The sequence below is a fragment of the Poseidonocella sedimentorum genome, assembly GCF_900116005.1.
In the GTDB taxonomy this organism is placed as follows: domain Bacteria; phylum Pseudomonadota; class Alphaproteobacteria; order Rhodobacterales; family Rhodobacteraceae; genus Poseidonocella; species Poseidonocella sedimentorum.
The window spans coordinates 111,213-165,450 of the sequence record NZ_FOYI01000005.1 but is presented as its reverse complement, the minus strand read 5'-3'; the positions used below and the strand labels follow the sequence as shown (position 1 = coordinate 165,450).

Here is a 54,238-nt window from a genome sequence, read left to right as displayed (position 1 = left end):
AGGGGGGGACAATGGCGTTGGGACGCGGAGCGCACCTCAGGCCCATTTCGCCAGCGGCGGCAGGCTCATGAGCACCGCGTCCGGATCATGGCCCGTGGCCAGCCCGAATTTCGTGCCGCGATCGTAGACGAGGTTGTATTCGGCGTAGAGGCCGCGGTGGATGAGCTGCGTCTCGCGCTCGGCCTCGCCCCACGGCTGCGCCTTGCGGCGCTCCACCAGCGGCACATAGGCGGGCAGAAAGGCGCGGCCGATATCCTGGATCAGCGCGAAATCGGCCTCCCAGTCGCCGCTGCAATGATCATCGAGGAAAATGCCGCCCACGCCCCGCGCCCGGCCCCGGTGGGGGACAAAGAAATACTCGTCGGCCCAAGCCTTGAGCCTTGGGTAGAGCGCCGGGTCATGCCGGTCCAGATGGGCCTTCTGAACGCAGTGAAAGCCGCTCGTGTCCTCGTCATACTCGATACAGGGGTTGAGATCCGAGCCGCCCCCGAACCACCAGGCGCCGGGAGTCCAGAACATGCGGGTGTTCATGTGGACGGCGGGAACATGGGGGTTTTGCATGTGGGCCACAAGGCTGATCCCGCTGGCCCAGAAGCGCGGGTCATCGGCGAGGCCCGGCATGTCCTTGCGCGCGGCCATCGCGGCTTGCGCGGCGGGGCTCAGCGTGCCGTGAACGGTCGAGACATTGACGCCCACCTTCTCGAAAACGCGCCCGCCCTTCATCACGCTCATGAGCCCACCTCCGCCATCGCCGGCGCGGCGGGTCTCGCGCACATCGAACCGCCCGGCGAGCGCCCCGGCGCCGGGCCCGGCCTCATGCCCCGCTTCCAGCGCCTCGAACCGGGCCACGATCTCGTCGCGCAGCGCCCGAAACCAGCCCGAGGCACGCGCCTTTTCACTTTCCATCGCTGTCATGTCCTGGCCTCCGCGCTTGGGTCAGCCCCTGTTAACCGGCTCTTAAGAGCGGCGCCATAGCGATCGGGAGATGGCCCCTGAAGGAAAATGACGATGAAACGCGCCGCCCTGCTCTCAGCCCTGATGCTCAGCGCCTGCGCCTCGCCCTATGAGCAATGCATGATCGATGCCGAGGCGGAGCTCGCCGAGGTCGCTGCGCTGCTCGAACAGCGTCTCGCCAACATCGCGCGCGGCTATGCGGTGGAAGAGGTGGAGACCGACTACGACTTCCGCTACATCTGCGGCACGCTGGACAACGGGCGCGACAAGTACTGCACCGAGGAGCGCTCCTACACGACCGAGGAGAGCCGCGCGGTGGATATCGAGCAGGAAAAGCGCATGGCCGATCAGCTGGTCGCCCGGGGCAAGATGCTCAGCGCGCGGCTCGATGCCGACCGCGCCGCCTGCCGGGCGCGCTTCCCCGGCTCCTGAGGCCCCCTCCGGCCCCCGGCCAAGTTCCGCCGAGCCGACCGACGTGCGGCGCGCGCCCTACCCATCGCGCCTGCGCGCGACTATCTTCGCGAAAGCCAGTGGAGAAGTCTGATGCTGAGATCCGCCCTTGTTGCCGCCCCGGTCTTGCTGCTTGCGGCCTGCGCCTCGCCCTATGAGCAATGCGTGTCGCGCGCGACAACGGATTTGCGCGTGGTGGATCGGTTGATTCAGGAAAAGACCGCGTTGATCGAGCGCGGCTATGCCATCGAGGAAGAGACCTACACCCGGACGAAGTTCGAGCGGTGTTACGATGAGGAGGGCAAGCGGCGGACCTGCCGCGTGGAACGGGAGTATTCGCGCGACATCCCCGTTGCCGTCAATCTCGATGAGCAGCGAGAGATCCTCGCACAGCTACACGATCAGCGCGCCACCCTCGACCGCGCCGCCCGCAGCACGATCGCCTCCTGCCGCGCCGCACACCCGGAAGGCTGAGGCGCCCCGGCCCAGGTCAGTGCGCCGGTGCGGCGACCGGGTCCAGCAAGGTGCGGCCGCCATCGACCGTCAGGATCTGGCCGGTGACGAAGCCCGCGGCCTCGGAGCACAGGAACTGCACCGCTTCGGCGACCTCCGCCGGGTTGGCGATGCGCGATAGGGGGGTGTGTTTCTCGATATCGTCGCGATACTCGCTGTTGTCCTTGAGCGTCTCCTGAAGGCTGCGGCTCATGACCGAGCCGAAGGCCACCGCGTTGACGCGAATCCGGTGCGCCGCAAGGGCGACGGCCATCGACCGGGTGAGCTGATCGAGCGCGGCCGAGCTCACGGAATAGGCCAGCAGGTCAGGATGCGTGCGCCGCGCGGCGATGGAGGAGATGTTGACGATGGAGCCGACGAAGCCCTCATCATCGCCATCGGCCTGTTTGATCATCTTGCGCGCCACCGCCTGCGTCAGGCGATACGAGGCGATGACGTTCTGCTCGAGCAGGGTCTCCAGCGTCACGCAATCGCCGTCCAGCGGATCGCAGGGCATGACCTGACGGCTTGCATTCACGAGGATGTCGATCCGCTCGAAGTGATCGATGGTCGCGGAGAGCAGGTTGGCCACCGTCAGCTTTTCACGCAGATCACCCGCGAAATAGGCCGTGTCGCCCGGCTCGTCCGAGCGCTCGCCGAGCTCGTCCACAAGCCGCTCCTCGTCCATGTCCGCGAACATGACACGCGCGCCGCGCTCGGCGAAGTGGCGGCCGATCGCAAGCCCGACGCCATTGGCCGCGCCGGTGACAATCGCCGTTTTCCCGGCAATCGAGTAGGTCACGTGAGTCTCCTATTTCCGGCGGGGGCGCGTGGCGTGAAGCACCTTGAACCCCTTGTCTCCAGCGATTTCAACACAGGTGGCAAACTCGTCCATAAGGCTCCGTTCATAGGGCAAATGGCGGTTGGCGACCAGAAAAAGCTGGCCTCTTGGCGCAAGGTTACGCGCCGCTGACCGGATAAACGCCACACCGAGCGCGGGGTCGGCGCTGCGGCCGGTGTGGAAGGGCGGGTTGGTCATGATCGCGTCCAGCGGCTCGGGGGCGGCCCATTCCGTCGCGTCGGCCCAGTGAAACTGCCCTCGAGGATCGCTGACGTTGGCGCGCGCGCAGTCGAGCGCCGCGTTGTCGGCCTCGACGAGATGCAGCGCGCGGATTTCATCCCGCCCTTGCAGGGCGCGCGCCGAGAGATACCCCCACCCCGCGCCGAGATCGGCAACCCGGCCCCCGAGCTTGGCGGGCAGGGCATCGGCCAGAAGCGCCGAGGCACGGTCGATCCCATCGGCGGAGAAGACGCCCGGCGCGGTCAGATACCCGTCCGCATTGGCGGCAGGCGCGCGCGTCCAATCCTCGAAGGACTGGCCCGCTGCGATGGTGAACACCTTTCCGTGCGCCTTGGACCAGGCCGGAGAGACCTCCGCCCGGCGCGCGACCTCGCGGTAGAGCGTATCGACCCCGTCGGTCTTGGCCCCGTCCACGATGATCGCCCCGCCCGCGCGCGCCGCCTCTGCGACACTGCCGCGCGTAAGATCCTTGGCCCGGGGCACGACAAGCACCGTGGCCGCCACCGCTTCCGGCAGCGCCTCTGCCACAGCAAACCCCTGCGCCGCAGCCTCGTCAAAAGCCGGCCGGAACCGCGTGACGATCACCGTGCGATCTTTGGGAAAGGCGCGCAGATCATAGCCCGGCGGGGGGCCGAGCACGGCAATCATGCCGGCATCGGGCAAAACGGCCTGGCCACCGGAAAGCGCCAGAGTAAGACGGGTTTCAGCCATGGGGGACGCGCGGGCGCGCTATTCCTTTTCCATCGTGCATTGCAGCGGATGCTGATGCCGGCGCGCGAAATCCATCACCTGCGTGACCTTGGTTTCCGCCACCTCATGGGAAAAGACGCCGACCACCGCGAGGCCCTTCTTGTGGACCGTCAGCATGATCTCGAACGCCTGCGCATGGTTCATCCCGAAGAACCGCTCCAGAACATGGACCACGAATTCCATCGGGGTATAATCGTCATTGAGCAGCAGCACCTTGTACAGCGGCGGGCGCTTGGTCTTGGGTTTGGTATCGACGATCGTCGCCCCGTCGGACCCGGGATCGTCACGATCCTTAGACATGTAAGGCTGCTGCATCATGGAGCTGCTTTTTTCTGGAACTCTGCGCGCTGGAGGCTTCTATATAGCCGATGCACGGCGCCAGAAAAGGGGCCGCAACGCAAAAGGGGCGAAGTTGTGCCAAAACCGCTTTCCATCATTGCCTTCGATGCGGACGACACGCTCTGGCACAACGAGCGGTTTTTCCAGCTGAGCCAGGCCCGTTTCGCCGAGCTGCTCGCCGATACGGCCGCGCCGGAGAACCTCATGGCCCGGCTGGAGGCGGCCGAGCGGCGCAATCTCGTGGTCTATGGCTACGGGATCAAGGGCTTCGTTCTGTCGATGATCGAAACCGCGGTGGAGGTAACGGAGGGGCGCGTCTCCGGCGCGGTGATCTCCGAGCTGCTGGACCTTGGGCACGAGATGCTGCGCCATCCGATCGACCTGCTCGACGGGGTCGAGGACACCATCAGCACCCTGACCCGGAGCCACCGACTTTTGCTGATTACCAAGGGCGATCTGCTCGATCAGGAGCGCAAGCTGGCGCAATCGGGGCTGGGCGATCATTTCCACGCGATCGAGATCGTCAGTGAGAAAAAACCGGAAACCTACGCCGAGATCTTCGCCCGCCACGGCGCTGCGGCCGAGGACGCGCTGATGTCGGGCAATTCGATCAGGTCCGATATCCTGCCGGTGGTGGAGATCGGGGGCTGGGGCGTGCATGTGCCCCATGAATTACTCTGGTCGCTCGAAGCCGCGGACGCCCCCGAGACGAGCCCGCGATTCCGCCGGATCAATGAGTTGGGCGCGCTCACCGAGCTTGTCCGGCGCATCGAGGCGGAAGAAAATCCCTAGGGTTTAATCGGGGATTAACCACAATATCTGGATACTGCCGGGGAAACGACACGCACCGGGCGTGATTTTCCTTTAATTCAAAGGGTTTTCGCGAATCTGTTCATGTGCTAACTTGAGCGCGCAGATCACAGATCGGGTCAACCCGGCGGAATGAGGCAGAGCTGAAATGTATCGTATAACCTGGCTGCGGCGGGCCTTCCGCCGCGTTCCCACACTCCCGGTGATTCTCATCGCGCTGGCGCTTGTGCCGGCAGCGGGTCAGGCGGCCCCCTACGCCGCCATGGTGATGGACGCGCGCACCGGCGAGGTGCTCCACTCGCGCAACGCCGACACCCGCCTTCACCCCGCCTCGCTCACCAAGATGATGACGCTCTACGTTGTCTTCGAAGCGGTCGAACACGGCGAGCTGTCGCTCGATCAGAAGATCACGATCTCGGCCAACGCCGCCGCCGAGCCGCCCTCGAAGCTGGGGTTGCGCCGGGGCCAGAAGATCGCACTGCGCTACCTGATCCGGGCCGCCGCAGTCAAATCAGCCAATGACGCGGCGACCGCGCTCGCCGAAGCTGTCGCAGGGTCCGAGGCCGCCTTTGCCCGCCGGATGAACCGCACCGCCAAGGCCCTCGGCATGACGCGTACGACTTTCAAGAACGCCCACGGGCTGACCGAAACCGGGCACATGTCCACCGCGCGCGACATGACCATCCTCGGGCGGCACCTTTTCTTCGACTATCCCGATTACTACAACCTGTTTTCGCGCAAATCGACGCATGCGGGGATGCGGGAAGTGGCCAACACCAACCGGCGCTTCCTCGGGGCCTATCGCGGCGCTGACGGCATCAAGACGGGCTACACCCGCGCCGCCGGTTTCAACCTCGTGGCCAGCGCCGAGCGCGGCAGCACCCGCATTCTTGCCACCATGTTCGGCGGAAAATCCACCGCGCAGCGCAACGCCCGCGTGGCCGAACTTCTGGACATGGGCTTTTCGCGCGCGCCGCGCATGGCGCGCGTCAACAAGCCGGCAAAACCCGCCTATCAGGGCGCAGGTGGCGGCGTCGGACAGGAATACCGCGCGGTTCGTGCCGTCACTCGGAGCCTGCGCCCCGTCGCGCGGCCGCAGCGCGCCGCGCCTGCGCCTGTCCTCGTGGCGGGCTTGCAGGAAGATATCGAGGCGCTGATCGTCGAGGTCGCCGCTCCGGAGGGCGCTGCGGCCGTGTCGTCGCGCACTGCAGGATCGCTCGCTGGGCCGATGCTCGGCACCCAAAGCACCGCCGATGCCCCCGTAGCCGCCGCGCCGGAAAGCCCCGGCTGGACCGGCCCCCGGCCGCTCACCAGACCGGCAGATATCGTTGCCGCCGCGGCGCCAGCGCAGACGCCTGTGGAGCCCACGCCGACCGTCGCGACCTCCCAACCTGCCGTGGCGCGCGCGGCCACCCCGCCATTGCCCAAACCCGCAGCGCTCGCCGCGCCTACGGGCGAGGTGGTGACCCGGGTCAGCACCTCGGGCGGGCAGCATTGGGGCATCAGCGTCGGGCGCTATGGCTCGCGCCATCAGGCTGAGCGTATCCTGTTGCAGACCGCGCTCGCCGAAATGTCGACGCTCGACGGCAGCCTGCGCAAGGTGGTGAAATCGCCGCGCGGATTTGATGCCACCTTCGTCGGCATGTCGCGTGAAACCGCGGATCTCGCCTGTCGCCGCCTCAAGGCGCGCAACATGGCATGTGATACGATCGGGCCGGGCTGAGCCCAAACGGGCTCGCCTCCCCCTACGCATCTACCCCTGCTGATCCGCCAGCTGGCGATCCCGCTCCTTCCGGAGCCAATTGCAGAACGCGCGGAGCGCCGGGCGCTGCACACCGGGCAGCGTGACGAGCCAGTAGGCGCGGCCGTCATCTTCCTCGAACAGGACCTTGAGCCGCCCCGAGGCGAGATCCGGCTCAATGAAACTCCGGCACAGCACCGCGACCCCCTGACCGTTTCGAACCCCGTCCATCACCAGATTGCCCGGCGCCTGAAACAGACCGCCCGGGCGTTGATCGCAGACCCCGTGCCGGGTCAGCCACTCGTTGGCCTCCGCCATGCCGATCTCCTGGAACCAGCGGAACTCGGCGAGGTCTTCCGGACGGTCCACGGAGCGCGACCCGATAAGCTCGGGCGCCCCGACGACGGCCATCGGCCCCCTCAAGAACAACTCCGCCTCCAATCCCGGCCAATCCCCCCTGCCGTGGCGGATGGCGACATCCGCACCGCCGGGCGCGAGTTGGACGACCTCCCGCGTGGGGTTGATCGACACACCGATCTCGGGGTGCTCCTCGGCAAATGTCCCGAGCCGCGGCATCAGCCATGCCGCCGAGAAGCCCGGAGATGCGGTCACGCTGATCGAACGGGTCGCCTGCTGCGTGGTCAGCGCATCGATCTCGCGGGCCATCTCTTCGAAGCCCGAGCACACGGACCGCGCGAGCCGCAGCCCGTCCGGCGTGAGGCTCACCGACTTGCCGTGACGCTCCAACAGCGCGATGCCGAGCCGCTCCTCCAGCGCGCGCAGCTGCTGGCTGACGGCCGCGTGGGTGATGTTGAGCGCCTCACCGGCGGCGGTCATCGTGCCGCATCGGGCGAAGGCCTCCAACGCGCGCAGCGTGGCCAAGGGGGGCATGGCATGCCAGTCCATCTGTAAGCCTTCCTTACAAGTTGGGAATTTAACTGACTCGCAAACTGACTCGTTTTCCGCGCAGTTTCAATTGAAACAACGCGATCAAGGGATGAGACCCATGTTTGGAATATTCGCCAGAACTTTCAATGTCGCGACGCTCAGCGACGTGCGGCACCCGCGCCCTGAAGACAGATGGCCGGAGCGGCGCTGGCTTGAGGAAGACCTCACCCATCCCGCCGGCACCCGCCGCACACCGGTCCGCCGCGACTGAAGAGCGGCGCGGAGCCCTCAGAAAGCCGCCGCCATGAGGGTGCGAGTGTAGTCGGTCTGGGGATTGGCGAAAATCTCCTCGCGACTACCGTGCTCGACCACGTCGCCATTGCGCATGACGATCACATGGTGCGAGAGCGCGCGGACGACTTTCAGGTCGTGGCTGATGAAGAGATAGGTCAGCCCGTAGCGACGCTGCAACTGGCGCAAAAGCGCCACGATCTGGACCTGCACCGTCATGTCGAGCGCCGATGTGGGCTCGTCGAGGACGATGAGTTTGGGCCGCAGGATCATCGCCCGGGCGATGGCGATCCGTTGCCGCTGACCGCCGGAAAACTCATGCGGGTAGCGGTCCATCATCGCAGGATCGAGCCCGACCTCACCCATCACCTCGGCCACCAGCTCCCGCGCGGGGCGTTTGTCGGGGATGGAATGGACGCCGAGCCCCTCGGCGATGATCTGGGCACAGCTCATGCGTGGCGAGAGCGAGCCGTAGGGATCCTGAAACACGATCTGCATGTCCCGCCGACGGCGGCGCAGGGTGCGGGTCGACCAGCTGCGAACATCTTCGCCATCGAACCTGATCGCACCCTCGGAGGAAATCAAACGCATGATCGCGAGGGCGAGCGTGGTCTTGCCCGATCCGCTCTCGCCGACGATGCCGAGGGTCTCGCCCGCGCGGACGGAAATACTTGCGTCGTTGACCGCCTTGACGTGGCCCACCGTGCGCTTGAGCAAGCCCCTCTGGATCGGGAACCAGACGCGCAGGCTGTCTGTCGCGACCACCTCGCGCGCCTCGGGCGCTACCGGATCCGGCGCGCCGGAGGGTTCGGCCGAGAGCAGCTTTTGCGTGTAGGGATGCTGCGGGTTGGCAAAGATTTCCTCCGCCGGGCCGCTCTCGACGATCTCGCCATCCTTCATGACGCAGACCCGGTCCGCGATGCGGCGCACCACGCCGAGATCATGGGTGATGAACAAGAGCCCGAGCCCCTCGGCGGCCTTGAGCTCGGCCAGCAACTCGAGGATCTGGGCCTGAATGGTGACGTCAAGCGCGGTGGTCGGCTCATCGGCGATCAGCAACTCCGGGCCGTTGGCCAGCGCCATGGCGATCATGACGCGCTGCCGCTGCCCGCCCGATAGCTGGTGCGGATAGGCGCCAAGGCGGGTTTCGGGATCGCGGATGCCGACCCGGGTCAAAAGCTCCAGGATGCGCGCACGCACCGCCGCGCCCCTGAGGCCCTGATGTAGCTCGATCGATTCGCTGAGCTGTTTTTCCAGCGTGTGCAGCGGGTTGAGCGAGGTCATCGGCTCCTGGAAGATGAAGGAGATGTCGTTGCCGCGCACCTTGCGCAGCAGCCGCTCCGGCGCGCCGACCATTTCCTGGCCCTTGTAGGTCACCGAGCCGGTAAGCTCGGCGCTTTCCCCCAGAAGCTGCACCGTGCTGAGCGCGGTGACGGATTTGCCCGAGCCGCTCTCCCCCACCAGCGCGACGGTCTCGCCGCGCGCCACGTCGAAGCTCACACCGCGCACCGCCGGGCTGAGCTTGCCATCCTGACGGAACCCGATGCGCAGGTCCCGCACTGAAAGTATCGTATCACTCATGAAGGATCCGCCGTGCTCGTTGTCTTGCCCGCGCGCTCGGCCACGGGATCGCTGTCCTCCCGCACGCCGCCGCCGACGAATGTCTTGCGCGGATCGAAGGCATCGCGCACGCCCTCGAAGATGAACACCAGAAGCGAGAGCATGATCGCGAAGGTGAAGAAGGCGGTGAAGCCGAGCCACGGGGCCTGAAGGTTCTGCTTGGCCTGAAGCGTCAGCTCGCCCAGCGACGGCGCCGAGGACGGCAGGCCGAAACCGAGGAAATCGAGTGAGGCGAGCGTCGCGATCGTCCCGGTGATGATGAAGGGCAGCATGGTCACGGTGGCGACCATCGCGTTGGGCAGCATGTGGCGGAACATGATCGTCCAGTTGGAGACCCCGAGCGCCTTGGCGGCCCGGACGTATTCGAGATTGCGCGCCCGCAGGAATTCGGCCCGCACGACGCCGACCAGCGCGGTCCAGCCGAAGAGCACGGTGAGGAACACCAGAAGCCAGAAACTTCGGCCCAGAATCGCGAAGAGGATGATGATGATGTAGAGCGAGGGCGTGGCTGACCAGATCTCGATGAAGCGCTGGAAGAAGAGGTCGATCCAGCCGCCGAAATAGCCCTGAATTGCGCCAGCGATGATGCCGATGATCGTGCTCAGCGTGGTCACGATGATGGTAAACAGGATCGACAGGCGGAAGCCGTAGATCACCCGGGCGAGCACGTCGCGCGTGGTGTCATCGGTGCCGAGCCAGTGATTGGCATCGGGCGGAGAGGGCGCGGCGCGGCCGATGTCGTTGGGCGTGTCGTAGCTGTAGGGGATGGGCGGCCAGAGCATCCAGCCGCGGTTGATCTGCTCGCCCGCGACCTCGCCATCCTGCGCGTCCTCGATGATCCCCTCCGGGTCATCCCAGCAGAGCTCGGAGCCCTGCGCCGCGATCAGGCATTTGACCTCGATGTCGCGGTAGATCGCCTCGGTGCGGAAGTCGCCCCCGAAGGCCGTCTCGGGGTAGAACCGGAAGATCGGGACGTAGTAGCCGCCGTCGTATTTCACCAGGATCGGTTTGTCGTTGGCGATGAACTCGGCAAAGAGCGACAGGCCAAAGAGGATGCCGAAGAGGATCAGCGACCAGAAGGCCCGGCCATTGCGGCGGAAATTGCGCCAGCGGCGCTGGTTGATCGCAGAGAGCGCCATCTACCCCTCCCGCTTTTCGAAATCGATGCGCGGATCGATGAAGACATACATCAGATCCGACACGATCCCCATCACGAGGCCCATGAGGCCGAAGACGAAGAGCGTGCCGAAGATGACCGGATAGTCGCGCGCGACCGCCGCCTCGAAGCCGAGCCGCCCGAGCCCGTCGAGCGAAAACAGCGTCTCGATGATGAGCGATCCGCCGAAGAAGACGGAGATGAACGTCGCCGGCAGCCCCGCGATCACGATGAGCATCGCGTTGCGGAAGACGTGGCCATAGAGGACGCGGCTCTCGGTCAGCCCCTTGGCGCGGGCGGTCATGACGTATTGCTTCTTGATCTCGTCGAGGAAGCTGTTCTTCGTCAGCATAGTGAGCCCGGCGAAGGCGGCGATGGTGGAGGCCGCGACGGGCAGCGTGATGTGCCAGAAATAGTCGGCGATCTTGCCCAGCAGCGAGAGGCTCTCCCAGTTGTCGGAGGTGAGGCCCCGGAGCGGGAATATCTGCCAGTAGGAGCCGCCCGCGAGGAGCACGATCAGCAGGATCGCGAAGAGAAAGCCGGGGATCGCGTAGGCGATGATGATGAGCGCGGAGGTCCATGTATCGAAGGACGAGCCGTCCTTGACCGCCTTGCGGATGCCGAGCGGGATCGAGATGACATAGGCGATGACGGTGGACCAGAGCCCCAGCGTGATCGAGACGGGCAGTTTTTCTACCACCAGTTCCATCACCCCGATGGAGCGGAAATAGCTCTCGCCGAAATCGAGCCGCATGTAGTTCCACATCATCGACACGAACCGCTCAAGGGGCGGTTTGTCGAAGCCGAATTCGCGCTCCAGCTCCTCGATGAATTCCGGCGGAAGGCCGCGCGCGCCCGCGTAATCCTCGGCGCCGGCGCTGAAGGTCTCGTCGGTCGGCGCGCCGCCCGCGCCGGCGATGCCCTCGAAGACATCCCCCTGCCCTTCCATCTGGGCGATGATCTGTTCGATCGGCCCGCCGGGGACGAACTGGGTCAGCACGAAGTTGATGACCATGATCCCGAACAGCGTCGGGATGATCAGCAGCAACCGCCGGAGAATATATGCGCCCATGCTGTGGCCGCCGGCTCAGTTCAACGCGCCGGATTCGCGCAGGGCCTGTTCCTTTTCGGTGTCGATCCACCAATAGGTCCCATAGCCGAGCGCGAAAGGCGGCAGGTTCTCGGGGTGCTCGAACATGTCGTAATGCGCGACCCAGTAATCGGCGATGTAGCCATCGGGGATGATGAAATACTCATAGCGCAGCACCCGGTCCAGCGCCATCAGCGCGACCTCGGTTTCCTCCTGGCTCTGGGCAACGAAGCTCGCCTCCAGCACCGCGTCCACAAGCGGGCTCGCAAGGCCCGCGGGGTTGAACAGGCTGAACTCGGCCTCCTTGGAGCCATACATCTGCGTCAGCCCGCCCCCGGTGGAGAGAAACGCGCCGTAGCGGGTGGAATAGAGCATGTCGTAATCGCGCTCGCGGCGGCGGAGCGTGTATTGCGAGGGGTCGATCTTCTCGAAGGTAGCATCGACGCCAATGGAGGTCAGATTGCGGACGAAGGCCTCGTGCATCGCCTCGACGGTCGGCTGGATGTTCGATGGCAGCAGCAGGTTGAGCTCAAGCGTCTCGCCGGCGGCATTGCGCCGGATGCCGTCATCGCCGACCGCCCAGCCCGCCTCGTCCAGCAGGCGCGAGGCCGTGCGCAGGTTGCGCCGGTCGCTGAGCCGCTCGGGGTCGGAGACGGGCGAGGTCTGGGCCGGGGCGGTGAAGATCTCCTCCGGGACCACATCGCCGAGCGATTTTAGAAAGGCCAGTTCCGCGCCTTCCGGCGTGCCCTTGGCCTCGATATGCGTGCCCTGCACGAAGGAACTGCGCGGCGCGTAGAGCCCGTAAAGCAGCGACGCGTTGGTCCATTCGAAGTTGAAGGCCAGCCCGATCGCCTCGCGAACGGTCTTGTCCTGCAGCTGCGGCCTGCCGAGATTGAAGACGAAGCCGGTCGGGTTCGGCGGGCTCCGGTCGGGGAGCGATTGCAACACGACGCTGCCCCGGTCGATCTTGGGAAAATCGTAGGACGTGGCCCAGACCTTGGGGTCTGACTCGACACGGAAATTGTACTCGCCCGCCTTGAAGGCCTCGAAGGAGGCGGTCTGGTCGGTGAAATACTCGTAGCGGATCTCGTCATAGTTGAACTTGCCGACATTCATCGGCCGGTCCGCGCCCCAGTAATCCGCGCGGCGCTTGTAGCTGATGCGCCGGTTGACCTCGAAATGATCGAGCTCATAGGGGCCCGAGCCCACGGCGACTTCAAGCCGCGGCTCATCGAGGCGGCGCGACTCGTCAGCTTCGAACCAGGCCTTGGAGAAGACCGGCGTCGAGCCGACGGTTTCCACAAGGCCCCGCCGCGAGACCTCGGGATTGAAGGTGAACTTCACGGTGTGCTCATCGAGCGCTTCGGCCCCGGTCACCATGTTGGAGACCGCTTGCGCATAGGAGGGCAGGCCCTGGGTGATGAAGAGCGTGTGGCTGTAGACCACATCTTCGGCCGTCACGGGGCTGCCGTCCGAGAAGGTCGCCTCGGGGCGCATGTGGAAGATGACCCAGGAGCGATCTTCGGGATATTCGAGGCTTTCCGCGAGCACGCCGTAATATTCGCCCACCAGATCATCGGTCGATTCCAGAAGGGAATCGTAGAGCACCCCGGTGCCGACGCCCGGAACGCCCTTGCGCGAATAGGGGTTGAGCGAGTCGAAGGTGCCCGTCGCGGCGAGGACGAGCGCGCCGCCCTTGGGCGCTTCGGGATTCACATAGGCCAGATGCTCGAAATCGGCCGGGTAGGTGAGGTCGCCGAAATAGCTGTAGCCGTGGCTTTTGGTGATGGCCCCGGCCTCCGGCGCGGCGGCGTCCTGGGCGTGGGCGGGAAAGGCGAGAAGCACGGCGGAGACCACCCCAAGCACCGCCTCCCGCAACCGCCCGCTGCGGGCGGGTCCCGGCTCGGTCGCGGTCATCGGTGTGGCAAGCGGCGCTCTTGGGGATCGGGGCATCTGGTGTCTCCTTGTCGACCGGCGTCTTTCGCTCTTCGGTTGCAAGCTAAAGGCCGTTTCCACGAATGTTCAAGGCGAGATTGCGTCTTGGCCCGCTGACAGAGCCGTGAGAGCCGCGTGAGAGACATGCAAAAGGCCGCCCCAGAGAGCGGCCCTTGAGCCCGGCGCGTTAGCGCGGGTAGGCGGGGGCGCGCGCCCCCCCCCCCCGCTGGCGGGATTAGCCGCCGATCGTGGCCAGATAGGCGATCAGATTGGCGCGATCTTCGATCTTGGGCAGACCGTTGAAGCTCATCGCGGTGCCCGGCGCATAGCCCTTGGGGCTTTCGAGGAAGGCGCTCAACTCTTCCGGCGCCCAATCGCCGGGAAGATCGGCCAGGGCGCTGGAGTAGTTGAACCCGTCCACCGAGGCGATCGGCCGGCCAACCAGACCATAGAGATGCGGCCCGGCCGCGTTGGCGCCATCTTCGAGCTTGTGGCAGGCGCGGCATTTGCCGAAGACCCGCTCGCCCGAGCCCGCGTCAGCCGCGGCGAAGACTTCCTCGAAGCTCACTTCGGGCTCTGCCTCGGCCGCCTCGGAGGCGCCGGTGTCGATCACATAGCCCTGCGCGTGTTCCTCGCCGTCCCCGTGCCCGGCGCCCACGTGATAGGTGGCCTCCGCGGCCCACTTGCCCAGAAGGAAAATCAAAAAGGCTCCGCAAAGTGCGCCGACGGCCTTGGTCACTGTCATCGTGTCAAACATAAGTCGCTGCCTAGCTTTTCGTCGTTGGAGGCTATCTATCCGCTTCCAACACCTCTCTGCAAGGTGTAGCAAGCGCGACCAATCGACCTTGCCGTGATTTTTATGCGGAGCCGTATCATGACCAAACGCATTGCCTTTCAGGGAGAGCCCGGCGCCTACTCACATCAGGCCTGCCGCGAGAAGCATCCTGACTACGATCCCCTGCCCTGCCCGTCCTTCGAGGACGCGATCGAGGCGGTGCGTGTCGGCCAGGCGGAGCTCGGGATGATTCCCGTGGACAATTCCACCTACGGGCGGGTGGCGGATGTGCATCGGGCGCTGCCCGCGTCGGGGCTGCACATCATCGACGAGACCTACGTGCGCGTTCATATCAACCTGCTGGCGCTGCCCGGGACGACGCTGAGCCAAGTGCGCCGGGTTCGGTCGATGTCGATCCTGCTGGGACAGGCGCGCAAGTTCATCGCCGAGCACGGGCTGGCCACGCTCAACTGGTCCGACAATGCCGCGGCGGCGCGCGCCGTGGCCGAGCTGGGCGATCCGACCGAGGCCGCCTTCGCCTCAGAGACCGCGGCCGAGATTTACGGGCTCGACGTATTGGCCCGCCACATCGAGGACACCGACGTGAACACCACGCGGTTCCTCGTGATGAGCCGCGACGCCGATCACAGCCGCCGCAGCGATCACATGGTCACCAGTTTCGTCTTCCGCGTCCGCAACATTCCCGCCGCGCTCTACAAGGCGCTCGGCGGGTTCGCGACCAACGGGATCAACATGACCAAGCTGGAGAGCTACATGCTCGACGGCCAGTTCACCGCGACCCAGTTCTACGCCGAGATCGACGGCCACCCGGAAGACCGCAGCGTCCAGCTCGCCTTCGAAGAGCTCGGGTTCTTTACCGAAGACATCGATGTGCTCGGCGTCTATCCGGCCGATGTGGAACACCGCTGAGCCGCGTCAGAGCGCGCGGCGATAGTCGTTCTCTATCCTGCGCGCGACCCCTTCGAGCCGGTCGGTGAGGGTCTGCTTGAGGCGGCGGCGCGAGAGTTTCATCGTCTGGACCAAGAGCCGCGCGGGCATCGAGCGCGGGCGGATGACGAAATCGAGCGCCAGCCGGGTGCGGCTGCGCGACAGCGCCACGAGATCCACCGCGAGCGCCGCATCGAGCCCGGTGCCGACCGCCTCGACCCGCAGGCTGTGGGGCGCCTCAAGGCCGGTGAGCGTGGTAACGAGGGTCCGGTCCCGCCCGCGCAGGTGGAACCGCACGTCCCAAACCGCGCCGGCGGCAAAGCGCGGCGTGCTGGCGCGATGCTGCACCTCGATCCCTCGGCGCAAGGCCAGACGTTCGAGCATGTCGACATCGGAAATGCGGCCGTAAAGCACGCCGATGGGCACGTCGAAATCCTGACTTGTCGATAGCTTCATACCTTGATCACCACGTTGATCTTTGCCCACACCCGGAAAATTTGGCCCAAAGGTCCCCTCAATCAAGCCGGTCCGCAAGCCAATTGGACAACAGGAAATGCGCGATCGCCCCGGGGCGCGCGGGCTTCAGAAGGGGGTGCGCCCCGCGCCGGGCGGCGAGCACCTCCTGGCGGGAGAACCAGCGAGCGTCTTCGATTTCCTGCGGATCGACACGGATCTCGCGGCCAAGCGCTTCGGCGCGGCAGCCGATCATCAGCGAGGCCGGAAAGGGCCAGGGCTGGCTCGCGAGATAGCGCACGTCTCCAAGTGCCACAGCGGATTCCTCGAAGACCTCGCGCCGGGCCGCGGCCTCGATGGTCTCGCCCGCTTCGACAAAGCCCGCCAGCAGAGAATACATCCCCTCGGGCCAGCCGGGAGAGCGGCCCAGCAGCACGTCGTTGCCATGGGTCACGAGCACGATCACGACCGGTTCGGTGCGCGGGAAATGGCGCCGGTCGCACCCTTCGCAACGGCGCTCCCAACCGGCGTCGGCAGGGAAGGTCCGGCCGCCGCACGCGGGGCAGAATGGATGCGTTCGGTGCCACTCGATCACCGCGCGGGCCACGGCGGCCAACTCGGCCTCGGCGGGCGCGAGGGCGGCCATGAGCTGACGCAGGTCGACGCAGCCGGTCTCGCCGGGCAGGCTCGGGTGGCGCTGGACGGTCTGGTCGTGAAACCCCGGCGCGTGGTTGTCGCCCTCCTGCATCGCGTGGGCGGATATGTCGCGCGCAAAAACCGGTGCTCCTGCGGCATCGAGCCCCAGGAGCACCGGCGCTGCGTCCAGACCGTCGAACAGGGCGTGATCCGCCGCGAGGCGCAGCAGCGCGGGCCTCTCTCCCGACTGTTGCACGAGCGGCTTGCCGCGCCACATCGCGATGACCCCCGCGGCCGCATCGGCAAACAACGTGGCGCTCTGCTTGCGCAAATGCGCCGCACGGTCCAGCCCGGCGCTGGCGAATGTCACGGTATCGACGAGACGCATGGGCCCGTCCTCCCCTTGCTGCACAGGTGGTCCGCCCGGGGTTGCCTCCGGGCTGATCCGCTTTCGCGTCAGCCATGACACAATCGCGCCCTTGTCCGCCACAGCGAAATCCAGAAGCGTGTCAGGGACACTCACACGACACGAAGAAGTCAATGAAAGATCACGGAAAAGATCGATTGCGCGGCTCCCGGAACGCCGACGTCCCAGAGGGTATTGCAGTGTCGTGACCTGTGATGAGACCCCTCCGCTGACACTGCGCATTCTCGTCACCGGCGATCTGCATGCGCATCTGCGCGCCTATGATTATCTCGCCGATCAACCCTCCGCCGGCATCGGCCTTGCTGGCCTCGCCAATGACATCGACGCCGCGCGGGCGGCCCATGAGGGGCCGCTGCTTCTGGTGGATGCGGGCGATACGTTGCAGGGCGGCCTGCTGGGCGAAATGGTCTCGGAGACGGATCAGGTGCACCCCGTCGTCACGGCGATGAACGCGCTCGGCTATGACGCGGCCGTGCCCGGAAACCATGATTTCGAATATGGGCTGCCCTATCTCGAACGAGCCGCGGCGGCGTCTGATTTCGTCTGGGTCTGTGCCAATGTCCACCGTCTGAGCGGCCCGACAACGGGCGCGTCGGTTTTCCTGCCCTGGACGCTGCGGCGCTGGACCATCGAGGAGCGCGAGCTCACCGTGGGCATCCTTGGCTGCGCGCTGCCGGAATCGCTGTCGTGGAACCGGCCGGTGCTGGATGCCGAACTCGGCGCCGACCCGATGGTCGAGGCGGCGGAACGCGCGGCCGATGAGCTGCGGATGGCGGGGGCGGATGTGGTGCTCGCGCTGGCGCACACCGGCATCGGCGAGACCGCGGAGGCCGACCAGGGCGAAACCTCGGCGCTTCCGCTCGGGCGGCTTCCGGGCATCGACTGCCTCGTGCTGGGCCACACGCATCTGTGTTTTCCCGGCTCGGATTACGCCCCGCGCGAAGACGTGGACCCGGAGGCCGGGACGCTCGCCGGGACCCCGGCGATCATGGCGGGCCACAGCGGGAGCCACCTGGGCGTGCTGGACCTTGCACTGGAGGCCGCGCCCTCCGGCGGCTGGCGCGTCACCGGCCACCGCGCAAGTTGCCGCGCGCAGACCCTGAACCAGCCCGAATGCCCGCGCCTTTCGGCCCTGTCCGAGGCGGCTCACGAAAACACCCGGCGCTTCGCCGAAGAGCCCATCGGCCACACCCCCTGCGCGCTCAACAGCCACTATTCCCTGCTCGGCAACGACGCCTACCTCAGCTGCCTCTCCGAAGCGCTGCGGCGTGGCGCGCGGCAGGAGGGCGTGAGCGATATGGCCCGACTGATCACCGCCGTCGGCCCGTTTCGCAACGGCGGGCGCGGGGGGCCGTTGAACTTCACCGAAGTGCCCGAGGGCCCCGTCTCCCGCCGCCATGTGAGCGATCTCTACCCGTTTGAAAACGTGCTCGCGCTGATCGAGGCCGATGGCGCGGCGCTGCATCACTGGCTGGAATCGGCGGCGAGTGTCTTTGCCGAGCAATGGCCGGATGAATGCCCGCGCCCGCTGCTCGATCCGTTTGTCCCGTCCGCGCGGTTCGATGCGCTGCACGGGCTGCGCTACGAGATCGACCTCGGCCATCCGCCCTTCGCCGGGCGCGTCGGCCCGGTGCGCCGCAACGGAGCGCCACTGCGGCCCGAGAGCAAACTGCTGGTCGCCACCAGCGCCTATCGCGCCGAAAGCCTCATCGGCAGCGGGTTGCTCCAACGTGACCAGGTGCAGGTGTTTCCGCAAACCATGATCCGCCGGCTGCTCTCGCAAACCCTGGCCGATCCCGAGGCCATGGCGCGCGTCGTCGAGACGAGCAAGGAGGAGGTCTGGCGCCTTACCGCGCCCTCCGGCAGCATCGCCCAGTATGACGCCCCCGCCGCGCCGGCCCCGACGCCGCAGATCGGCGGGATCAGCTTCGAAGAGCCCGAGCGGACGCGCGACGGATTCACCCAGTTCGAGCTCAGATTTGAAACCCAGCCGCTTGCATTTGCCCGGCCACGGGCCTATGTGACGCCCTGAGAGGTTGGTGCGGGCGAGCGCTCCGCCAACCCGGTCAGATCCGGAAGGAAGCAGCCGTAACGGTTCCCGCTTGGGTCGTTATCCAGCCTCTCACCTCTCCCCCACAATGTCCGGGCCCCCTCACAGTGTCCGGGCGCGGAACGTGTCGCAGTTGTTGATATCGCCGGTCTCATAGCCGGTGGTGAACCAGCGGGCGCGCTGTTCGCTTGTCCCGTGGGTGAAGGTGTGCGGCTGCGGGACGCGGCCCGCGCGCGACTGGAGATGATCGTCGCCGATCATATGCGCCGCGTTGACCGCCTCCTCGATATCCCCCGGCTCCAGCAGCCCCTCGACCGACCGCGCCCAGACGCCCGACAGGCAATCGGCCTGAAGCTCCAGTCGGACGGTGAGACCGTTCGCCTCGACCTCGCCGACCTGTTGCCGGCGCTGGTTGACCTGGCCGAGGATGCCGAGCTCGTTTTGGACGTGATGCGCCACCTCGTGGGCAATGACATAGGCCGCGGCGAAATCCCCGCTGGCGCCGAGCTGCTGCGAGAGGGTCGCGAAGAACTGCGTGTCGAGATAGGCCTTCTCATCCGCCGGGCAGTAGAACGGCCCCGTCGCGCCGCTGGCCCCGCCACAGGGGCTCTGGGTCACGCCGGAAAACAGCACCAGCACGGGCGGATCATAGGGGCGGCCGACCTGCGCCGGGAAGATTTGGCCCCAGACGTCCTCGGTCGTGGCCAGCACGCGCGAGGTGAAGGCGCCGGCCTGCTCCTCGGCCTCGGTCAACTCGCGCGGGGCGCTCGATCCGGCAAGCTCGCCGTCGAGCAGCGGGCGCACGTCAATCCCGGTGAAATACCCCACCGCCAGCACGAGCAGAAGCCCGACCCCGCCGATCCCGGCCTTGCCGCCGCCGCCCATCCCGCGACGATCCTCGATATTGCGACTGCCGCGACGGCCTCTCAAACGCATGACAAACACTCCGATACACTCTGCTCTGCCTCCCTAGAGATGCTTGCCGCGCCGGGAAGGTCAAGCAGGTGCGCATCGGGCCGGCATCTGCTGGACGGGGCAGGCCGGAGGGCGTAACCTCTGCCACGGACCTTTCCGACAAGCCCCAGGACGAGCCCCAGATGACCGAGCAGCCGCAGCATAGCTATCAGGTACTGGCGCGGAAATACCGCCCCGAGACCTTTGCCGATCTGGTCGGGCAGGATGCGATGGTCCGCACGCTGAAGAACGCCTTCGCCGCGGATCGAATCGCCCAGGCCTTCATCATGACCGGCATTCGCGGGACCGGGAAAACCACCACCGCGCGGATCATCGCCAAGGGGATGAATTGCATCGGCCCCGATGGCAATGGCGGCCCCACGACCGAGCCCTGCGGCCAATGCGATCCCTGCCGCAAGATCATGGAAAGCCGGTTCATCGACGTGCTGGAGATCGATGCGGCCTCCTCCACCGGGGTCGATAACATCCGCGAAATCAACGCGATGGCCCACACGCGGCCGAGCGAAGGGCGGTTCAAGATCTTCATCATCGACGAGGTGCACATGCTCTCGACGAACGCGTTCAACGCGCTGCTGAAGACGCTCGAAGAGCCGCCCCCCCACACCAAGTTCATCATGGCCACGACCGAGATCCGCAAGGTGCCCGTCACCGTGCTCTCGCGCTGCCAGCGGTTCGACCTGCGCCGGATCGAGCCGGAGGACATGATCGGCCTCATGCGCAAGATCGCCGGTGCCGAGGGCGCCGAGATCAGCGACGAGGCGCTTGCGCTCATCACCCGCGCGGCCGAGGGGTCGGCCCGGGATGCGACCTCGCTTCTCGATCAGGCGATCAGCCATGGCGCGGGCGAAACCGGTGCGGATCAGGTCCGCGCGATGCTCGGGCTGGCCGACCGGGGCCGCGTGATGGACCTCTTCGAAATGGTGCTCAAGGGCGATGCGGCGGGCGCTCTGGCCGAACTTTCGGCGCAATACGCCGATGGGGCCGACCCGCTCGCGGTGCTGCGCGATCTGGCCGAGGTGACCCATTGGGTCAGCGTGGTGAAGATCACGCCAGACGCCGCCGAGGACCCGACCGTGACCTCCGATGAACGCACGCGGGGCCAATCGTTGGCCGAGGCGCTGCCGATGCGGGTGCTGACGCGGATGTGGCAGATGCTGCTCAAGGCGCTCGACGAGGTGTCGCAGGCGCCCAATTCGATGATGGCCGCCGAGATGGCGATCATCCGCCTGACCCATGTGGCCGATCTGCCGAGCCCCGAAGATCTGGTGCGCAAACTGCAATCCATGCCGCCCGGCACGGGCGCCGCCCCGACCAATGGCGGCGGGCCCGGGGGCGCGGGCGCGACCGCGCAGGCCAGCCCCGGCGCGCAGGCCGTCGCCGCTGCCCGGACCCGCGTGGCGCAAGGCTCGGGGCAAGGCTCGGGCCCCGTCGCCGCGCTTGCCCATGACCCCGCCGAAGCGCTTGCCCGGTTCCCGACATTCGAGCATGTGCTGGAGCTGATCCGCACTAACCGCGATGTGAAGCTGCTGGTGGAGGTCGAAGGCGGCGTCCGGCTGGCGCGCTACCAGCCGGGACGCATCGAATTCACCCCGACCGAGACCGCACCGGGCGATCTTGCCCAGCGGCTCGGGCAGAAGCTCCAGAACTGGACCGGCAACCGCTGGGCCGTCACCCTCGTCAACGATTGCGACGCGCCCACCATTTCCGAAACCCGCGACAAGGCCGAGGCCGATCTCAAGGCCCGCGCCGCCGCGCACCCGCTGGTTCAGGCCGTCATCTCGGCCTTTCCCGGCGCCGAAGTCACCGAGGTCCGCACCCCGCAGACCCTCGCCGCCAGCGCCGAGACCGAAGCGCTGCCCGAGGTGGATGACGAGTGGGACCCGTTCGAAGAAGATTGACCCGTTGAAGGAGTAGACGATGTTGAAGGGACTAGGCGGCCTTGGCGATATGGCCAAGATGATGAAAGCCGCGCAGGACATGCAAAAACGCATGGGCGAGCTGCAGGAGGAGATGCACTCCATGACCGTCGAGGGCGAGAGCGGCGCCGGGCTGGTGAAGGCCGTGGCCTCGGTCAAGGGCGAGTTGAAATCGCTCGATATCGACCCGTCGATCTTTTCCGGCGACGACAAGGAGGTGGTCGAGGACCTGATCCTCGCCGCGATCAAGGACGCGCAGGCCAAGGCCAGCGAGCGCGCACAGGCGGAAATGTCCAGGCTGACCGAGGAACTCGGGCTGCCCAAGGACATGAACCTGCCCTTCTGAGCGATGGCGGGCGGGCGCGACATCTCAACGCCGCTCTGGACCCGCACCGGGGGTCTGTCGATCGCCGCCTCCGCTGTGCTTGCCGTGATCTACCTAAACCAGCCGTTCGATGACGATATCGAGCGGCTGATTTTCGTCGGCTGCCTGCTCGCCAACGCCGCCGTCGCCTTCCTCACCGGGCTCTATCTCCAGCCGCGCGTGCGCGAGCTCTTCGATCTGCTCGAAACCGACACGACCGGCACGGAGGCGCGGGCCCGGATCTTCGGCGATTGGCGCGGGGTGGCGTTCGGGCTGCTCTTCGGCCTCACGATCGCCTTCGTCGGCACGCGCTTCAGCACCGACGGCCCCGCCCTGCCCTGGGCTTTTGCCCTGCTGACGGCGGTCAATGTCATCATCGGCTTCGCGCTCTACGCCATCGTCCGCTACTGGATCCTGATTCACCGCGCCATGGCGGCCAAGCCCTTCCGCATCCTCGCGCTCTCGCGGCCCGACCTCACGGTCTTCATGCTGATCAACGGGATGATCACCTTCGGCGCCGCCGGCATCTCCTGCCTCGCTGTGCTCAGCTTGCGCTTTTCGCCGCTGGAGCTCGGGACCATCGCGCCGGTCTTCTCTGTCTTTTCCGTACTCATCGTGGTCGCGTCCTACTGCGTGCCGCTGTTCCAGCTCGGCAATCGGCTGCACATGGAAAAGCGCCGCGAGATGATGCGGATCGAGACCATGGTCGTCGCCCTCACCGACACGCTCGACGGCCGCAACGATGCCGAGAAGCAGGCCGAACTCAAGGCGCTTCTGGCCTTTCGCGACGCCATCGCGGCGGTCAAGACCTTCCCGCCCAACGGCGAATTTTCCTTTTCCGCAACCGTGACGGCGGTGGTGGTTTCCTTTATCCCGGTCCTGCTGGAGCGGTTCATTCCGGGCGTGTTCGGCGGGTAATTTCCGGGGGAAATGACATGGCGGCTTCTGGCGATATCGAGGCGCTGATCGAGATGATGGCGCGGCTCCCGGGGCTTGGCCCGCGTTCGGCGCGGCGCGCTGTGCTCCACCTTATCCGCAAGCGCGCGCGGCTGCTCCAGCCCCTGGCCGAGCAGATGGCCGCCGTCGCCGCCACCGCGCGGGAATGCATCAACTGCGGCAATATCGGCACCGCCGAGCTTTGCGAAATCTGCACCGATTCGCGCCGCGCGAGCGGGCAGATCTGCGTGGTCGAGGAGGTCGCCGATCTCTGGGCGATGGAGCGCGCCGGCGTCTTCAAGGGCCGCTACCACGTGCTCGGCGGCACGCTCTCGGCGCTCGATGCCGTCGGGCCGGAAGACCTGCGCATCCCGCGCCTCATCGACCGGCTCGGGGAAGAGGCGGTGAGCGAGGTGATCCTCGCGCTCAACGCCACGGTCGATGGCCAGACCACGGCCCACTACCTTGCCGACGAAATCGGGGCGCGCGCCGAGGTGACCTCGCTCGCGCAGGGCGTCCCGGTGGGGGGCGAGCTGGATTACCTCGACGACGGGACGATTTCAGCCGCCCTCAAAGCGCGCAAAAAGGTCTGACGCGGCGCAGATCGCCACGTCAGACAGTCCCGATCAGATCACCACGACATCCAGCGGCGGGAAGCCGTTGAAGCCGATGGTGGCGTAGGTCGTCGTGTAGGCGCCGCAGTTGCGGATCACAACGCGGTCGCCCGCGCGCAGATCGAGCGGGAGTTGCACGGGCCGCTTTTCATAGAGCACATCGGCGCTGTCGCAGGAGGGGCCCGCGAGAACGCAGGGGCCCATCTCGCCGTCATCGCGCGCGGTGAGAAACCGGTAGCGGATCGCCTCGTCCATGGTCTCGGCAAGGCCCGAGAACTTGCCGATGTCGAGATAGACCCAGCGGTGCAGATCGCTCTCGTGCTTGCGCGAGACGAGCAGGACCTCGGCCGCGATATGCCCCGCTTCCGCCACCATGCCCCGGCCCGGCTCGGCCATGATGCGCGGCACGGCGCCGAAACGGGCCGTTACCTGCGCCATCACCGCGCGGGCGTAGTCGCGGGGAGCGTCGACGGGCGACTCATAGAACGCCGGGAAGCCGCCGCCGATGTTCAGGAGGTCAAACCCGTGGCCCGCGGCGCGCGCGGCGTGCCAGTGCGCGGCGATCTGGTCGAGCACCGGGCCCCACATCTCGGCGCGGCGGGTTTGCGAGCCGACGTGAAACGACAGGCCAACCGGGCGCAGCCCGAGCGACGCCGCGCGATCGATGAGACCGGGCAGAGCCTCGGGCGCGCAGCCGAACTTGCGGCTGAGCGGCCAGTCGGCCGAAGAATTCTCGACGATCACCCGCAGGTAGACCTGTGCCCCGGGCGCGTGAGCCGCGAGTTTCTCCAGCTCTTCGTCCGCGTCGGCGGCAAAGAGCTCGACCCCGGCGGCAAAGGCGAAGGCGATATCGGCGGGGCGTTTGACCGTGTTGCCAAAGGAGATATCCGCGGGCCGCGCGCCATGGGCGAGGCAAAGCTCGATCTCGGCGCGGCTGGCCGCATCGAACCGGCAACCGCGCGCCACGAGAAGGGCGATCACTTCGGGCTGCGGGTTGGCCTTGACCGCATAGTGGATCGCGGCGCGGCCGAGCCCGCTTGCAAGCGCATCGTATTGCGCGCCAACGCGGGCACGGGAGAGCACGAGCGTCGGGCGATCGAAGCTGTGCGCGGCGATGTAGTCGAGCGCGGCATCGCGGGAAAACACGGAAGGGTCAGCGCCAAAGGCGCCGAGGACGGGTGCGTTCATGGTCATCTCCAAAAGGACCGGGCCCCGCTGCGAGGGACCATCAGATTCGTAAGGAGACGTTACCGTCGCTGCGTAAACGCGAGAGGGTGACCACCGGCCAGAGGCGCGTGCGTTGGCGTCTATGGGTGCGCACTTAGAACCGGTCGCCGACTCGCACAAGTGTTTTTGCGCGGCGCGGTGAATTTTTTCCGGCGGGCGGCGGCGCTATGGCAATTCGGTCAGTGTCGTGTCCGGCAGGAGCGCTTCGAAGGTTGCGCGGTCGCAAAGCCTTGTGGCTTCGGTGCGGACGGCGGCAGCGGCGGCGGCGGTCCCGTGGCGGAGCGCGTCGCCGGGGGCGAGCCCGCGCGCCGTGGCCAGGGTGAAGGCGCCCATGAAACTGTCGCCCGCGCCCACCGCGCTGACCACCGGGGCTTCCGGCGCATGGGCGTGGAGCGGGGCGGCGAGACCGCGATCGGCGAGCACGTTGCCCTCCGCCCCGCGCGCGAGGATGACGGTCTTGGCCGCGCCCTCGGCCACCAGATCGGCGGCAAAGGCGCCGAGATCCGCCAGAGTGTCGATCTCCCGCCCTGCGAGCGCCGCGGCCTCTTCGCCGTCGAGCCGCAGCACCTCGGGGCCCACCGCGCGGTCGCGCAGCGTCATCATCGCGGCGCCGGACGTGTCGATCAGGAGGGAGGCGGATTTGGGCGCGAGGGCGTCGATGAGGCGCGCGGGGAAGCCGACCGGCAGGCCCGGCGGCTGGCTGCCGCTCAGCACCACAAGCGCGCTCTCGGGCACCTGCGCGGCAAGCGCGTCCAGCAACCCGGCCTGCGCCTCCGAAGACCAACTCGGGCCGGGCAGGACGAAGCGGTACTGCGCCCCGCTGGTCTCTTCCGTGACGGCGATGCTCTGGCGCGTCTCGCCCGGCGCCTCGAACGCGCGGCACTCGATCCCCTCGGCACCGAGCATCCGGGCGATGCGCGCCCCGGTCGGCCCGCCAAGGGCGGCGAAGGCGATACTCTCGCCACCGATCTGCCGAATCGCGCGCGAGACGTTGATGCCGCCGCCTCCGGGATCGTACTCCGGCGCGGTGCAGCGCAGTTTCGGCCCCGGCGTGACCTGCGGCGTCGAGAGCGACAGATCCAGCGCCGGGTTGAGCGTGATGGTGATGATCGGACGCATGAGCCGCCTCCGTGGCAAAGAAAAACCCCCGCGCGGGCGATGCCGCACGGGGGTTACTCTAGGGACTGCGATGGCCGCCGCAAGGCCGGCTCAGCTCTTGCTGTCATCCTCGTCCTCCCCGGCATCGCCGGGCAGGTTGAAGAAGCTGTCGGCGTCGACGATCGGGCGGCTGTCTTCGCTCTCGTCATCGCTGTCATCGCTGAGGCTGAAGGTCTCCAGACCTTCGATCGCGGTCGGGATGCGCGGCTCGGCGGGCATGTCGAGGCTCTGCTCGGTCGAGACCAGCTTGCGGCGCTCGTCATCGGTCATGACCTCGCCCTCGGCGGCGCGTTTTTCCGCCGCCTTTTGCACAGCCGCATCCAGCTCGGACTGTTTGCACAGGCCAAGCGCGACCGGGTCAATCGGCTGGATGTTGGAGATGTTCCAGTGGGTTCGCTCGCGAATCGCCTGGATCGTCGGCTTGGTGGTGCCCACCAGTTTGCCGATCTGGCCGTCGGTCAGCTCGGGGTGGAACTTCACCAGCCACAGGATCGAGGCCGGGCGGTCCTGCCGTTTGGAGAGCGGCGTGTAGCGCGGGCCACGGCGCTTTTCCTCGCCCACGGCGGCGGGATTGAACTTGAGCCGCAGCTTGTACAACGGGTCTTTCTCGGCCTTGTCGATTTCGGATTGCTCAAGCTGGTTGTTGGCAACCGGGTCAAACCCCTTCACCCCGGCGGCCACGTCGCCATCGGCGATGCCCTGCACTTCGAGTTCGTGCATCCCGGTGAAGTCGGCGATTTGCTTGAAGGTCAAGGTGGTGTTGTCCACCAGCCAGACGGCCGTCGCCCTGGCCATGATCGGTTTTGCCATCTGTGGTCTCCTAACGCATATCTATCCCGTCGCCTGGAAGGGCGGTTCCGGCTCTGGCGGCTGGAACGGTTTCCGTTGTCGGGGAACTTCCGCGCTATATAGTCAGCCCGTGACCCGATGGAAAGAGAAAATGCGCCTTTTGCTATTGCCCCTGCTCGCAATGCTCTGCTCCCCGGCCCTTGCCGATGGCGAGCCGGCGGGCGAATTCGACTATTACGTGCTGTCCCTGAGCTGGTCGCCGACCTGGTGCGCGCTGGAGGGGGATGCGCGAAATTCCGAGCAATGCGACCCGGCGCGGGATCATGGCTGGGTTCTCCACGGGCTCTGGCCGCAATACCATCAGGGCTGGCCGCAATATTGCCGGACGAGCGCGCGCAACCCCTCCCGCGCCGAGACCCGCGGCATGGCCGATATCATGGGGACGGGCGGGCTCGCCTGGTATCAGTGGAAGAAGCACGGGGTCTGCAGCGGGCTGTCGTCGGAGGTCTATTTCGACACGGCGCGCGCGGCCTATGAGGCGGTCAACCGGCCCCCGCTCCTGCGCCAGTTGGAGCGCCCGGTGACGCTGCCCGCGGCGCTGATCGAGGAGGCGTTCCTCAAGGCCAACCCCGGCTGGGAGCCCGACATGATCACGATCACCTGCAAGGCCGGTCGCATCCAAGAGGCGCGAATTTGTCTCTCGAAGGGGCTCGATCCGGTGCCCTGCGGGCAGGATGTGGTGCGCGACTGCACGATGTCGGATGCGCTGCTCGATCCCGTGCGCTAGGGCGCGGGGTCAGCCCCGGAGCACGCCGCGCACCTTGGCGGCGATGCCCTCGGCGTCGAGCCCGGCTTCGGCATACATCTGCGCAGGCGTGGCCTGATCGAGGAAACGGTCGGGGAAGGTGAGCGCGCGGAACCGGAGCCCGCGATCGAAGATCCCGGCCTCTGCGAGGCACTGCGCGACGTGGCTCCCGAACCCGCCGATAGCGCCTTCCTCGATCGTCAGGAGCGCATCGTGGCTTTGAGCGAGCTCCAGAATGAGGGCGCGGTCCAGCGGTTTGGCAAAGCGGGCATCGGCGACAGTGAGGGCGATCCCGTCACGCGCCAGCAGAGCGCGCGCGCCGAGCCCCGCTGCCAGCCGCGCGCCAAAGCTCAACAGAGCCACCCCGCGCCCCGGCGCAACGATCCGCCCCGCGCCGATCTCCATCGGCACGCCCCGCTCGGGCAGCGGCGCGCCGACGCCCTCCCCGCGCGGAAAGCGCAGCGCGATGGGCCCGTCGTCGAAGGCGGCGGCTGTGGCGACCATATGGGCAAGCTCGGCCTCATCCGCCGGAGCCATGACCGTCACCCCGGGCAGGTTGGCAAGAAACGCCGTGTCGAAACTGCCCGCATGGGTCGCGCCATCCGCGCCGACGTAGCCCGCGCGGTCAATGGCGAACCGGACCGGCAGGCCCTGGATCGCCACATCGTGGACAAGCTGGTCATAGCCGCGTTGGAGAAAGGTCGAGTAGAGCGCGCAGAAGGGGCGCATCCCGGCGGCGGCGAGCCCGGCGGCGAAGGTCACCGCGTGCTGTTCGGCGATGCCCACATCGAACATCCGGTCGGGGAACTCGGCGGCGAAGCGGTCGAGCCCGGTGCCCCCCGGCATGGCGGCGGTGATGGCGCAAATCCGTGGATCCTGCCGTGCGGCGGCGATGAGGCTCTCGGCGAAGACGGAGGTATAGCTCGGGGCCTTGGCGGCGGCCTTGCGCTGTGCGCCGGTGGCGACGTCGAATTTCTCTGTCGCGTGGCCGCCATCGGCGGCCGATTCCGCCGCGGCGAAGCCCTTGCCCTTGCGGGTCCGGACGTGGATCAGCGTGGGCCCCGTGGCCCCGGCCCGCGCCCGGCGCAACACGTCGAGCAGCGCCGGCATGTCGTGCCCGTCAACCGGGCCCTCGTAGGCGAACCCGAGCGCGTCGAAGAGCGCGGCGCCCTGGTTCGACCCTTGCGTGCGCAGGTCCTTGAAGTGGGTGGCGAGCGCGCCCACCGGGGCGGCGATGCTGAGCCCGTTGTCATTCAGGATGACGAAGAGCCTTTTCGCGTGGGCCCGCGCGTTGTTGAGCGCCTCGAAGGCCATGCCCGCGCTCATCGCCCCATCGCCGATGACCGCAATCGCATCCCCCGGCGCGCCGCCGGGCAAGTCGCGCGCGGCGGCAAAGCCGAGCGCCGCGCTGATCGAGGTGGAGCTGTGGGCCGTGCCGAACGGGTCGAAGACGCTCTCGCTGCGCTTGGTGAAGCCCGAAAGCCCGCCCTTCTGGCGAAGGGTGCGGATCCGGTCGCGCCGACCGGTCAGGATCTTGTGCGGGTAGGATTGATGCGAGACATCCCAGATGAGCTTGTCCTCGGGCGTGTCGAACACCGCGTGCAGCGCGACGGTGAGCTCCACCACGCCGAGCCCCGCGCCGAGGTGGCCGCCCGTCTCAGAGACGGCGGAGATCGTCTCGGCCCGCAGCTCATCGGCAAGCCGCGACAGCTCCGCATCGGACAGGCGCCGCAGGTCCGCGGGGCTCTGCACCCGGTCGAGCAGCGGTGTGGCCGGCCTTGCGCTCATGGCGGCCCCTCCCTGCGCCCGGGCGTCATGTCTTGCGCGAGACAACGAAGCGGGCGAGCTGCCGCAAGCTGTCAGCCTCGGGCCCAAAGGGGACGAGCGCGGCGCAGGCCTCCTCGACCAGAGCCGCGGCGCGGGCCCGCGCGCCCGCCACCCCGAGATGGGAGACAAACGTCGCCTTGCCGCGCGCCGCATCCTTGCGCACGGCCTTGCCCATCTCACCTGCGTCGCCCTCGACATCGAGCAGATCGTCGGCGATCTGGAAGGCGAGGCCAATCGCCTCGGCATAGCGGCCGAGCGGCGCGGGATCGGCCCCGGCCATCAGCGGCCCGGCCTCGGCGGACCAGCGGATGAGCGCGCCGGTCTTGCCCGCCTGCAGCCGGGTGATCTCATTAAGCGACAAGGGCTCGGGCGCGCTTTCCGCCGCGATGTCCATCGCCTGCCCCGCCACCATGCCGCGCGCCCCCGCCGCCCGGGCGAGGCCCGAGATCAGCGCGACCCGCCGCTCCGGGGCGACCGCCGCCCCGGCCAGAAGCTCGAAGGCGAGGGTCTGGAGCGCATCGCCGGCAAGGATCGCCGTCGCCTCGTCCCACTGCCGATGGACCGTCGGGCGGCCCCGGCGCAGGTCATCGTCATCCATCGCGGGCAGGTCGTCATGCACGAGGGAGTAGCCATGCATCGCCTCGATCGCGGCGGCGGCGGGCAGAGCGGTGGTTTCATCCACCCCGTGCAGCCGCGCGCTTTCCAGCACGAGATAACCGCGCAGCCCCTTGCCGCCCTCGGTCGCGTAGCGCATCGCGGCCACCACCGGCAGCGCGCCCATCGGCGCGAGCGCCTCCGAGAGGGCGGCGCGAACGCGCGCCCCGGCGGCCTTCAGCCCGTCATCGAGCATGGCTCAGAGCCCGTCGACCGGCGCGGTGCCCTTGGGCTGGCCATCGGCGTCGAAGGTGATCGCGGCGACCTTCTCCTCGGCGTCCTTCAGCTTCGCCTCGCAGCGCTGCTTGAGCTTGGCGCCGCGCTCGTAGAGCCGGATCGAATCCTCCAGCGCCACCTTGCCGCTTTCCAGCTCGGAGACCACCTGTTCGAGCGCGCGCATCGCCTCTTCGAAGGACATTTCGTCAATGGGCGTGTCGCTGCTCATCGGGGGGCTCCTTGAAAGGTTTCGGCCGCGACCATACCGGCCTGCGGGGCGGGGTGCAATCGGCGCTCAGCCACTCCCGCGCGCGATCAGCACATCCACATGCGCCGCCACCGAGGCCGCCAGCGCGCGCAGATCGTACCCGCCTTCGAGCGCCGAGACCACGCGGCCCTCGCAAAGCTCGTCGGCCAGATCGCAGATCGCCTCCGTCACCCAGGCGAAGTCCTCTTCCACAAGGTTGAGCGTCGCGAGCGGATCGGCGGCATGGGCATCGAACCCGGCGGAGACGAGGATCAGCTCGGGCTCGAACCGCTCCACGGCGGGGAAAATCTCCCGCTCCCAGCCGCGCCGGAACACGTCCCCGCGCGCACCGCTGCTGAGCGGAAGGTTGACGACGTTGTTGTGCCCGCCGGTCTCGTGGGCGTGGCCGGTGCCGGGGAAGAGCGGCATCTGGTGCGACGAGGCAAAGAAGCAGCGCGCGTCCGATTCCAACAGGTCTTGCGTCCCGTTGCCGTGGTGGACGTCGAAGTCGAGCACGGCAACGCGCGAGAGCCCATGCACCTCCAGCGCATGTTTCGCCGCCGCCGCGACCGAGCCGAAGACGCAAAAGCCCATGGGCGTTTCGCGCTCGGCGTGGTGCCCCGGCGGGCGCATCCCGACAAAGGCATTGCGCGCCTCGCCCGCCATGACCATGTCGACGCCCCGGATGCAGCCGCCGACGCAGGCCAGCACCGCCTCCAGCGAGCCCGGCGACATCCAGGTATCGCCATCAAGCGCGATGGTCTCATCCCGCGGCGCGAGGGCGCGGATCTTGTCGATGTAGCGCTGCGGGTGGACGCGCAGGAGGTCCGCATCGGTGGCCATCGGCGCCTCCACGCGGAGCAGGTCCTTGCCCTCCAGCGCGCCCAGAGCCGCGGGCATCCGCGCGATCTGTTCGGGGTGGCCCGAGGGCGTGGCGTGGCGCTCGCAAGCGGGGTGCGTGATCAATGCGGTGGTCATTCTCGGGGCTCCTCCAACTGCGCCGGTCGTGGCCCCAGCCTCGCCGCCCGGGCGGGCGGCGTCAACGCGTCAGTCGGGCGCAAGCATGTAGCCCGCCCCGCGCACGGTCTGGAGGTAGCGCGGCTGGCGCGGGTCTTCCTCCATCTTGCGGCGCAGCCGGGTGATCTGGACATCCACCGCGCGCTCCTGCGCCTGGCCGCGATCCCGGCCCAGTTCCTCGACGAGCTTGGAGCGGCTGACCGCCTCGCCGGGACGGCGCGAGAAGATGCGCATGAGCTGGCTCTCGGTGGAGGTGAGGCGGATAAGCTCCTCGCCGCGCCACATCTCGCCCCGGTCGATCTCGTAGCGCAGATCCCCCAGATGCAGCACCTTGGGCGCGGCGGCCACGGGCTCGGGCATCCGCCGCAGGATGGCGTTGATCCGCAGCAAAAGTTCCTTGGGCTCGAAGGGTTTTGACAGGTAATCATCCGCCCCCGCCTCCAGCCCGTTGATCCGGTCACCGGTCTCGCCCTTGGCGGTCAGCAGCAGGATCGGCGTGCTGCGCTCGGCGCGCAGGGAGTGCGTCAGGCTGAGACCATCCTCGCCCGGCATCATCACATCGAGCACGATCAGATCGAAGTCGAGCCCCGCGAGCACCCGGCGGGCATGTGCCGCATCCCGCGCGGCCGTGACCAGAAAGCCGTGTTTCATCAAGAAGCGCCGCAACAGATCGCGGATGCGCTCGTCGTCATCGACGATCAGCAGGTGCGGCTGGGCATCCATCGCGCGGGCTCTCCCTTCACTCGGTCTTCTCCCTCAGGGCCTTGTACTGGCTGAGCATCTCCGGGTCCATCATCGCCTCCAGCACCTGCCGGAACCCGGCCACCGCCTCGGGGCCCGCCTGCCGGTAAGCATGGCGCATCCGCACCCGCTGCGCATCCGAAAGCCGCTGCTCCAGCGCGCGGCCCTCTTCGGTCAGGCTCAGGTGCCGCTCGCGCTTGTCCCGCGTGCCGATGCGGCTCTCGACCAACCCGTCGGCGATGAGCGTGCGCAACACCCGGTTGAGCGATTGCTTGGTGACGTTGAGAATCGACATCAGGTTGCTGACCGTGGTGCCCGGGCTGCGGTGGATGAAGTGGATCGCACGGTGATGCGCGCGGCCATAGGACATGCCCGCGAGGATGCGGTCGGGATCGGCGGTGAAGCCGCGATAGGCGAAAAACATCGCCTCGATGCCCTTGCGGAGCTGCTCATCCGTCAGAAAAAGCAGGTTTTCTCCGCTTTGCGGGGCGCCGCGGCCGTCTGACATGAACCATCCTCCCGAGAGCTTGCGTGGCTTTCACGCGGAAGGTTATGTCAGCGTTGTTGACATTCCAAGAAGAGACTGATAGCGAAACTCGGATTTTGCGCAACATTCTGTCCGGTTCGGCCCTAAGCTGCGCAATTTTCGAAAATTTGAACGCCTTGAAGGAGATGGAAGATGGCTGGGGCATATGATGATCGCGACGGGAAGATCTGGATGGACGGCCAGCTGGTCGACTGGCGTTCGGCCAATGTCCACGTCCTGACCCATGCCATGCACTATGCAAGCTCCGTCTTCGAGGGCGAGCGGGCCTATAACGGCACGATCTTCCTCAGCCGCGCCCATTCCGAGCGGCTGCACACCTCCGCCAACCTGATCGATTTCGAGATCCCCTGGAGCGTGGACGAGATCGAGACCGCCAAGCAATCGGTGCTGGAGGCCAACGGGCTGACCGATGCCTATGTGCGCGCGGTGGCCTGGCGCGGCGCGGGCGAGGACATGGGCGTCGCATCGGCGCGCAACCCCGTCCGGCTCGCGATCGCGGCCTGGGAATGGGGCGCCTATTACGGCGATGCCAAGATGAAAGGCGCCAAGCTCGACATCTCCAAGTGGAAACGCCCGAGCCCCGAGACCGCGCCGTCTCAGGCCAAGGCCGCCGGGCTCTACATGATCTGCACCATGTCCAAACATGCCGCCGAGGCGAAGGGCTGTTCGGATGCGATGATGTTCGATTACCGCGGCTACGTGGCCGAGGCGACGGGGGCGAACATGTTCTTCGTCAAGGACGGCGAGGTGCACACGCCCAAGCCCGACTGTTTCCTCAACGGGCTCACGCGCCAGACCGTCGTGGGGATGCTCAAGGAGCGCCAGATCAAGGTCCACGAGCGCCACATCATGCCCGAGGAGCTCGAGAGCTTCGAGCAATGCTGGCTGACCGGTACGGCCGCCGAGGTGACCCCGGTGGGCAAGATCGGCGATTACAACTTCGAGGTCGGCGCCATCGCGCGCGAGATCGCGGAAGGCTACGAAAAGCTCGTCCGGAGCTGAGCCCTGTGCCACTGAGACCTGCGCTACCAAAGACTGCGCCGGGGGGGCTTACCCCTGCGGCGTCAATCCCTGCCGCGCCTTGCCGCGTTTGAGCCCGAGCTGGCGTTCGCGCCAGATCGTCCCCAGCCCCGACAGGATGATGATCCCAGACCCGAGGATGAGCGCGCCGGTGGGGCTTTCGTCGAAGAAGACAAAGCCCACGAAGGTCGCCAGCACGATCGAGAGATAGTCGAACGGCGCGAGCAGCGACGCGGGCCCGTAGCGATAGGCGGAGGTGAGCGCGATCTGCGCCACGCCGCCCACGAGCCCCGCCCCGATCAGCATCGCCGCATCCGCCGGCCCCGGCACGCGCCAGCCGAAGGGCAGGCTCAGGAGGCTCAGCGCAGTGGCGGTCACGGCAAACCAGAAGACGATCGCGCTGGTGGTTTCGGTCGCGGTCAGGCGGCGGATGTGGACATGGGCGAGCCCGCGGAAACAAGCCGAAGCGAGGACCAGCCCGATGCCAACCAATGTCCCCGTCTCAAGCGCGCCCATGCGAAACAGTGTCAGGTTGGGGAAAAGGATCACCATCACCCCGACGAGGCCGAGCAGGACCATCGAGATGCGAAAGACCCGCAGCCGCTCGCCCAGAAGCATCCAGGCGAAGACCAGCGTCATCATCGGCGCGAGGTAGCCGAGCGCGGTGACGTCTGGCAGCGGCAACAGGCCCAGCCCGGCGAAGGTACAGGCCATGGAGGTCGTCCCGATCACGCCGCGCCAGATATGGCCCACGGGATTGTCGGTCTTGAGCCCGGTCGAAAGCTGGCCGCGAAACGCGAGCCAGACGAGGATCACCGGCAGCGCTGCGGCCGAGCGGAAGAACACCGCCTCGCCGGGCGGCACGGCATCCGCCGTCGCTTTGATGAAGGCGGCCATGATGAGAAACAGCGTGACGGCCGTGAGCTTGAGAACAATTCCGCGCAAGGGCTGCATGAGAGGTCCTTTCCCGTCCCCCCCACATGCCACGGAGCGCGCCCCGCCGCCAGAGGGCGCGCGCTACTCGGCCGCGTCGCGCTTGGGCAGGACCCAGTCCGGCCGCGGGAAATGGCAGGTGTAGCCGTTGGGGAGACGCTCAAGATAATCCTGATGCTCGGGCTCGGCCTCCCAGAAATCGCCCACCGGTTCGAGTTCGGTGACCACCGGGCCGGGCCAGAGCCCGCTTGCGTTCACATCGGCGATGGTCTCCTCGGCAACGGATTTCTGGGCCTCGTCGACGTAGTAGATCGCCGAGCGATAGCTCATCCCGATATCGTTGCCCTGCCGGTTTTTCGTGGTCGGGTCGTGGATCTGGAAGAAGACCTGGAGCACCTGACGGAAACTGATCCGCTCGGGGTCGAAGATGATCTCGATCCCCTCGGCGTGCGTTCCGTGATTGCGGTAGGTGGCGTTGGCCACGTCCCCGCCGGTGTAGCCCACCCGGGTGCGCAGCACACCGGGCAGCTTGCGGATCAGGTCCTGCATTCCCCAGAAACAGCCCCCCGCCAGTACCGCGCGTTCCTCGGCCATCAGACGTCCTCCACCTGATCGAGATAAGCGCCGTAGCCCTCGGCCTCCATGTCGTCGCGGTGAATGAAGCGCAGCGCGGCGGAGTTGATGCAATAGCGCAGCCCGCCCCGGTCCTGCGGCCCATCGGGGAAGACATGGCCAAGGTGGCTGTCGCCGTGGGTCGAGCGGACTTCGGTCCGGACCATCCCGAGGCTGTTGTCGCCCAGCTCCTGAACATGGGCGGGCACGATCGGCTTGGTAAAGCTCGGCCAGCCGCAGCCGCTTTCATACATGTCGCCCGAGGCAAAGAGCGGCTCGCCGCTGACGATGTCCACATAGATCCCCGGCTCGGTGTTGCCGAGATATTTTCCGGTCCCGGGCCGTTCGGTCCCGTTTTCCTGCGTGACGCGGTATTGCTCGGGGTCGAGCGCGGCGATTGCCTCCGAGCTCTTGGTATATTCAGCCATGACGGGTCTCCTTGTCGCTTGCCCTTCAGATGGGGTGCGCCGCCCGAAAAGAAACCCCCTTCGGGGGCCGCAGCCCCATTGCCTCAGCCGCAGGCCGCGCCCGCGATGTCCAAACCGGGGGCGAGGCGACTCGCAATTCTGCCGTGGCGCCAACGCCCCTATCTCCCCGGGGTTTTGGCCAGATTTGCCGATTTTTCAAATCGAAAAAATCGCAGTGGCCCGCTGACGAAAGAAGCCGAATATTTTCAAACACCAGACGAGATCCCGGGGCTCGCCGTGCAGCCATTCGCGCTTTTTCAATACGAAAATCCGCCCCCTGTGCCCATTGACCGCCAAAGCCTCATGGCGTTTTTTCTTTCAAAGTTAGTTACTTGGAGTTCATTGACATGAGATTGTTCCTTTTGGCCGGCCTGATTGCCGCCGGCACAACCGCGAGCGCCGCGACCTACACCCAGATCACCGACCCGGGCGATATCAGCGCAGGCGCCCTGACCGAAACTTTCGAAGGTTTCACGCTCGGCACCCCCCTTCCGCTCAGCAGCGGGATCATGTCCGTCGCAACCGGCAACGCCGTGGGCGCAGCTGTTGTCGGCAGCTCATACGATCACCCCGGCACGCCGGCCGGCAGCAGATGGATCGGCAATTCGGCCGACGCCGTGAGCTACAGCTTCGAGTTCTCCGCCGGGATCAGCCAGTTCGGCCTTGTGCTCTTCGGCCACCAGTACGCCGGGACGACGATGGAGCTTTTCGACGCGCTCGACCAATCGGTGGCCAGCTTTTCGGTGGCCATCGCCGGTGGCGGCGCGGGGCAATACACTGGCTTCACTTCGGACATGGCCGCCGTGCGGTCGGTGGTGATCGATTTTGGCGGGGTCGATGCGGTCTGGATCGACAATGTCAGCTATCTCGAGGGCACCGACACCTCCCCGGTCCCGCTGCCCGCGACCCTGCCATTGCTGGTCGCGGCGCTTGGTGCATCGGCGCTTGCGGGGCGGCGCAAACGGGGCTGACTGCGGCCCTCACCCCAGATCGATCTGCAGGTGCGCCTGCCCGTTGCTCGTTCGTTCAACCGTATGCCCCTTGGGGCCAACAACACCACGAATCCGCGAGCGGAAATTCGAGAACCTGGCGGATGTGACCACGTCCACGGCCTCATCCAACTGCAATTCCAGCCGAAACCACCCCGGTTCGGTCATCGAAATGGCAATCAGCGTCCCGGTGAAGGGTTGCGACAGGTAGCGCCCGCGGAGCGTGTCTCCGACGGCCCAGCCCCCGGGCGGCCCATCGCCGATGGCCGCAACCATGGTATTCCAGTCGCGGAACCCGTGTTGATGCGCGACCAGTTCGAGGGCGCGGGCATGGCTGATCGGTGTCCCATCCTCGGCCATTTTCAAGCGCAAGCGCTTGGCTTGATCCTTGGCTTGCGCCGTTGAGGGGCGTTGCGTGGTCATGACGCCGCTCCTTCATTGCTGGGGAAGGTGCCCCGTTTCAACGCGGAGCCTGCGACGGGCTGCACCCCGTTCATCCCCATCACAGGGTTGACGTGTATGGCGCCAGGCGCCGCATCGGTTAGTCTATTGCCGGGGGCGTCGATCATATCCCGTATCTCTCTTGCCGGATCGCGCAGTTTGAGATGGGGCCCGCATTGCCATCCGCGCGATATGCGGAAAAGAGGCAGAGATGTGCGTCGTAGAACTTCACCAAGACAGAGGTCAGCGGGAGGCGGGCGTCTACAGCCTGCGCTCTGGCTAGTCGGAATTTTACGCCCGGTCAAGCCGCTGCGACGCATCGGTTCCGGGCCGCGCGCCTACCCGATACGCGCCGCATCCGCCAGCTTGCCGAGCGCCGTACGCAGGATGGCGTCTGCTTCATCGGCCGCGTCCGCCTCCACGTAGCAGCGCAGTTCGGGCGCGTTGCCGGAGGGGCGGATGTGGACGATCACGCCGCTCTCCAGCGTGAGCCGCGCGCCGTCGGTCCGGTCCACCTCGGCGATGCGGCCCAGGGCGTCCGGCCAGAGGGTGAGCCCGCCGTCGAGCACCCGGTCGACGATGGCGAGCGAGACCTCGCGCGGGATGTCCTGAAGCCGGTTGGAGGCGGTGGCGCGGGCGGGAAGCGTGGCGCGCAGTTCGGCCACCGACAGCCCTTCGGCCTTGGCGAGCGCGAGCGTGGCGAGGATCGGCAGGGCGAAATCTCGGGTCATCAGCGGCGCGAGCGTCCGGCCCTCGCGGCGCGCCTCGTAGCCCAGAAGAAAGCCGCCGTTGGCCTCGTAGCCCACAACCGAACCCTGCCCGGCGCCCAAGGCGGCCTCCATCTGCGCGATGACGTAGGGCGAGCCGATCTTGCAGCGGGTGATATGCCCAAAGGCCTCCGACCGTTCCACGACCGTGTTGGACGACACCGGCGTCACCACCGCATCCGCCCCGAGATAGCGCGCGGTGAGCGGCCCGAGGATATCGCCGGGCACGATCAGGCCCTCGGCATCGGTCAGCATTGGGCGATCGGCGTCGCCATCGGTCGAGACGATGGCATCGAGTTCGTGCTCCGCCGCCCAGCCGGCGAGCAGCGTCCGCGATGCCTCGTCCACCGCTTCGGTATCGACCGGCACGAAACTCTCGCAGCGGCCAAGCGCCACCGGCGCGGCCCCCAGATCAGCCAGCAGGTCGATCAGCAGATCGCGCGCGACGGAGCTGTGCTGGTAGACCCCGACGCGAAGCCCCTTGAGCGCATCTTTGGCGAAGAACCCGGTGTAGCGGGCGCGAAAGCCGGCAAGCGCGGCGGGCTCGTCGGTGATCTCCGGGGTGGCCTCCGGCGCCGCGCCGTCAAGCTTGGCAAAGGCAGCGGTGATGCGCGCCTCGTCGTCCTTGGTGATCTCGCCCGCGGTGCTGTAGAATTTCAGGCCGTTGCGGTCGGCGGGAATATGGCTACCGGTGATCATGATCGCCGCCGTGCCCCGCTCTTGCGCCGCGAGCGCAAGCGCCGGTGTCGGCAGGATGCCGCAGTCGCGCACCGTGATCCCGAGCCGCGCCGCCCCGCGGGCCACCGCATCGCGCAGCCGCGGCGAGCTGTCGCGCAGATCGCGGCCGATCATGACCGAACCGTCATGCGCCGTCCCGCTCAGGAACGCCGTGGTGTAGCCCTCGCAGAGCGCGTCGGTCATCTCCACGGCCAGTCCGCGCAGACCGCTTGTCCCGAATTCCGGCATCGTCCCGCTCCTTTTGGGCTGAAATCTCGCGCGCGGCAGCACGACGCGGCGCGCGGCGGCAGAGTTTCCGATTCCCCCTTTGAGGTCAATCGGCCCGGGGCGGCAAAGCCTGTCTTAAATCCGTCAAACTCTTGGCAAATGCGCAGGATCGGGCAGGCCGGCGACCCGCCCGAAACCCGCCTATTTCATCTGCCCCGGCAGGAAGAGCGCCAGTTGGGGGAAGAGGATGATCAGCCCGAGGCACGCCGCCATGGCGAACCAGAACGGCAGTACGCCGCGGAAGATCGTGCCCATGGGCACCTCCGCCGCAACGCCCTTGACCACGAAGACGTTGAGCCCGACGGGGGGCGTGATCAGCCCCATTTCGATCACGATCACCGCCACGACGCCGAACCAGATCGGATCAAAGCCGAGCCCGATGATGATCGGAAAGACCACCGGCATCGTGACCACCAGCATCGCCAGACCGTCGAAAAACATGCCCAGAACGATATAGGCCGCGAGGATCAGCAGCAGCGTGGCATAGGGGCCGAGGCCGAGCCCGTCGAGGCCGGAGGCGAGCGTTTCGGGAATATGGGTGAGCGCGAGGAAGGGGCCGAAAACATGGGCGCCGATGACGATGAGATAGAGCATCGCTGTGGTCGCGACCGTCTCGCGCGCGATGGCGGGGAGGTGCCGCAGGCGCAGCTTGCCGGTCCCAAGGGCCATGGCGGTGACCAGGGTCGCCCCGACGCCCGCGGCTTCTACCGGGGTGAAAACGCCCATGTAGATGCCCCCGATGGAGACGAAGATGACGACGACCAGCGGCAGAGACGCGATTGTCGCGCGAAGCCGTTCGGCGAATCCGGTCCGCCCGCCGGCGGGCCCTTGGGCGGGGCGCAGCGTGGTGATGATGGTGATTACCGCGATGAAAAGACAGGCAAGCAAGAGCCCCGGAATGATCCCGGCGATGAAGAGCTTGCCGATGCTTTCCTCGGTCAGGATGGCGTAGAGCACGAATCCGGTCGAGGGCGGGATGAGAATCCCGAGCGTGCCGCCCGCCGCGACGGAGCCGGTGGCCAGCCCGTCGGCATAGCCGAAGCGCTTCATCTCTGGCAGCGCGACCTTGCCGATGGTCACGGCGGTGGCGACGGACGAGCCGCTCACCGCGGCAAAGGCGGCGCAGCCCAGAACGGTCGAAGAGGCAAGCCCGCCGCGCAGGTGGCCGACCCAGGCATGCGCCGCGTTGTAGAGCCGTTGGGAATAGCCCGCAGCGCCGGCGACGTTGCCCAGCAGGACGAAAAGCGGGATCACGGTCAGGCCGTAATTCGTCACCGACGAGTAGGTCTCGGCGGACATGGTCGCCACGGCGGCGCGCAAATCGTCGATCAGCCAGATGCCGCCGAACCCCACGCTGAGCAGCGCCATCCCGACCGGCATCCGCGCGATCATGCAAAAGAACAGCGCGGCGACCCCGAGAAGGCCGATAACCGTGTCACTCATAGGATTTGAACCCGCCCAGAACCTGTCGCACCAGCTCCAGCGCGAGCACGAGAATGGAGAGCCCCAGCCCCAGCACGATCGCGCCGTAGGCGATCCAGAGCGGGATCTCGATCATGTTGGTCACATCGCCGTATTCCACCGCGTCGCGCGCCTTGTCCCAGGTCTTGCGGACCACCAGCCAGAGCACGAAGATCGACACCACCCGCGTGAAGAGATCGCCGAGGAACCGGCCCGCGCGGCCAATGGCCCGGTCGAGGATGTCGACGCGTATGTGCTGGCCGGTGTGGGCGGTGTAGGGCATGCCGAGCATGACGACGACGGCCATCCCGATCTGCACCAGCTCCTGACTGCCGAGGATGGGCTGGTTGAGCACGTAGCGAAAGATCACCGAAACGGTGACCAGCCCCATCAGCAACAACAGCGCCAGCCCGCCCAGATCGGCGAAGCCGCGCAGCAGGCGCCCGGGAAACCGCTCCCGGGCGCGCGCGTCTGTGATGGCGTTCGTCACGCGGATCAGTCCTTGAGCGCGGCGGCCCAGGCGGCCGCATTGACGCCGTCGGCCTCAAGCTCGGCGATGACCTCCTCGGCGAGGCTGGCCGATGCCGCGTCGAATTCGGCGGCGGCCTCGGGGCTCAGCGTGATGATCTCGCCGCCCGCATCGGCCCAGGCCTTGAGCGCGCCGGTGGCGGAGTTGGACATGGTCACGCGCCCGGCCTCCGAAAGCTCGGGGCCGGTCAGATCGGTGAGGATGGCCTGAGTTTCCGCGTCGAGATCGGCCCAGCTGTCGCGGTTCATGACCAGCATGAACATCGAATTCGTGCCCTGCATCCCCGTCACCACGTATTGCGTCACCTCGCCGAGCTTGAAGCTCGACAGGGTCGAGGTATCCACCAGCACCCCGTCGATCACGCCGGTTTCCATCGAGCTGTAGACCTCGGTGATCGGCATCGAGACCGCCGTCGCGCCCCAGCTCTCGACCACGCGGCCGGTGTTCTGTGACGGAACCCGGATTTTCAGCCCGGCCAGATCGGCGAGCGTCTCGACCCGCTTGTCGCGCAGCATCAGGACACCCGGCTCGGCGTTCCACAGAGCAAGGAGTTTGACCCGGCGATACTCATCCTCGATCAGCGCGAGATCCTCCCAGACCTCCGCCGTCGGGACCGCGCCCGCGGGCAATACGCCGGGGATCTCGACCAGCAGCGTCTTGCGGAACTGCGCGGCGGTGTAGCCGGGCAGCGCGTAGGTGATGTCGGCCACGCCGTCGATCGCGCGGTCATACTGTTTGGCCGGGCCCGCGCCGAGCTCGCCGCCGGGATAGACGCGCATCGTCATGTCGCCGCCGGTCGCGTCGTTGAAGGCCTCGGCCAACGGCACGAAGACCTCCACGTGCAGCGGGTATTTCGTCGAGCCGAAATGAGCGAGCTTGAGCTCATCGGCCTGCGCCGCAAGCCCCGCCACGGCGACGGCAATCGCCCCGGCCGCGGCCCTCAAAGTGGTTAGATGTGTCATGATGTCCTCCCTGGTTATCCGTCGATCATCTTGATCTTGCCGCGCTCAATGCGGGCTGCTCCGCGCGATGGCGATGTTGAACAGCACCTGGCGCCGCTCCTCCGTCGCCACCTTGATCGCGCGCTCCAACGCGGCGGGCAGATCGCGCCCGTCGGTGATCGTCTCGGTGTAGGCGCGGCTCGCTTCGGCGGTCTTGGTGAAATCCGGGCTCGGGCGGAGCGAGGTGAGCGGCACGTCATTGGCCTTGCGCGCCAGCCCTTCCGTATAGAGCCCCTCGACCGAATGCCGCACGGCGCCCCATTCCTCGTTGTTGAGCACCAGCGTGATGACCGGCAGCCCGTGGGCCTCGGCGACCTGATGACAGGCGGTGGGGTTGGCGAACATGTAGCTCCCGTCGCCCATGGTCGCGAAGACCAGCCGGTCGGGATCGGCCAGCTGCGCCCCAAGCGCGGCGGGCAGGCCCCATCCGAGACCGCCGGAGTGCGGCTCCTGAAAATAGCTCTGATGCGCCTCGGCAAAAAGCGGCGGCAGCGGGCAGCCAAGCTCGTGAAAGACCGACGCGCGGCGCCCGGCGATGGCCCGGCCGAGACAGAGGCTGACCCAGTCCTTGCTCATCGGGGCGCCGTTGCCGCTTTCGGCCTGCGCCACGACCCGCCGGGTCTCTTCTCCAGCGAGCCGCGTGATCCGTTCGCGCCGCGCGGTGATCGCGCCCTCGTCGCGCGCCTCCGCCGACATCGCCTCGGCCAGCGCGACGATCGCCTGGCCCGTGTCGCCCGCGAGCGCCACATCCGCCGCGAAATTGCGCAACGGCGTCGTCCGGGCGAACAGCGGATCGGGGCCGAGCTGGATGACCTTGGCCTCGGGGCTCGGCGACGCCCGGTCCGGCCACCACGGCGCGAGCGCGTTGATCACGAGCACGACATCCGCCTCGCGCAGGAGCGCATCGGGCTGCCAGCCGATCTGCATCGGGTGGCTCGCGGGAATCGCGATCTGGTTGGCCCAGTAATGCGACAGCGGGATCGCCCAATCGTCGACAAAGGCCGAGAGCGCGTCGAAAGCTTCCGCCGAACCCGCGCCCCGCTGGGCGATAATCAGCGGCCGCTCGGCGCGCGCGAGCAGGGTTGCCGCCTCGGCGAGCGAGGTCGGATCCGGCGCAGGGGTCACCGGCGCCATGCGCGGCGGCGCGTCGAGCCCCTCCTGCGCCACGTGTTCGCAAAGCACCTCGCGTGGCAGGCTGAGATAGACCGGCCCCTTCGGCCCCGAATTGGCAATCGCCCAGGCGCGGTCGAGCAGCTCGCCGATCTGTTCAGGGAAGCGCAGCTCATAGTCCCACTTGCACGCCTCGCGCACCAGCGCGGTCTGGTCGAACATCTCCTGCCCCCAACCGATGGGCACGGTCCGCGCGCCGAAGCGGCCCTGCTCCATCACCGGAGTGCGCCCCGACATCATCAACATCGGCACATGATCGCAGGCCGCGTTGATCGCGCCCGTGGCCCCGTTCGACAGCCCGACATTGGTGTGCAGCAGCACCGCCTGCGCCTTGCCGGAGATCTGGTAGTAACCATGCGCCATGCCCATCGCGACGTGCTCATGCGGCGCGGTGACAGGCAGCGGCAACTCGAGCCCGAGCTGTCTGGCCTCGATGAGCCCTTCGATGATCGGCGGAAAATCGGTCCCCGAATTGGCAAAGACGCAGTCAACGCCAAGCGCCTTCAGCTTGCGGAAAAGCGCGCCGCCCGCAGTCATTGTCGGGGCCCTGTCCTGGCTCTGCGCCGCGTCGTCAGGCATCGTTTGCCCCTTCTGTCTCTGCCCCCGTTGCGGGCGCTGTCTTCAACCGGATGAGCGCCGCGAAGGCCGCGTTGAGCGGGGTGGCGAGCCCGAGCCCCTCGGCCTGCCGCGTGACCTCGCCGCAGAGGCTCTCGATCTCGGTGGGTTTGCCCGCCTCGACATCCTGCAGCATCGAGGATTTGTGATATGTGTGGTTGGCCGTGGCGTAGTCGATCTTGGCTTCGACCTCCGCTTGCGCGACGGTGATCCCCTGCGCCGCCGCCACCGCCACGACCTCCGCCGCGACCGCCGAGAGCGTCTCGCGCATACCGGGCACGGAGGTCAGCTGACCGACACGCGCGCCGGTGAGCCCCGCCGCCGCATTCATCGCACAGTTCAGCGCCGCCTTGGTCCAGATCGCCTCCAGCGCATGGCCTGAGTGGCGCAGCGCAAAGCCGGGCACGTCGATCTCGAACTCCGCCGCGCGCGCCTCGCCCGCCGGGCTCATCGCCTTGAACACCGCTTCGCCCGCGCCTTGCGTCGAGACATGCCCCGCCGCGACCATCAGCCCGTTGGTCATCGTCGTCCCGGTCAGGAGCTGGTCCGCCGGGCAGAAGGGCAAGATCCGCTCGGCGTTACCGATCCCGTTTTGCAAGGTCAGCACGAACGCCCCCCGCGCGATATGCGGCGCGATGCTCTCCATCGCGGCGGCGCTGTCCTGGGTCTTGGTCAGGAGGATGATCAGGTCGGGCTGCGCGGCGCTTGACCCGACGGGGCCGGCATCGATCCGCACGCGGCGCGTCTCGCCCCCCCGGTCCACGCGCAGCCCCTGATCGCGGATCGCTTGGGCATGGGCCAGGTTGCGCGTCCAGAGCGCGACGGGCCGACCGGCCTCGGCAAGCGCCGCGCCGATCACCGAGCCAAGCGCCCCCGCGCCGAGAATCGCGACCGAAACATCGCTGTTGTGCGTCACCGGCATTCCCCCTCCGTAGAGCGCATGAGATTGGCGCGCTTCCCCTTGCGCAATCTCATTTTTTGAGATTCTAATATCGTATAGTATGATTATACGCGTGTATCAAGAAAAACAGCGAGGCGCCCCGATGAGTACGGCCCTGAACGGATCTTTGATCAAAGCCTTGGAAATACTCGACTTATACGGGCCCGGGCGGCCGGAACTGACGGCGAAACAGGTGGCGGACAGCCTCGGGATGAGCGTCGCGACAGCGCATCGGTTTCTGCTGACGCTGGAGCACACGGGCCTGTTGATCTCGACCCGCCGGGGCCTGTTCGAACTTGGCCAAAAGCTCGAAGACCTTGGCCGTCTCGCCTTCGAGCTCAGCCCCCTGCCGCGCATCGCCCGGCCCGAGGTGCAGGCGCTGAGCCAGACGCTCAACGATTCGGTCATGGCGTGCCGTCTGGGACGGCGCGGCCCGACCTGCGTGGTCGCGGCAAACTCGCGCCGGGCGGTGCGCGTCTCGGCGGAGGTGGGCACGGTCCTGCCGCTGGCGACGACGGCGCAGGGCAAGTTGTTTCTGGCCTACATGAGCGAGGCCGACCGCGCCGCGCGACTGGCGCAGGAGGGCGAGGCGGCCGCGCACCAGACGGATTTCGCCGCCATCCGCGCGGCGGGCCATGCCACCAATTTCGGCGAGAACGAGCCCGAGATCGGGGCCATCGCCGCGCCCGTCCTCACGCCGGACAACCGCGCCGTCCTGACCGTCTCGGTCTTCGGCATCCTGAGCCAGATCGCGGGCGACAGGTCCGACGGGATCGTCACCGAATTGCGCGCGACGGCCGCCCGCATCGCCGCCGCCTACAACCGCGAGCCGCGCCCCGCCACGGCGGAAGGACGCAGCTGGCCGCCCGCAGACAAAGCCCCCGCAATCAGCGCGGGCCCCACGCCCCAGGCATGACACCGACCAAGGGAGAAAGACGACATGACAGAAGAAACCGGATCCGAATTCTGGCGCGGCATCGCACCGATCACCAAGGTGTTTCAGCCCGATGCCAAGCCCGAGGTCTACCTGCCCAACATCGCCGATGATGACGAGCGGTATTTCGTGCCCTTCACCGAGACTGTGTTTTCCCGGCCGGTCTGGATTTCGCCGACGCAAAACTCCTGGTGCGACGTGCTGATGGCGAAATCCGCGGGGCTGGTGAACCGCCACTACCACCCGCACGAGGTCTTCGCCTACACGATCTCGGGCAAGTGGGGCTACCTCGAGCACGACTGGATCGCCACGGCGGGGGATTTCGTCTACGAGACCCCCGGCGAGGGCCACACGCTCGTGGCCTATGATCACCCCGACCCGATGAAGGTTTTCTTCAAGGTGACCGGCCCGCTGATCTGGCTCGACGAGGACGGCGAGCCAGACGGGTTTTTCGACGTGCACAACTACATCGACATGTGCCGCAAACACTACGACGCGGTGGGGATCGGCGCGGACTACGTCGACACGCTGTTCCGCTGATGCCGGATGGCGGCGGGGCGCGTCAGGCGCTCATGCCGCCATCGACGCCGAGCTGTATCCCGGTGGTGAAGCTTGACTGATCCGAGGCGAGATAGAGCACGGAGCGGGCGATTTCATCGGCCGTCCCGTGCCGGCCCATCGGGATGATCTCGTCAAAGAACTCCGTCCCGTCGCGCCCGATCTCCTCGCCCAGACCCTCCTCGACGCGCTTCTGAAACGCGTTGTCGATGGGGCCGGGGTTGATGGTGTTGACCCGGATGCCCCGCGGCGCGAGCTCCTTGGCGAGACAGCGCATCAGGCCCGTCTGGGCGTGCTTGGCGGTGATGTAGGCGTGCACCCCGGGATCGCCCCGGGTCGCGGCGACGCTGGAGGTGATGATGATGCTCCCGCCCCGTGTCATGTGCGGGGAGGCGTGTTTGGCCGCGAGGAATGCGCCCCGGACGTGGACCGCATAGACCGCGTCGAAGATCTCTGTCGGGTAGCTCTCAATGGGCGCGGCCGTGCCGAAGATACCCGCATTGCTGAAGAGCACGTCGATGCCGCCGAACCGCGCCACCGTCTCGGCCACGTAATGCGCCACATCCGCCTCCTTGGAGACATCCGCCGCGATCAGGGCGATGCCCTCGGCCTCCGCCCCGAAGGCCGCATTGGCCGCCTGTCTCAGCGCCTCCATCGACAAATCGACCAGCGCTACATTCGCTCCATGGGACCGCAGCAGCGCCGCCGCCGCGATCCCGAGGCTACCGGCGCCGCCGGTGATGATACAGGTCTTGCCGTTCAAATCGGCTCCCATCGGATCGGCCCCCATCAGATCGGGTAATGCGGGATGCCGTCCTGGACGGTGATCCAGCGCAGGTCAGTGAATTCCGCGATGCCCGCCGTGCCGCCGAAACGGCCATAGCCAGAATCCTTGACCCCGCCGAAGGGCATCTGCGCCTCGTCGTGGACCGTCGGGCCGTTGACATGACAGATGCCGCTTTCGATCCGGCGGGCCACGCTCAGCGCGCGGGTCACATCGCGGCCATAGACGCTGGCCGAGAGCCCGTATTCGGTATCGTTGGCCACGCGGATCGCCTCGTCGACGCTGCCCACCCGGACGACCGAGGCCGTCGGGCCGAAGCTCTCCTCGCGGTAAAGCCGCATGGTCGGGGTCACGTGATCGATCAGCGTCGCCTCCATCAGCACGCCGTTGGAATGGCCGCCCGCAGCGATGACCGCGCCCTTCTCGACCGCGTCGCGGATGAGCCCTTCGATCCGGTCCGCCGCGCCCTGATCGACGACGCATCCCAGCGGGGTCTTGCCCTCGCGCGGATCGCCGACGGCGAGGGTGCTGACCTTGGCGGCGAGCTTCTCGACAAAGGCATCGGCGATCGAGGCATCGACGATGAGCCGCTCGGTCGACATGCAGATCTGGCCCTGGTTCATGTAGGCGCCGAAGGCGGCACCGGCGACGGCGGCGTCCATGTCGGCGTCGTCGAGCACGATCATCGGCGCCTTGCCGCCCAGTTCGAGCAGTGCGGGCTTGAGATGGCGCGCCGAAAGCTCGGCGATGATCCGGCCGACGCGGGTCGAGCCGGTGAAGTTCACCCGGCGCACGGCGTCATGGGCGATCAGCGTCTCGACCACCTTGCTCGCATCCTCCGGCGCGTTGGAAATCACGTTGACGACGCCGGCGGGGAAGCCCGCGCTCTGGACGGCCTCGATCATCAGCGCATGGGTGCGCGGCGCGATTTCCGAGCTCTTCATCACGACGGTATTGCCGCAGGCCAGCGGCATCGCGATGGAGCGGATCCCGAGGATCACCGGCGCGTTCCACGGCGCGATGGAGAGCACCACGCCGACCGGCTGACGGATCGCCATGGCCATGGAGCCGGGACGGTTGGAGGGGATGATCTCGCCCTTGATCATCGTCGTCATGGAGCCCGCTTCGCGCAGCATGTCGGAGGCGAGCTTAACGTTGAACCCCGCCCAGGCGGCGGTGGCGCCGATCTCTTCCGCCATGGCCTCGGCGATCTTGCCGCCGGCCTCCTGCAACTTGTCGGCGGCCGCGGTGAGCAGCGCGCGGCGCTCGCCGGGCCCGGTCTTGGACCACGCGTCAAAGGCGCGCGCGGCGGCATCGGCGGCGCGGCGGGCATCGCCGGGGGTGGCGGCCGCGGCGGTGGTCGCCACGGCGCCGGTCAGCGGGTTGTTGCGGCTGAAGGTTGCGCCATCGTTGGAGGCCACCTGTTCGCCGTCGATCAGAAGTTTCAGCGTTTCCATATCAAGCTCCGTTTTCGTTCTTCAGCTGTTGCCGCCAAGAAAGGCGTGGCGCACCGCGTCGTCATCGAGCAGTTCCGCCGAGGTTCCCGATCCGGTGATCCGCCCCGCTTCCAGCAGGAACCCACGGTCGGCATGTTTGAGGCTCACGCGCACGTTCTGCTCCACGATCAGAAGGCCGACGCCGGTCTGGGTGATCCGCGCGAGCGCCTTGAACATGTCGGTCACGATGATCGGCGCGAGGCCGAGGCTCGGCTCGTCGAGCAGCAGATAATCGGGGTTCGACATCATGGCGCGGCCCACCGCGACCATCTGTTGCTCGCCCCCCGACATGGTCCGGACGTATTGGCCCAGACGCTCCTTGAGGCGGGGGAAGATGTCGAAGACAAGCTCCATCCGCTCGGCCTCGACGGCGCGGGCGCGTTTGGGATTGGCCCCGAGGCGGAGGTTTTCCTCCACCGTCATGAGCCCGACCACACCGCGCCCCTCGGGCACGAGCGCGATTCCCGCGTTGGTGACCTGATCGGCGCGGAGCCCGGTGATCGGCGCGCCATCGAGCACGATCTGCGATCCGGCATCGGCCCGCACCACCCCCGCCATCGCCTTCAGAAGCGAGGTCTTGCCCGCGCCATTGGCCCCGAGGATCACCACCGTCTCGCCCTTGTCGAGCGTGAGGGAAACATCGTCCAGCGCCAGGTGCTTGTCATACCGGACGGTCAGGTTGCGCAATTCAAGCATGGTCATCCCCCAGATATGCCGAGATTACTTGCGGGGCCTTGAGGACCGCCTCGCTCTCGCCGCTGGCGATCACCTCGCCCGCGCTCATCACCACGCAGCGCGAGCAGAGCGCGCGCACCGCCTCCATGATATGTTCGACCAGAAGGACCGACATGCCCAGCCCCTGAAGGTGGCGCACGAGATCGATCCCGATCCTGAGCTCGCTCGGGTTCAGCCCGGCGAGCCATTCGTCGAGCAGCAGCAGCTTGGGCTCGGACGCCAACGCCCGGGCAAGCTCCATGCGTTTCTGGTCGATGTAGGTCAGGTTCCCGACCTCCTCGCCGCCGCGCCCGCCGAGCCCCACGAACTCCAGCTTTTCCTCCACAAGCATCTGCGCCTCGCGCCCCCAGTGCCGCTTGCGGCCGAAAGCGAAGGAGAGCAGCACGTTCTCGGCGACCGAGAGCGTTGGCAGGGGCCGGACGAGTTGGAACGTCCGGGCGACGCCGTGCTTGGCGATCTTGTTGGGCTTGAGCCGGGTGAGCTCGACCCCGTCGAAGCGGATCGAGCCCGCGTCGGCGCGCAGCGCGCCCGAGACCATGTTCATCACCGTGGTCTTGCCCGAGCCGTTCGGCCCCAGAAGCCCGATGACCTCCCCCGGCTCGACCGCGAAGCTCACACCATTCACCGCCGTGAGCCCGCCGAAACGTTTCTTCAGACCGGTGATTTCCAGACGCCCGTTCATGACGCCCCTCCCGCCCGCAGGTCTTCGAGCTTGGCGAGGATGCCCTTGGGCATAAAGAACACGATCATGATGAAGAGCGCCCCCAGAAGGATCGAGAAGTGGTCGGGGAAGTTGGCCGAGAGCCATTCGAACAGCAGGAAGAGCGGGATCGCCCCCACCATCGGGCCCCAGAGTTTTGACGGCCCGCCGAGCAGCGCCATGATCAGCGTGAGGAACGAGACCGTCGGGTTGAAGACGATCGAGGGCTCGATATAGGTCCAGCGCGGCGCCTGAATCGCGCCCACCAGCGTGATGATCGTGGCGCTGATGGCAAAGAGCGCGAGCTTGAGGCCGGGGACGTTGATCCCTGCGTGTTCGGCCACGGTCTCGTCATCGCCGATCGCCTTGAGCGCGAGCCCGTAGCGGCTCCGCCCGATCCACCAGGAGATCAGCAGCGTGACCACCAGAAGCGCCAGAAGCTGCCAGTAGATGTGCCGCCCCTCGAAGGGCAGGAAGATGTAACGGCCGAGCGTCTCGGTCACGTTGACCTCCCACCATGTCACGGTCTGGCGCACCAGTTCGGCGAGGCCGAAGGTGAAGATCACGAAGTAGACCCCGGCCAACCGCAGCGTCGAGAGCCCGACGATGATCGCGACCGTGAGCCCGATGAGCGCGGCCACCAGCAGCACCAGCGGATAGGGCAGCACCTCGCTCAGCACCGCGACGGTGTAGGCGCCGATTCCGAAGAAGGCGACCGTGGCCAGAGAAACGTAGCGCGTTGGCCCCGAGAACATCGCCCAGGCGGTGGCCAGCGTGATGTAGCCGGTCATGCCGAGCAGGAGCGCCGTGCCGTAGTCGCTGAGCAAATATGGGGCGGCCGCGAGGAGGGCGAGCACCGCGAGGCCCAGCAGGATGAAGACTGTCTGTTTCATGATCGGCCCCTCAGCCCGCTTTGCCGAACATGCCCGACGGCCGCACGAGCAGCAGGAGCAGGAAGACGGTATATGTGGCCGCGAGCGTGAGCCCCGGATCGATGTAGGCGGCGACCATCGTCTCGACGACCCCGAGCAGCAGGCCGGCGACGAGCGCGCCCGTCAGGCTGCCCTTGCCGCCGAGGATCACAACGATCAGCGCCTTCATGGTGAAGACCACGCCCGCCGTGGCGGTGAAGGTCTGGTACATCGAGACGACGACCCCGCCCGAGGCCGCGAGCGCGCCCCCGATGGCGAAGGCCAGCCGCGCCGAGGCGTTGACGTCGATCCCATAGAGCGGCGCGCTCTCGGGCGCGAGCGCCACGGCGCGGAGCGTGGTGCCCCAACGGGTCCGGAACAGGACAAAGAGGATACCGGCGCCGAAGATGAGCGCGAGCACGAAGGCCACCAGCCGGTTGGCCGCGACGATCGTCCCCAGCACGTTCACCGGCGTGTTGAGATAGCTGTAGCTGGTATAGGCGCCGCCGAAGATCACCAGCAGGATCCCCTGAATCACGAACAGGAGCCCGAAGGTCACGAGGATGGAGTCCACCTCCAGCGCTTCGCTGTTGGGCGCGCGCGCCACGAGGGGCCGCATGACGATCTGGTAGATGAAATAGTTGAAGGCAAAGCCGAGCGGCACGATGAGGAAGAGCGCCAGCACCGGGCTCAGGGCGAAGCCGGAATAGAGGACGAAGGTCCCGAAACAGGCGGCGATGATGAGATCGCCGAAGGCTAGGTTCATGATCCGGGCAATGCCGTACTGGATGGTCAGACCCATGGCCACAAGGGCATAGGTGCCACCCAGAACGAGCCCGTTGACGAGGTTTTCTATCATCGGCTCTGTCGTATCTGAAGGGTTGTCGGGCCGTGGCCCGCATCTGGTTGGCTAGGATGGCGGGCCCGTATCGGGGCCCGCCACCGCGTCCGGTTTACTGCCAGGCCGGTTTCGGCAGGGAGGCCTCGCCCGCGCCGTCGCGGTCGCCCGGGGCCACGGCGACGAAGGTCCCGTCCTGCCACTGGCCGGTCCACCAGATGTTGCGCAGCTGGTTGTTCTCCAGCTTGGTCTCGCCGAGCACGGTGTCGAAGGTGCCGGTCGAGAGCTCCTTGGCGATTTCCGCCTTGTCGAGCCCGACCCGTTCGATCGCTTGTTCCAGCATCTGCAGGCTCGCATAGATCAGCACGCTGCCCCAGTAGTCGGGTGCGCGGCCGATGACGGCCTCATGCCGGGCGCGATATTCGGCGTTGAGCGCGTTGTCGGGGTCGATCCCGCCGAGGCTCATGACGCCTTCCATCTGGCCGCCGGAGATATTGGTGTAGACCGGAAAGCCTGCGCCGACGCCGAGGTAGAACACCGCCGGGTTGTAGCTCGCGACCTGGGCCTGTTTGGTCAGGGCGAAGGTGTGCGGCGGGTAGGAAAACGCGATGAACGTGTCGGCGCCGGTGCCCGCGGCCTCGTTGATGATGGTCGCGAAATCGGAGGTCTGCGGCGGAAACGCCTTGTCATAGGCAATCTCGAACCCGGCCTCTTCAAGGGTCGGGCGCGCCGCTTTCACGAGGTCGATGCCGAACCCGTCGGCCACCGAGACCATCGCCACGGAGTTGTTGATGGTCCCTGCGTCGCGCGCCTCGATCAGCACCTCGGCGAGCGCGTGGGTGTAGTCTTCGCCGCCACCCATGAACCAGAAGCTCGTGTCCCAGCGTTCCACGAAATCATCGGCCTTGTCGGTGACCGCCGCGCCCGCGAGATGCGGGTAGCCATGGCGCGCCATGAGCGGCGCGACCGCGAGGTTGAACCCGGTGCCCCAGGGCGGCAGGATCAGATCGACCTTGTCTTGCGTCGCGAGCCGTTCGACCGCGCGCACGACTTCTTCCGCCGAAGAGCGGTCGTCATACTCGATCACCTCGATGGGCCGCTGGCTGCCGTCGGGGAGCGTGAGCCCGCCCCTTTCGTTCACCTCGTGCACCCAAAGCTCGTAGTTGGGCGTGACGGTCATGTCCGCCCCGCCCGCATTGGGCCCCGATTTGGAGATGGCATAGCCGATGGTTACGGCGTCCGTCTCCTGCGCGCTGGCCGCGCCTGTCGCGGCCGCAAGCGTCAGTGAGGCCGCCGCAAGGCCACCGGCCAGGCGCGTGAGCGAACCGGCCCACGAAATTCCCAAACTGTTCATTTTTTCCTCCCAAGGTTGTTCAATAGCCTCAATTTTCACCGTCGAGGCCACCCGAGCCGTCAAACGCGAACGAATTGAGGCTTGACGCGCAGCTTAGATCGCGGCGATAGCTCTGCGAAATAGACATTCTGAGGAAAGAATTGGACATTTGACGGATCGCGCCAGATCTCTGCTCCCCGCAGCGCCGCGCCAGACCGGCGTCCAGACCGAGCGCATTCGCAGCGCGCTGACGGCCACGGAATTCACCGCGCTTGACCAACGCGCGGCGCTCTTCGTCATCACCGCCGGATCGGGGCGGCTGGCTTCGGGCGCGAGCACCGTCCCGCTTGCCGCGCCCTGCCTCGTCTGGTCACCGCCGCAAAAAGGGGCGCCGATCCGGCTGGATGCGGGGACGCGCGGTTTCGTGCTGCGGGTGTCCGATACGGTGGTGGGCCAGTCGATCCCCGGCGGGACGATCTCCGCCCATGTGCGCAAGGCCGTTTCGGGGCGCATCCACTTGCCCGCGCTCAACGCGGCGACCCTCGCCAAGCTCGAGAACCTTGCCGAGCAGATCGACGGCGAGTTGTTTTCCATGGCCCCCGGCGCGCGCGCGGTGGTCCATCATTGCGTGTCGCTGCTGCTGATCGAGGTCTGGCGCGCCTCAAGCCCCACGGGGCTGGAACTCGACACCCTGCCGCAGCAGATCGCCGACGAATTTCTGCATCTGGCGGAGGTTTACCTGCAAAGCCATTGGTCGGTATCGCGCTATGCCGAGCGGATCGGCGTGTCGCGCGATCGGCTCAACTCGGCTGTGCGCCGGGCCATCGGCACCACCCCGCACAGCCATTTGCAGGCGCGGCTGATGGAGGAGGCGAAATCGCTGCTCCTGCGCTCGAACCTGCATGTGGCGGAGATTGCCTTCAAACTCGGGTTCACCGATGCGGCCTATTTCAACCGGTTTTTCCAGCGCCATGCGGAGATGGCGCCGGGAAAGTTTCGCCAGCTCAACAGTTCGATCCGCCGGCGCGGGCCGCGGGAGACGGCGTTTCACGCCTGGCCCTGAGGGCGGGCAGCAGTCAG

At 67.0% G+C, this 54,238-nt stretch carries 58 protein-coding genes and 1 other RNA gene (1 of these 59 running past the window's edge); 19 read left to right on the top strand and 40 right to left on the bottom strand.

Features of this window, described 5'->3' with window-relative positions; genetic code table 11:
• Window positions 1–36: 36 nt before the first annotated feature.
• Window positions 37–915 (bottom strand): oxygen-dependent coproporphyrinogen oxidase, encoded by an 879-nt coding sequence (gene hemF / locus BM353_RS09195; protein WP_092079693.1) that lies wholly within the window; start codon window positions 913–915, stop codon window positions 37–39.
• 93 nt (window positions 916–1,008) lie between these two features.
• Between hemF and BM353_RS09190 the strand changes: the two genes are divergently transcribed.
• Window positions 1,009–1,386 carry a hypothetical protein gene (locus tag BM353_RS09190; RefSeq protein WP_092079690.1) on the top strand — a complete coding sequence of 126 codons (378 nt, stop codon included), beginning with the start codon at window positions 1,009–1,011 and terminating at the stop codon, window positions 1,384–1,386.
• Between the two features lie 111 nt (window positions 1,387–1,497).
• On the top strand, window positions 1,498–1,878 hold the full coding sequence (locus tag BM353_RS09185; protein WP_092079687.1) for a hypothetical protein: 381 nt from the start codon (window positions 1,498–1,500) through the stop codon (window positions 1,876–1,878).
• Window positions 1,879–1,894: 16 nt separating this feature from the next.
• Here the strand turns inward: BM353_RS09185 and BM353_RS09180 are convergent, their stop codons facing one another.
• Genes BM353_RS09180 through clpS form a run of 3 tightly spaced genes read right to left on the bottom strand, consistent with a single transcriptional unit; the run spans window position 1,895 to window position 4,027 of the window.
• Window positions 1,895–2,698, bottom strand: a complete 804-nt coding sequence (locus BM353_RS09180; protein ID WP_092079684.1) for an SDR family NAD(P)-dependent oxidoreductase — start codon at window positions 2,696–2,698, stop codon at window positions 1,895–1,897.
• A 9-nt stretch (window positions 2,699–2,707) separates the two neighbouring features.
• Window positions 2,708–3,688, bottom strand: a complete 981-nt coding sequence (locus tag BM353_RS09175) for a class I SAM-dependent methyltransferase (protein WP_092079681.1) — start codon at window positions 3,686–3,688, stop codon at window positions 2,708–2,710.
• Window positions 3,689–3,706: 18 nt separating this feature from the next.
• The gene (gene clpS, locus BM353_RS09170) at window positions 3,707–4,027 is read right to left on the bottom strand and encodes an ATP-dependent Clp protease adapter ClpS (RefSeq protein WP_245759610.1); all 321 of its coding nucleotides are present in this window, start codon (window positions 4,025–4,027) and stop codon (window positions 3,707–3,709) included.
• Window positions 4,028–4,141: 114 nt separating this feature from the next.
• Here clpS and BM353_RS09165 point away from each other — a divergent pair, with 114 nt between their 5' ends.
• Window positions 4,142–4,858, top strand: coding sequence for an HAD family hydrolase (locus BM353_RS09165; protein WP_092079675.1), 717 nt, complete (start codon window positions 4,142–4,144; stop codon window positions 4,856–4,858).
• 166 nt (window positions 4,859–5,024) lie between these two features.
• Window positions 5,025–6,599, top strand: a complete 1,575-nt coding sequence (locus BM353_RS09160; RefSeq protein ID WP_092079672.1) for a serine hydrolase — start codon at window positions 5,025–5,027, stop codon at window positions 6,597–6,599.
• 30 nt (window positions 6,600–6,629) lie between these two features.
• Here BM353_RS09160 and BM353_RS09155 read toward each other — a convergent pair whose 3' ends face one another.
• Window positions 6,630–7,523 (bottom strand): LysR family transcriptional regulator, encoded by an 894-nt coding sequence (locus BM353_RS09155; protein WP_092079669.1) that lies wholly within the window; start codon window positions 7,521–7,523, stop codon window positions 6,630–6,632.
• Between the two features lie 100 nt (window positions 7,524–7,623).
• Between BM353_RS09155 and BM353_RS16920 the strand changes: the two genes are divergently transcribed.
• On the top strand, window positions 7,624–7,776 hold the full coding sequence (locus tag BM353_RS16920) for a hypothetical protein (protein ID WP_177220512.1): 153 nt from the start codon (window positions 7,624–7,626) through the stop codon (window positions 7,774–7,776).
• A gap of 17 nt (window positions 7,777–7,793) precedes the next feature.
• Here the strand turns inward: BM353_RS16920 and BM353_RS09150 are convergent, their stop codons facing one another.
• The 5 genes from BM353_RS09150 to BM353_RS09130 form a co-directional block, all read right to left on the bottom strand.
• A complete protein-coding gene (locus tag BM353_RS09150; RefSeq protein ID WP_092079666.1) occupies window positions 7,794–9,377 on the bottom strand; it encodes an ABC transporter ATP-binding protein in 1,584 nt (527 codons plus the stop codon).
• Window positions 9,374–10,555 carry an ABC transporter permease gene (locus BM353_RS09145; RefSeq protein ID WP_092079664.1) on the bottom strand — a complete coding sequence of 394 codons (1,182 nt, stop codon included), beginning with the start codon at window positions 10,553–10,555 and terminating at the stop codon, window positions 9,374–9,376. The genes BM353_RS09150 and BM353_RS09145 overlap by 4 nt, the downstream gene beginning before the upstream one ends.
• On the bottom strand, window positions 10,556–11,644 hold the full coding sequence (locus BM353_RS09140) for a microcin C ABC transporter permease YejB (protein ID WP_092079661.1): 1,089 nt from the start codon (window positions 11,642–11,644) through the stop codon (window positions 10,556–10,558).
• A gap of 15 nt (window positions 11,645–11,659) precedes the next feature.
• Window positions 11,660–13,579, bottom strand: coding sequence for an extracellular solute-binding protein (locus BM353_RS09135; RefSeq protein ID WP_092079658.1), 1,920 nt, complete (start codon window positions 13,577–13,579; stop codon window positions 11,660–11,662).
• A 253-nt stretch (window positions 13,580–13,832) separates the two neighbouring features.
• The gene (locus BM353_RS09130) at window positions 13,833–14,354 is read right to left on the bottom strand and encodes a c-type cytochrome (protein WP_092079655.1); all 522 of its coding nucleotides are present in this window, start codon (window positions 14,352–14,354) and stop codon (window positions 13,833–13,835) included.
• A gap of 117 nt (window positions 14,355–14,471) precedes the next feature.
• On the opposite strand from BM353_RS09130, the gene BM353_RS09125 reads away from it, so the two are divergent.
• Window positions 14,472–15,302 carry a prephenate dehydratase gene (locus BM353_RS09125; protein ID WP_092079652.1) on the top strand — a complete coding sequence of 277 codons (831 nt, stop codon included), beginning with the start codon at window positions 14,472–14,474 and terminating at the stop codon, window positions 15,300–15,302.
• A gap of 6 nt (window positions 15,303–15,308) precedes the next feature.
• Here the strand turns inward: BM353_RS09125 and BM353_RS09120 are convergent, their stop codons facing one another.
• Complete coding sequence (locus BM353_RS09120) at window positions 15,309–15,776, bottom strand: SRPBCC family protein (RefSeq protein ID WP_092079649.1); 468 nt, start codon at window positions 15,774–15,776, stop codon at window positions 15,309–15,311.
• Window positions 15,777–15,834: 58 nt separating this feature from the next.
• On the bottom strand, window positions 15,835–16,797 hold the full coding sequence (gene nudC, locus BM353_RS09115) for an NAD(+) diphosphatase (protein WP_092080020.1): 963 nt from the start codon (window positions 16,795–16,797) through the stop codon (window positions 15,835–15,837).
• A gap of 223 nt (window positions 16,798–17,020) precedes the next feature.
• Between nudC and BM353_RS09110 the strand changes: the two genes are divergently transcribed.
• Both BM353_RS09110 and ffs read left to right on the top strand, forming a co-directional pair.
• Window positions 17,021–18,868 (top strand): 5'-nucleotidase C-terminal domain-containing protein, encoded by a 1,848-nt coding sequence (locus BM353_RS09110; protein ID WP_177220511.1) that lies wholly within the window; start codon window positions 17,021–17,023, stop codon window positions 18,866–18,868.
• An RNA gene (gene ffs / locus BM353_RS09105) (signal recognition particle sRNA small type) lies at window positions 18,867–18,963 on the top strand. The genes BM353_RS09110 and ffs overlap by 2 nt, the downstream gene beginning before the upstream one ends.
• Before the next feature lie 25 nt (window positions 18,964–18,988).
• Here ffs and ypfJ read toward each other — a convergent pair.
• Entirely contained in the window at window positions 18,989–19,822 is an 834-nt protein-coding gene (ypfJ, locus tag BM353_RS09100; RefSeq protein ID WP_092079643.1) for a KPN_02809 family neutral zinc metallopeptidase, read from the bottom strand.
• Window positions 19,823–19,983: 161 nt separating this feature from the next.
• Here ypfJ and BM353_RS09095 point away from each other — a divergent pair, with 161 nt between their 5' ends.
• The 4 genes from BM353_RS09095 to recR are packed head-to-tail and all read left to right on the top strand — an operon-like array spanning window position 19,984 to window position 23,670.
• Window positions 19,984–21,759, top strand: a complete 1,776-nt coding sequence (locus tag BM353_RS09095) for a DNA polymerase III subunit gamma/tau (RefSeq protein ID WP_092079640.1) — start codon at window positions 19,984–19,986, stop codon at window positions 21,757–21,759.
• Between the two features lie 19 nt (window positions 21,760–21,778).
• Window positions 21,779–22,123, top strand: a complete 345-nt coding sequence (locus tag BM353_RS09090) for a YbaB/EbfC family nucleoid-associated protein (RefSeq protein WP_092079637.1) — start codon at window positions 21,779–21,781, stop codon at window positions 22,121–22,123.
• Between the two features lie 3 nt (window positions 22,124–22,126).
• Window positions 22,127–23,059, top strand: coding sequence for a hypothetical protein (locus BM353_RS09085; RefSeq protein WP_092079634.1), 933 nt, complete (start codon window positions 22,127–22,129; stop codon window positions 23,057–23,059).
• A 17-nt stretch (window positions 23,060–23,076) separates the two neighbouring features.
• Window positions 23,077–23,670: a recombination mediator RecR gene (gene recR / locus BM353_RS09080; RefSeq protein ID WP_092079631.1), complete on the top strand. Its 594-nt coding sequence runs from the start codon at window positions 23,077–23,079 to the stop codon at window positions 23,668–23,670.
• A 33-nt stretch (window positions 23,671–23,703) separates the two neighbouring features.
• Here recR and BM353_RS09075 read toward each other — a convergent pair whose 3' ends face one another.
• The 3 genes from BM353_RS09075 to BM353_RS09065 all read right to left on the bottom strand — a co-directional run bounded on the left by BM353_RS09075 (window position 23,704) and on the right by BM353_RS09065 (window position 26,886).
• A complete protein-coding gene (locus tag BM353_RS09075; RefSeq protein ID WP_425439404.1) occupies window positions 23,704–24,885 on the bottom strand; it encodes a type III PLP-dependent enzyme in 1,182 nt (393 codons plus the stop codon).
• A gap of 198 nt (window positions 24,886–25,083) precedes the next feature.
• Window positions 25,084–26,037 (bottom strand): 1-phosphofructokinase family hexose kinase, encoded by a 954-nt coding sequence (locus BM353_RS09070; protein ID WP_092079628.1) that lies wholly within the window; start codon window positions 26,035–26,037, stop codon window positions 25,084–25,086.
• A gap of 90 nt (window positions 26,038–26,127) precedes the next feature.
• The gene (locus BM353_RS09065; protein ID WP_092079624.1) at window positions 26,128–26,886 is read right to left on the bottom strand and encodes a DUF1013 domain-containing protein; all 759 of its coding nucleotides are present in this window, start codon (window positions 26,884–26,886) and stop codon (window positions 26,128–26,130) included.
• A 130-nt stretch (window positions 26,887–27,016) separates the two neighbouring features.
• On the opposite strand from BM353_RS09065, the gene BM353_RS09060 reads away from it, so the two are divergent.
• Window positions 27,017–27,652 carry a ribonuclease T2 family protein gene (locus BM353_RS09060; protein ID WP_092079621.1) on the top strand — a complete coding sequence of 212 codons (636 nt, stop codon included), beginning with the start codon at window positions 27,017–27,019 and terminating at the stop codon, window positions 27,650–27,652.
• A gap of 9 nt (window positions 27,653–27,661) precedes the next feature.
• Here the strand turns inward: BM353_RS09060 and BM353_RS09055 are convergent, their stop codons facing one another.
• From BM353_RS09055 to BM353_RS09030, 6 genes are all read right to left on the bottom strand, one after another.
• A complete protein-coding gene (locus tag BM353_RS09055) occupies window positions 27,662–29,458 on the bottom strand; it encodes a 1-deoxy-D-xylulose-5-phosphate synthase (RefSeq protein ID WP_092079618.1) in 1,797 nt (598 codons plus the stop codon).
• 25 nt (window positions 29,459–29,483) lie between these two features.
• Window positions 29,484–30,347 carry a polyprenyl synthetase family protein gene (locus BM353_RS09050; RefSeq protein WP_092079615.1) on the bottom strand — a complete coding sequence of 288 codons (864 nt, stop codon included), beginning with the start codon at window positions 30,345–30,347 and terminating at the stop codon, window positions 29,484–29,486.
• Between the two features lie 3 nt (window positions 30,348–30,350).
• Window positions 30,351–30,596 carry an exodeoxyribonuclease VII small subunit gene (locus BM353_RS09045; RefSeq protein ID WP_092079612.1) on the bottom strand — a complete coding sequence of 82 codons (246 nt, stop codon included), beginning with the start codon at window positions 30,594–30,596 and terminating at the stop codon, window positions 30,351–30,353.
• A gap of 66 nt (window positions 30,597–30,662) precedes the next feature.
• Window positions 30,663–31,592 carry a histone deacetylase family protein gene (locus tag BM353_RS09040; RefSeq protein ID WP_092079609.1) on the bottom strand — a complete coding sequence of 310 codons (930 nt, stop codon included), beginning with the start codon at window positions 31,590–31,592 and terminating at the stop codon, window positions 30,663–30,665.
• Between the two features lie 69 nt (window positions 31,593–31,661).
• On the bottom strand, window positions 31,662–32,354 hold the full coding sequence (locus BM353_RS09035) for a response regulator (protein ID WP_092079606.1): 693 nt from the start codon (window positions 32,352–32,354) through the stop codon (window positions 31,662–31,664).
• 16 nt (window positions 32,355–32,370) lie between these two features.
• A complete protein-coding gene (locus tag BM353_RS09030; protein WP_092079603.1) occupies window positions 32,371–32,880 on the bottom strand; it encodes a MarR family winged helix-turn-helix transcriptional regulator in 510 nt (169 codons plus the stop codon).
• 171 nt (window positions 32,881–33,051) lie between these two features.
• Here BM353_RS09030 and BM353_RS09025 point away from each other — a divergent pair, with 171 nt between their 5' ends.
• Entirely contained in the window at window positions 33,052–33,921 is an 870-nt protein-coding gene (locus tag BM353_RS09025) for a branched-chain amino acid aminotransferase (RefSeq protein WP_092079600.1), read from the top strand.
• Between the two features lie 48 nt (window positions 33,922–33,969).
• On the opposite strand, the gene BM353_RS09020 is transcribed toward BM353_RS09025, so the two are convergent.
• The 3 genes from BM353_RS09020 to msrB form a co-directional block, all read right to left on the bottom strand.
• Entirely contained in the window at window positions 33,970–34,893 is a 924-nt protein-coding gene (locus BM353_RS09020; protein ID WP_092079597.1) for a DMT family transporter, read from the bottom strand.
• 63 nt (window positions 34,894–34,956) lie between these two features.
• Window positions 34,957–35,466 carry a peptide-methionine (S)-S-oxide reductase MsrA gene (gene msrA / locus BM353_RS09015; protein ID WP_092079594.1) on the bottom strand — a complete coding sequence of 170 codons (510 nt, stop codon included), beginning with the start codon at window positions 35,464–35,466 and terminating at the stop codon, window positions 34,957–34,959.
• Window positions 35,466–35,912: a peptide-methionine (R)-S-oxide reductase MsrB gene (gene msrB / locus BM353_RS09010; protein WP_092079591.1), complete on the bottom strand. Its 447-nt coding sequence runs from the start codon at window positions 35,910–35,912 to the stop codon at window positions 35,466–35,468. Before msrB ends, msrA begins: the two co-directional genes overlap by 1 nt.
• Before the next feature lie 78 nt (window positions 35,913–35,990).
• Between msrB and BM353_RS16915 the strand changes: the two genes are divergently transcribed.
• Both BM353_RS16915 and BM353_RS09005 read left to right on the top strand, forming a co-directional pair.
• Complete coding sequence (locus BM353_RS16915; protein WP_177220510.1) at window positions 35,991–36,302, top strand: hypothetical protein; 312 nt, start codon at window positions 35,991–35,993, stop codon at window positions 36,300–36,302.
• Window positions 36,299–36,922, top strand: a complete 624-nt coding sequence (locus tag BM353_RS09005; protein WP_143104133.1) for a hypothetical protein — start codon at window positions 36,299–36,301, stop codon at window positions 36,920–36,922. Before BM353_RS16915 ends, BM353_RS09005 begins: the two co-directional genes overlap by 4 nt.
• 9 nt (window positions 36,923–36,931) lie before the next feature.
• Here BM353_RS09005 and BM353_RS09000 read toward each other — a convergent pair whose 3' ends face one another.
• The 7 genes from BM353_RS09000 to BM353_RS08970 all read right to left on the bottom strand — a co-directional run bounded on the left by BM353_RS09000 (window position 36,932) and on the right by BM353_RS08970 (window position 44,851).
• Complete coding sequence (locus tag BM353_RS09000; protein ID WP_092079586.1) at window positions 36,932–37,363, bottom strand: glyoxalase superfamily protein; 432 nt, start codon at window positions 37,361–37,363, stop codon at window positions 36,932–36,934.
• A gap of 356 nt (window positions 37,364–37,719) precedes the next feature.
• Window positions 37,720–39,114 (bottom strand): phosphohexomutase domain-containing protein, encoded by a 1,395-nt coding sequence (locus tag BM353_RS08995; protein ID WP_092079583.1) that lies wholly within the window; start codon window positions 39,112–39,114, stop codon window positions 37,720–37,722.
• 180 nt (window positions 39,115–39,294) lie between these two features.
• On the bottom strand, window positions 39,295–40,596 hold the full coding sequence (locus tag BM353_RS08990) for a TRAP transporter large permease (protein WP_092079580.1): 1,302 nt from the start codon (window positions 40,594–40,596) through the stop codon (window positions 39,295–39,297).
• On the bottom strand, window positions 40,589–41,104 hold the full coding sequence (locus BM353_RS08985; protein ID WP_092079577.1) for a TRAP transporter small permease: 516 nt from the start codon (window positions 41,102–41,104) through the stop codon (window positions 40,589–40,591). The genes BM353_RS08990 and BM353_RS08985 overlap by 8 nt, the downstream gene beginning before the upstream one ends.
• A 5-nt stretch (window positions 41,105–41,109) precedes the next feature.
• Window positions 41,110–42,105: a TRAP transporter substrate-binding protein gene (locus BM353_RS08980; RefSeq protein ID WP_092079574.1), complete on the bottom strand. Its 996-nt coding sequence runs from the start codon at window positions 42,103–42,105 to the stop codon at window positions 41,110–41,112.
• A 45-nt stretch (window positions 42,106–42,150) separates the two neighbouring features.
• Entirely contained in the window at window positions 42,151–43,893 is a 1,743-nt protein-coding gene (locus tag BM353_RS08975) for a thiamine pyrophosphate-requiring protein (RefSeq protein WP_092079571.1), read from the bottom strand.
• On the bottom strand, window positions 43,886–44,851 hold the full coding sequence (locus BM353_RS08970) for a ketopantoate reductase family protein (protein WP_092079568.1): 966 nt from the start codon (window positions 44,849–44,851) through the stop codon (window positions 43,886–43,888). Before BM353_RS08970 ends, BM353_RS08975 begins: the two co-directional genes overlap by 8 nt.
• A gap of 79 nt (window positions 44,852–44,930) precedes the next feature.
• Here BM353_RS08970 and BM353_RS08965 point away from each other — a divergent pair, with 79 nt between their 5' ends.
• Both BM353_RS08965 and BM353_RS08960 read left to right on the top strand, forming a co-directional pair.
• Window positions 44,931–45,785: an IclR family transcriptional regulator domain-containing protein gene (locus BM353_RS08965; protein WP_092079565.1), complete on the top strand. Its 855-nt coding sequence runs from the start codon at window positions 44,931–44,933 to the stop codon at window positions 45,783–45,785.
• A gap of 24 nt (window positions 45,786–45,809) precedes the next feature.
• Entirely contained in the window at window positions 45,810–46,343 is a 534-nt protein-coding gene (locus tag BM353_RS08960) for a 2,4'-dihydroxyacetophenone dioxygenase family protein (RefSeq protein WP_092079562.1), read from the top strand.
• 22 nt (window positions 46,344–46,365) lie between these two features.
• Here the strand turns inward: BM353_RS08960 and BM353_RS08955 are convergent, their stop codons facing one another.
• From BM353_RS08955 to BM353_RS08925, 7 genes are all read right to left on the bottom strand, one after another.
• Window positions 46,366–47,136: an SDR family NAD(P)-dependent oxidoreductase gene (locus tag BM353_RS08955; RefSeq protein ID WP_092080015.1), complete on the bottom strand. Its 771-nt coding sequence runs from the start codon at window positions 47,134–47,136 to the stop codon at window positions 46,366–46,368.
• A 14-nt stretch (window positions 47,137–47,150) separates the two neighbouring features.
• Window positions 47,151–48,602 carry an aldehyde dehydrogenase gene (locus BM353_RS08950; protein WP_092079559.1) on the bottom strand — a complete coding sequence of 484 codons (1,452 nt, stop codon included), beginning with the start codon at window positions 48,600–48,602 and terminating at the stop codon, window positions 47,151–47,153.
• 21 nt (window positions 48,603–48,623) lie between these two features.
• A complete protein-coding gene (locus tag BM353_RS08945; protein ID WP_245759609.1) occupies window positions 48,624–49,343 on the bottom strand; it encodes an ABC transporter ATP-binding protein in 720 nt (239 codons plus the stop codon).
• Window positions 49,330–50,058, bottom strand: coding sequence for an ABC transporter ATP-binding protein (locus BM353_RS08940; RefSeq protein ID WP_092079556.1), 729 nt, complete (start codon window positions 50,056–50,058; stop codon window positions 49,330–49,332). Before BM353_RS08940 ends, BM353_RS08945 begins: the two co-directional genes overlap by 14 nt.
• Window positions 50,055–50,969, bottom strand: a complete 915-nt coding sequence (locus tag BM353_RS08935; RefSeq protein ID WP_092079552.1) for a branched-chain amino acid ABC transporter permease — start codon at window positions 50,967–50,969, stop codon at window positions 50,055–50,057. The genes BM353_RS08940 and BM353_RS08935 overlap by 4 nt, the downstream gene beginning before the upstream one ends.
• A 10-nt stretch (window positions 50,970–50,979) precedes the next feature.
• Window positions 50,980–51,846, bottom strand: a complete 867-nt coding sequence (locus BM353_RS08930) for a branched-chain amino acid ABC transporter permease (protein WP_092079549.1) — start codon at window positions 51,844–51,846, stop codon at window positions 50,980–50,982.
• Between the two features lie 94 nt (window positions 51,847–51,940).
• Window positions 51,941–53,179, bottom strand: coding sequence for an amino acid ABC transporter substrate-binding protein (locus tag BM353_RS08925; protein ID WP_092079546.1), 1,239 nt, complete (start codon window positions 53,177–53,179; stop codon window positions 51,941–51,943).
• 148 nt (window positions 53,180–53,327) lie between these two features.
• Here BM353_RS08925 and BM353_RS08920 point away from each other — a divergent pair, with 148 nt between their 5' ends.
• On the top strand, window positions 53,328–54,221 hold the full coding sequence (locus tag BM353_RS08920; RefSeq protein ID WP_092079543.1) for a helix-turn-helix domain-containing protein: 894 nt from the start codon (window positions 53,328–53,330) through the stop codon (window positions 54,219–54,221).
• A 13-nt stretch (window positions 54,222–54,234) separates the two neighbouring features.
• Here BM353_RS08920 and BM353_RS08915 read toward each other — a convergent pair whose 3' ends face one another.
• Window positions 54,235–54,238, bottom strand: partial view of a hypothetical protein gene (locus BM353_RS08915; protein WP_092079540.1) — the 3' portion only. Its footprint extends 362 nt past the window's final position; 4 of the gene's 366 nt are visible here — the last part of the coding sequence; its start codon lies beyond the right edge, outside the window; the stop codon is at window positions 54,235–54,237.

Excerpts from the sequence above, each read along its gene's own strand:
- hemF (WP_092079693.1), bottom strand. The coding sequence starts at position 915 with ATGACAGCGATGGAAAGTGAAAAGGCGCGTGCCTCGGGCTGGTTTCGG.
- BM353_RS09190 (WP_092079690.1), top strand. The coding sequence starts at position 1,009 with ATGAAACGCGCCGCCCTGCTCTCAGCCCTGATGCTCAGCGCCTGCGCC.
- BM353_RS09185 (WP_092079687.1), top strand. The coding sequence starts at position 1,498 with ATGCTGAGATCCGCCCTTGTTGCCGCCCCGGTCTTGCTGCTTGCGGCC.
- BM353_RS09175 (WP_092079681.1), bottom strand. The coding sequence starts at position 3,688 with ATGGCTGAAACCCGTCTTACTCTGGCGCTTTCCGGTGGCCAGGCCGTT.
- clpS (WP_245759610.1), bottom strand. The coding sequence starts at position 4,027 with ATGTCTAAGGATCGTGACGATCCCGGGTCCGACGGGGCGACGATCGTC.
- BM353_RS09160 (WP_092079672.1), top strand. The coding sequence starts at position 5,025 with ATGTATCGTATAACCTGGCTGCGGCGGGCCTTCCGCCGCGTTCCCACA.
- BM353_RS09155 (WP_092079669.1), bottom strand. The coding sequence starts at position 7,523 with ATGGACTGGCATGCCATGCCCCCCTTGGCCACGCTGCGCGCGTTGGAG.
- BM353_RS16920 (WP_177220512.1), top strand. The coding sequence starts at position 7,624 with ATGTTTGGAATATTCGCCAGAACTTTCAATGTCGCGACGCTCAGCGAC.
- BM353_RS09150 (WP_092079666.1), bottom strand. The coding sequence starts at position 9,377 with ATGAGTGATACGATACTTTCAGTGCGGGACCTGCGCATCGGGTTCCGT.
- BM353_RS09145 (WP_092079664.1), bottom strand. The coding sequence starts at position 10,555 with ATGGCGCTCTCTGCGATCAACCAGCGCCGCTGGCGCAATTTCCGCCGC.
- BM353_RS09140 (WP_092079661.1), bottom strand. The coding sequence starts at position 11,644 with ATGGGCGCATATATTCTCCGGCGGTTGCTGCTGATCATCCCGACGCTG.
- BM353_RS09135 (WP_092079658.1), bottom strand. The coding sequence starts at position 13,579 with ATGACCGCGACCGAGCCGGGACCCGCCCGCAGCGGGCGGTTGCGGGAG.
- BM353_RS09130 (WP_092079655.1), bottom strand. The coding sequence starts at position 14,354 with ATGTTTGACACGATGACAGTGACCAAGGCCGTCGGCGCACTTTGCGGA.
- BM353_RS09125 (WP_092079652.1), top strand. The coding sequence starts at position 14,472 with ATGACCAAACGCATTGCCTTTCAGGGAGAGCCCGGCGCCTACTCACAT.
- BM353_RS09120 (WP_092079649.1), bottom strand. The coding sequence starts at position 15,776 with ATGAAGCTATCGACAAGTCAGGATTTCGACGTGCCCATCGGCGTGCTT.
- nudC (WP_092080020.1), bottom strand. The coding sequence starts at position 16,797 with ATGCGTCTCGTCGATACCGTGACATTCGCCAGCGCCGGGCTGGACCGT.
- ypfJ (WP_092079643.1), bottom strand. The coding sequence starts at position 19,822 with ATGCGTTTGAGAGGCCGTCGCGGCAGTCGCAATATCGAGGATCGTCGC.
- BM353_RS09095 (WP_092079640.1), top strand. The coding sequence starts at position 19,984 with ATGACCGAGCAGCCGCAGCATAGCTATCAGGTACTGGCGCGGAAATAC.
- BM353_RS09090 (WP_092079637.1), top strand. The coding sequence starts at position 21,779 with ATGTTGAAGGGACTAGGCGGCCTTGGCGATATGGCCAAGATGATGAAA.
- BM353_RS09085 (WP_092079634.1), top strand. The coding sequence starts at position 22,127 with ATGGCGGGCGGGCGCGACATCTCAACGCCGCTCTGGACCCGCACCGGG.
- recR (WP_092079631.1), top strand. The coding sequence starts at position 23,077 with ATGGCGGCTTCTGGCGATATCGAGGCGCTGATCGAGATGATGGCGCGG.
- BM353_RS09075 (WP_425439404.1), bottom strand. The coding sequence starts at position 24,885 with ATGACCATGAACGCACCCGTCCTCGGCGCCTTTGGCGCTGACCCTTCC.
- BM353_RS09070 (WP_092079628.1), bottom strand. The coding sequence starts at position 26,037 with ATGCGTCCGATCATCACCATCACGCTCAACCCGGCGCTGGATCTGTCG.
- BM353_RS09065 (WP_092079624.1), bottom strand. The coding sequence starts at position 26,886 with ATGGCAAAACCGATCATGGCCAGGGCGACGGCCGTCTGGCTGGTGGAC.
- BM353_RS09060 (WP_092079621.1), top strand. The coding sequence starts at position 27,017 with ATGCGCCTTTTGCTATTGCCCCTGCTCGCAATGCTCTGCTCCCCGGCC.
- BM353_RS09055 (WP_092079618.1), bottom strand. The coding sequence starts at position 29,458 with ATGAGCGCAAGGCCGGCCACACCGCTGCTCGACCGGGTGCAGAGCCCC.
- BM353_RS09050 (WP_092079615.1), bottom strand. The coding sequence starts at position 30,347 with ATGCTCGATGACGGGCTGAAGGCCGCCGGGGCGCGCGTTCGCGCCGCC.
- BM353_RS09045 (WP_092079612.1), bottom strand. The coding sequence starts at position 30,596 with ATGAGCAGCGACACGCCCATTGACGAAATGTCCTTCGAAGAGGCGATG.
- BM353_RS09040 (WP_092079609.1), bottom strand. The coding sequence starts at position 31,592 with ATGACCACCGCATTGATCACGCACCCCGCTTGCGAGCGCCACGCCACG.
- BM353_RS09035 (WP_092079606.1), bottom strand. The coding sequence starts at position 32,354 with ATGGATGCCCAGCCGCACCTGCTGATCGTCGATGACGACGAGCGCATC.
- BM353_RS09030 (WP_092079603.1), bottom strand. The coding sequence starts at position 32,880 with ATGTCAGACGGCCGCGGCGCCCCGCAAAGCGGAGAAAACCTGCTTTTT.
- BM353_RS09025 (WP_092079600.1), top strand. The coding sequence starts at position 33,052 with ATGGCTGGGGCATATGATGATCGCGACGGGAAGATCTGGATGGACGGC.
- BM353_RS09020 (WP_092079597.1), bottom strand. The coding sequence starts at position 34,893 with ATGCAGCCCTTGCGCGGAATTGTTCTCAAGCTCACGGCCGTCACGCTG.
- msrA (WP_092079594.1), bottom strand. The coding sequence starts at position 35,466 with ATGGCCGAGGAACGCGCGGTACTGGCGGGGGGCTGTTTCTGGGGAATG.
- msrB (WP_092079591.1), bottom strand. The coding sequence starts at position 35,912 with ATGGCTGAATATACCAAGAGCTCGGAGGCAATCGCCGCGCTCGACCCC.
- BM353_RS09005 (WP_143104133.1), top strand. The coding sequence starts at position 36,299 with ATGAGATTGTTCCTTTTGGCCGGCCTGATTGCCGCCGGCACAACCGCG.
- BM353_RS09000 (WP_092079586.1), bottom strand. The coding sequence starts at position 37,363 with ATGACCACGCAACGCCCCTCAACGGCGCAAGCCAAGGATCAAGCCAAG.
- BM353_RS08995 (WP_092079583.1), bottom strand. The coding sequence starts at position 39,114 with ATGCCGGAATTCGGGACAAGCGGTCTGCGCGGACTGGCCGTGGAGATG.
- BM353_RS08990 (WP_092079580.1), bottom strand. The coding sequence starts at position 40,596 with ATGAGTGACACGGTTATCGGCCTTCTCGGGGTCGCCGCGCTGTTCTTT.
- BM353_RS08980 (WP_092079574.1), bottom strand. The coding sequence starts at position 42,105 with ATGACACATCTAACCACTTTGAGGGCCGCGGCCGGGGCGATTGCCGTC.
- BM353_RS08975 (WP_092079571.1), bottom strand. The coding sequence starts at position 43,893 with ATGCCTGACGACGCGGCGCAGAGCCAGGACAGGGCCCCGACAATGACT.
- BM353_RS08970 (WP_092079568.1), bottom strand. The coding sequence starts at position 44,851 with ATGCCGGTGACGCACAACAGCGATGTTTCGGTCGCGATTCTCGGCGCG.
- BM353_RS08965 (WP_092079565.1), top strand. The coding sequence starts at position 44,931 with ATGATTATACGCGTGTATCAAGAAAAACAGCGAGGCGCCCCGATGAGT.
- BM353_RS08960 (WP_092079562.1), top strand. The coding sequence starts at position 45,810 with ATGACAGAAGAAACCGGATCCGAATTCTGGCGCGGCATCGCACCGATC.
- BM353_RS08955 (WP_092080015.1), bottom strand. The coding sequence starts at position 47,136 with ATGGGAGCCGATTTGAACGGCAAGACCTGTATCATCACCGGCGGCGCC.
- BM353_RS08950 (WP_092079559.1), bottom strand. The coding sequence starts at position 48,602 with ATGGAAACGCTGAAACTTCTGATCGACGGCGAACAGGTGGCCTCCAAC.
- BM353_RS08945 (WP_245759609.1), bottom strand. The coding sequence starts at position 49,343 with ATGACCATGCTTGAATTGCGCAACCTGACCGTCCGGTATGACAAGCAC.
- BM353_RS08940 (WP_092079556.1), bottom strand. The coding sequence starts at position 50,058 with ATGAACGGGCGTCTGGAAATCACCGGTCTGAAGAAACGTTTCGGCGGG.
- BM353_RS08935 (WP_092079552.1), bottom strand. The coding sequence starts at position 50,969 with ATGAAACAGACAGTCTTCATCCTGCTGGGCCTCGCGGTGCTCGCCCTC.
- BM353_RS08930 (WP_092079549.1), bottom strand. The coding sequence starts at position 51,846 with ATGATAGAAAACCTCGTCAACGGGCTCGTTCTGGGTGGCACCTATGCC.
- BM353_RS08925 (WP_092079546.1), bottom strand. The coding sequence starts at position 53,179 with ATGAACAGTTTGGGAATTTCGTGGGCCGGTTCGCTCACGCGCCTGGCC.